This window comes from Saccharopolyspora sp. 7B, from assembly GCF_020177435.1.
Lineage (GTDB): Bacteria > Actinomycetota > Actinomycetes > Mycobacteriales > Pseudonocardiaceae > Saccharopolyspora_C > Saccharopolyspora_C gregorii.
Genome location: NZ_JAIUKC010000005.1, coordinates 1 through 57,671, shown reverse-complemented (window position 1 = coordinate 57,671; position 57,671 = coordinate 1). Strand labels below are relative to the sequence as shown.

At 66.6% G+C, this 57,671-nt stretch carries 41 protein-coding genes, 1 pseudogene and 2 CRISPR repeat arrays (1 of these 44 running past the window's edge); of the genes and pseudogenes, 23 read left to right on the top strand and 19 right to left on the bottom strand.

Annotated elements, in window-relative coordinates:
• A protein-coding gene (locus tag LCD33_RS01285) for a hypothetical protein (protein WP_224966488.1) crosses the window boundary here: on the bottom strand, positions 1-1,074 show its 5' portion. It extends 21 nt beyond the left edge of the window; 1,074 of the gene's 1,095 nt are visible here — the first part of the coding sequence; its start codon is at positions 1,072-1,074; its stop codon lies off the left edge, out of view.
• Positions 1,071-2,660: a PD-(D/E)XK nuclease family protein gene (locus LCD33_RS01280; protein WP_224966487.1), complete on the bottom strand. Its 1,590-nt coding sequence runs from the start codon at positions 2,658-2,660 to the stop codon at positions 1,071-1,073. The genes LCD33_RS01285 and LCD33_RS01280 overlap by 4 nt, the downstream gene beginning before the upstream one ends.
• Before the next feature lie 116 nt (positions 2,661-2,776).
• Between LCD33_RS01280 and LCD33_RS01275 the strand changes: the two genes are divergently transcribed.
• Positions 2,777-3,676, top strand: a complete 900-nt coding sequence (locus tag LCD33_RS01275; protein ID WP_224966486.1) for a serine/threonine-protein kinase — start codon at positions 2,777-2,779, stop codon at positions 3,674-3,676.
• Here LCD33_RS01275 and LCD33_RS01270 read toward each other — a convergent pair whose 3' ends face one another.
• On the bottom strand, positions 3,677-6,358 hold the full coding sequence (locus LCD33_RS01270; protein WP_224966485.1) for a tetratricopeptide repeat protein: 2,682 nt from the start codon (positions 6,356-6,358) through the stop codon (positions 3,677-3,679).
• Positions 6,359-7,044: 686 nt separating this feature from the next.
• Between LCD33_RS01270 and LCD33_RS01265 the strand changes: the two genes are divergently transcribed.
• The 6 genes from LCD33_RS01265 to LCD33_RS01245 all read left to right on the top strand — a co-directional run bounded on the left by LCD33_RS01265 (position 7,045) and on the right by LCD33_RS01245 (position 12,440).
• The gene (locus LCD33_RS01265) at positions 7,045-7,566 is read left to right on the top strand and encodes a hypothetical protein (RefSeq protein ID WP_224966484.1); all 522 of its coding nucleotides are present in this window, start codon (positions 7,045-7,047) and stop codon (positions 7,564-7,566) included.
• 1,194 nt (positions 7,567-8,760) lie between these two features.
• On the top strand, positions 8,761-9,210 hold the full coding sequence (locus tag LCD33_RS01260) for a hypothetical protein (RefSeq protein WP_224966483.1): 450 nt from the start codon (positions 8,761-8,763) through the stop codon (positions 9,208-9,210).
• 556 nt (positions 9,211-9,766) lie between these two features.
• Positions 9,767-11,614, top strand: a complete 1,848-nt coding sequence (locus tag LCD33_RS01255; RefSeq protein WP_224966482.1) for a DNA/RNA helicase domain-containing protein — start codon at positions 9,767-9,769, stop codon at positions 11,612-11,614.
• Between the two features lie 133 nt (positions 11,615-11,747).
• Positions 11,748-11,918 carry a hypothetical protein gene (locus tag LCD33_RS29285; RefSeq protein ID WP_308011208.1) on the top strand — a complete coding sequence of 57 codons (171 nt, stop codon included), beginning with the start codon at positions 11,748-11,750 and terminating at the stop codon, positions 11,916-11,918.
• Positions 11,919-11,937: 19 nt separating this feature from the next.
• Complete coding sequence (locus LCD33_RS29280) at positions 11,938-12,246, top strand: hypothetical protein (RefSeq protein WP_308011207.1); 309 nt, start codon at positions 11,938-11,940, stop codon at positions 12,244-12,246.
• Positions 12,247-12,302: 56 nt separating this feature from the next.
• The gene (locus tag LCD33_RS01245) at positions 12,303-12,440 is read left to right on the top strand and encodes a hypothetical protein (RefSeq protein ID WP_224966481.1); all 138 of its coding nucleotides are present in this window, start codon (positions 12,303-12,305) and stop codon (positions 12,438-12,440) included.
• 337 nt (positions 12,441-12,777) lie between these two features.
• On the opposite strand, the gene LCD33_RS01240 is transcribed toward LCD33_RS01245, so the two are convergent.
• Positions 12,778-12,990 carry a hypothetical protein gene (locus tag LCD33_RS01240; protein ID WP_224966480.1) on the bottom strand — a complete coding sequence of 71 codons (213 nt, stop codon included), beginning with the start codon at positions 12,988-12,990 and terminating at the stop codon, positions 12,778-12,780.
• Between the two features lie 181 nt (positions 12,991-13,171).
• Here LCD33_RS01240 and LCD33_RS01235 point away from each other — a divergent pair, with 181 nt between their 5' ends.
• A complete protein-coding gene (locus LCD33_RS01235; RefSeq protein ID WP_224966479.1) occupies positions 13,172-16,597 on the top strand; it encodes a DEAD/DEAH box helicase in 3,426 nt (1,141 codons plus the stop codon).
• Between the two features lie 1,148 nt (positions 16,598-17,745).
• Here LCD33_RS01235 and LCD33_RS01230 read toward each other — a convergent pair.
• The 7 genes from LCD33_RS01230 to LCD33_RS01200 all read right to left on the bottom strand — a co-directional run bounded on the left by LCD33_RS01230 (position 17,746) and on the right by LCD33_RS01200 (position 36,330).
• Positions 17,746-20,043: a DEAD/DEAH box helicase gene (locus LCD33_RS01230; protein ID WP_224966478.1), complete on the bottom strand. Its 2,298-nt coding sequence runs from the start codon at positions 20,041-20,043 to the stop codon at positions 17,746-17,748.
• Positions 20,040-21,356 carry a BREX system ATP-binding protein BrxD gene (gene brxD, locus LCD33_RS01225; protein ID WP_224966477.1) on the bottom strand — a complete coding sequence of 439 codons (1,317 nt, stop codon included), beginning with the start codon at positions 21,354-21,356 and terminating at the stop codon, positions 20,040-20,042. The genes LCD33_RS01230 and brxD overlap by 4 nt, the downstream gene beginning before the upstream one ends.
• Positions 21,353-24,040 (bottom strand): BREX-2 system phosphatase PglZ, encoded by a 2,688-nt coding sequence (gene pglZ / locus LCD33_RS01220; RefSeq protein ID WP_224966476.1) that lies wholly within the window; start codon positions 24,038-24,040, stop codon positions 21,353-21,355. Before pglZ ends, brxD begins: the two co-directional genes overlap by 4 nt.
• Positions 24,037-27,840, bottom strand: a complete 3,804-nt coding sequence (locus LCD33_RS01215) for a PglY protein (protein ID WP_308011205.1) — start codon at positions 27,838-27,840, stop codon at positions 24,037-24,039. Before LCD33_RS01215 ends, pglZ begins: the two co-directional genes overlap by 4 nt.
• Before the next feature lie 5 nt (positions 27,841-27,845).
• Positions 27,846-31,472, bottom strand: a complete 3,627-nt coding sequence (pglX, locus tag LCD33_RS01210; protein WP_224966474.1) for a BREX-2 system adenine-specific DNA-methyltransferase PglX — start codon at positions 31,470-31,472, stop codon at positions 27,846-27,848.
• An 11-nt stretch (positions 31,473-31,483) separates the two neighbouring features.
• Positions 31,484-35,812: a BREX system serine/threonine kinase PglW gene (pglW, locus tag LCD33_RS01205; protein WP_224966473.1), complete on the bottom strand. Its 4,329-nt coding sequence runs from the start codon at positions 35,810-35,812 to the stop codon at positions 31,484-31,486.
• 224 nt (positions 35,813-36,036) lie between these two features.
• The gene (locus LCD33_RS01200; protein WP_224966472.1) at positions 36,037-36,330 is read right to left on the bottom strand and encodes a hypothetical protein; all 294 of its coding nucleotides are present in this window, start codon (positions 36,328-36,330) and stop codon (positions 36,037-36,039) included.
• A gap of 1,284 nt (positions 36,331-37,614) precedes the next feature.
• Between LCD33_RS01200 and LCD33_RS01195 the strand changes: the two genes are divergently transcribed.
• Positions 37,615-37,941 carry an AbrB/MazE/SpoVT family DNA-binding domain-containing protein gene (locus LCD33_RS01195; RefSeq protein ID WP_224966471.1) on the top strand — a complete coding sequence of 109 codons (327 nt, stop codon included), beginning with the start codon at positions 37,615-37,617 and terminating at the stop codon, positions 37,939-37,941.
• A complete protein-coding gene (locus tag LCD33_RS01190) occupies positions 37,938-38,981 on the top strand; it encodes a site-specific integrase (protein WP_224966470.1) in 1,044 nt (347 codons plus the stop codon). The genes LCD33_RS01195 and LCD33_RS01190 overlap by 4 nt, the downstream gene beginning before the upstream one ends.
• A gap of 83 nt (positions 38,982-39,064) precedes the next feature.
• On the opposite strand, the gene LCD33_RS01185 is transcribed toward LCD33_RS01190, so the two are convergent.
• The 4 genes from LCD33_RS01185 to LCD33_RS01170 form a co-directional block, all read right to left on the bottom strand.
• Positions 39,065-40,039, bottom strand: a complete 975-nt coding sequence (locus LCD33_RS01185; RefSeq protein WP_224966469.1) for a site-specific integrase — start codon at positions 40,037-40,039, stop codon at positions 39,065-39,067.
• 82 nt (positions 40,040-40,121) lie between these two features.
• Positions 40,122-40,412, bottom strand: coding sequence for a hypothetical protein (locus tag LCD33_RS01180; protein WP_224966468.1), 291 nt, complete (start codon positions 40,410-40,412; stop codon positions 40,122-40,124).
• Positions 40,413-40,826: 414 nt separating this feature from the next.
• Positions 40,827-41,601: a CRISPR direct-repeat array (repeat unit 37 nt; unit sequence GTTGCGATCCTCATCGGCCCTGGCGGGCCGATGCCAC).
• A 376-nt stretch (positions 41,602-41,977) separates the two neighbouring features.
• Positions 41,978-43,096: a hypothetical protein gene (locus tag LCD33_RS01175; protein WP_224977437.1), complete on the bottom strand. Its 1,119-nt coding sequence runs from the start codon at positions 43,094-43,096 to the stop codon at positions 41,978-41,980.
• Complete coding sequence (locus LCD33_RS01170) at positions 43,093-44,820, bottom strand: putative T7SS-secreted protein (protein WP_224977436.1); 1,728 nt, start codon at positions 44,818-44,820, stop codon at positions 43,093-43,095. Before LCD33_RS01170 ends, LCD33_RS01175 begins: the two co-directional genes overlap by 4 nt.
• A gap of 223 nt (positions 44,821-45,043) precedes the next feature.
• Here LCD33_RS01170 and LCD33_RS28705 point away from each other — a divergent pair, with 223 nt between their 5' ends.
• The 4 genes and pseudogenes from LCD33_RS28705 (at position 45,044) to LCD33_RS01155 (ending at position 47,949) form a co-directional block, all read left to right on the top strand.
• Positions 45,044-46,558 carry an ABC transporter ATP-binding protein/permease gene (locus LCD33_RS28705; protein ID WP_255616935.1) on the top strand — a complete coding sequence of 505 codons (1,515 nt, stop codon included), beginning with the start codon at positions 45,044-45,046 and terminating at the stop codon, positions 46,556-46,558.
• Between the two features lie 29 nt (positions 46,559-46,587).
• The gene (locus LCD33_RS29165) at positions 46,588-47,016 is read left to right on the top strand and encodes an ATP-binding cassette domain-containing protein (RefSeq protein ID WP_304612879.1); all 429 of its coding nucleotides are present in this window, start codon (positions 46,588-46,590) and stop codon (positions 47,014-47,016) included.
• Between the two features lie 118 nt (positions 47,017-47,134).
• Positions 47,135-47,332, top strand: a pseudogene (locus LCD33_RS28695) (transposase); the annotation flags it as partial.
• A 47-nt stretch (positions 47,333-47,379) separates the two neighbouring features.
• Positions 47,380-47,949, top strand: coding sequence for an IS5 family transposase (locus LCD33_RS01155; RefSeq protein ID WP_224963321.1), 570 nt, complete (start codon positions 47,380-47,382; stop codon positions 47,947-47,949).
• A 489-nt stretch (positions 47,950-48,438) separates the two neighbouring features.
• Here the strand turns inward: LCD33_RS01155 and LCD33_RS01150 are convergent, their stop codons facing one another.
• Positions 48,439-48,744 (bottom strand): hypothetical protein, encoded by a 306-nt coding sequence (locus LCD33_RS01150; RefSeq protein WP_224977435.1) that lies wholly within the window; start codon positions 48,742-48,744, stop codon positions 48,439-48,441.
• A gap of 522 nt (positions 48,745-49,266) precedes the next feature.
• Between LCD33_RS01150 and LCD33_RS01145 the strand changes: the two genes are divergently transcribed.
• Positions 49,267-49,866, top strand: coding sequence for a hypothetical protein (locus LCD33_RS01145; RefSeq protein WP_224977434.1), 600 nt, complete (start codon positions 49,267-49,269; stop codon positions 49,864-49,866).
• Positions 49,867-50,023: 157 nt separating this feature from the next.
• On the opposite strand, the gene LCD33_RS01140 is transcribed toward LCD33_RS01145, so the two are convergent.
• Genes LCD33_RS01140 through LCD33_RS01130 form a run of 3 tightly spaced genes read right to left on the bottom strand, consistent with a single transcriptional unit; the run spans position 50,024 to position 51,355 of the window.
• Positions 50,024-50,230: a DUF397 domain-containing protein gene (locus tag LCD33_RS01140; protein WP_224977433.1), complete on the bottom strand. Its 207-nt coding sequence runs from the start codon at positions 50,228-50,230 to the stop codon at positions 50,024-50,026.
• 36 nt (positions 50,231-50,266) lie between these two features.
• Positions 50,267-50,491: a DUF397 domain-containing protein gene (locus LCD33_RS01135; protein ID WP_224977432.1), complete on the bottom strand. Its 225-nt coding sequence runs from the start codon at positions 50,489-50,491 to the stop codon at positions 50,267-50,269.
• Positions 50,492-50,536: 45 nt separating this feature from the next.
• Entirely contained in the window at positions 50,537-51,355 is an 819-nt protein-coding gene (locus tag LCD33_RS01130; protein WP_224977431.1) for a helix-turn-helix transcriptional regulator, read from the bottom strand.
• A gap of 305 nt (positions 51,356-51,660) precedes the next feature.
• Here LCD33_RS01130 and LCD33_RS01125 point away from each other — a divergent pair, with 305 nt between their 5' ends.
• The 8 genes from LCD33_RS01125 to LCD33_RS01090 all read left to right on the top strand — a co-directional run.
• Positions 51,661-51,849 carry a hypothetical protein gene (locus LCD33_RS01125; RefSeq protein WP_224977430.1) on the top strand — a complete coding sequence of 63 codons (189 nt, stop codon included), beginning with the start codon at positions 51,661-51,663 and terminating at the stop codon, positions 51,847-51,849.
• Between the two features lie 215 nt (positions 51,850-52,064).
• Positions 52,065-52,310, top strand: coding sequence for a hypothetical protein (locus LCD33_RS01120; RefSeq protein WP_224977429.1), 246 nt, complete (start codon positions 52,065-52,067; stop codon positions 52,308-52,310).
• Between the two features lie 85 nt (positions 52,311-52,395).
• The gene (locus LCD33_RS01115; protein ID WP_224977428.1) at positions 52,396-52,704 is read left to right on the top strand and encodes a hypothetical protein; all 309 of its coding nucleotides are present in this window, start codon (positions 52,396-52,398) and stop codon (positions 52,702-52,704) included.
• Positions 52,705-52,728: 24 nt separating this feature from the next.
• A complete protein-coding gene (locus LCD33_RS01110) occupies positions 52,729-53,166 on the top strand; it encodes a response regulator transcription factor (RefSeq protein WP_224977427.1) in 438 nt (145 codons plus the stop codon).
• Complete coding sequence (locus tag LCD33_RS01105) at positions 53,163-54,284, top strand: NUDIX domain-containing protein (RefSeq protein ID WP_224977426.1); 1,122 nt, start codon at positions 53,163-53,165, stop codon at positions 54,282-54,284. The genes LCD33_RS01110 and LCD33_RS01105 overlap by 4 nt, the downstream gene beginning before the upstream one ends.
• A gap of 98 nt (positions 54,285-54,382) precedes the next feature.
• Positions 54,383-55,148: a CRISPR direct-repeat array (repeat unit 37 nt; unit sequence GTTGCGATCCTCATCGGCCCTGGCGGGCCGATGCCAC).
• A gap of 321 nt (positions 55,149-55,469) precedes the next feature.
• On the top strand, positions 55,470-56,135 hold the full coding sequence (locus tag LCD33_RS01100; protein WP_224966703.1) for a hypothetical protein: 666 nt from the start codon (positions 55,470-55,472) through the stop codon (positions 56,133-56,135).
• Positions 56,136-56,722: 587 nt separating this feature from the next.
• Positions 56,723-57,370 (top strand): NucA/NucB deoxyribonuclease domain-containing protein, encoded by a 648-nt coding sequence (locus LCD33_RS29275; protein WP_224966704.1) that lies wholly within the window; start codon positions 56,723-56,725, stop codon positions 57,368-57,370.
• A 9-nt stretch (positions 57,371-57,379) separates the two neighbouring features.
• Positions 57,380-57,671, top strand: a 292-nt coding sequence (locus LCD33_RS01090) for a hypothetical protein (protein ID WP_224977425.1), incomplete at its 3' end; no start/stop codon positions are given.

Here is a 57,671-nt window from a genome sequence, read left to right as displayed (position 1 = left end):
GGCCCGTGCTGCCAGGTCGGCGAACTCGTGGGTGCCGACGATGCTCCAGCCCGAGCTTTCCATGGCAAGGTTCCGCTCGAAGATCGACCGAAATTCCGCCCCTTCCACGAGCCTGCCCCCGACCTGCACGACAAGGCAGCGATCCGCGCTCGCCGGGCCGACCGAGCGGCTCACCGATCTCGCCAGCAACGCCGGGTCGACGTGATTCCTGATGAACACTTCCCACTGCTCACCACCTGGCCAACCGATACTCAAGGCCCCGGAAAGTTCTCTCCGGTAGCTCATCCACGCTCCGCGAGCCGCCGCTACCCGGCGCACGTCCGCCTCCGCGCGACCGGGCGCACAGAATGCCCAGCGCACACCGCGAGGAAGGGCGATGGAATCCGTTACGGGGTGGATCGAAGGGGGCCGATCACGCAGGCAGGACTCCCACTCGCATTCCCATCCACATTCCCGTTTCGACTTCGGTTCCGACTTCGGCTGATCGACCGGAATCATCGGGAAGGAACAACTGCCGCAGACTGCTACGGTTCCGTCGCGCACGAACATCCCCGGCAACGGTTCGTAGAAGTCCCGCACCTTGCGCCACACCCGGCGGGACCGACCGCCGTTGAGCTCCCAGAACTCCGTCCCAGGAACCATCGGACGCGATACCGCGAAGGCCCGGCAGGCTTCGTAGGTTTCCTCATCCGGAGCAGCCTCGTCCAGGGCCCGGAGGAGATCCCGGACTCGCTCGTCGCTCACCACGCCGTCATGTGCCCATTCGAGGCATAACCGCGAAGGACTCGCCGTCTGCCGCAACACGAAAAGTTCGTCGATTGTGGACAGATCGGCGGGCAAGCGCAGGCCCCACTCGCGAAGCGGTTCCGTCCGGCACAGACGGACCATGCCCGGCAGGCTCCGCGGCGGCTCGCCACCCACGCGTATCAGGGTGTTCACCAACAAGTCCAGCGCCCGCTGAGCGCTCGGCGGGTAGGGCAAGGAGAACGCAACTGGGTCCGCTACGTCGGCGAGCTCGATGATGCCCCGCGCCACCGTCCGTACCACCTCGACGTCGTCCGGTGCCGCGGTCATGCGCTGCTCTCCGGCAATGCGTCCGGGCACCACCTGCGCACTTCGCAACGCGCGCACTCCAGGCCGGGCCGCGGCGCGAACTCCTCGTCGCGGTGCCAGTCGACGACCATCTTCCGGATCACTTGGTGGGCATCCTCCTGAAGATCCCGCGAGAACGGGTCGAACTGCCGCAGGTCGACACCGTTCGGCCTCAGCACCTCAAGCTCAACCCGCGAACGCCGCCGGTCGCCACCTAGTAGTCGCTGTCCGAGAACGAGCACAGCCAGCGCGATCTGCGGCAACGACTCCAGCGAATCGAACCGGCGGGAGGAAGTCGCGCGGGTGGTCTTTACCTCGCGCCAGACCCACGAGCCGCGATCCGAGTAGAGCAGATCGGGCTCGACCTTGACCACCACGTCCGCACTGGTGTCGTCGAACGTCAGGCTCGGTTCGTACCTGAGCTCCGCTCCGGCCTGCAAGCCCCGCAACGGGCACACCTCCGCGTGGTGCCGGAGCATCCGCAGTGCGACACCGTGCTCCGCGCCATCCGGTTCGGAACTCCACATCGCCTCCTCGTCCGGCGCGCAAGGCACCTGCGGCCTGTGCCGGTGCCGGACGTGCAGGTGATCGTGGATCGACCGGCCGCGTTCGGCCGTCGCGCTGCGCTCCACCTCCCAGGCCGTGGGTAATCGCGATCTGCGGAGGTGATCCTTCGCGGGGCAGGCTCGATAGTACCGCCCGTTGCTGACGGACCAGGTGCGACGCGGCCTGCTCCGATCCTCGATCCCAAGCAGGCCCGGTGCGGCGGGAAGTCCGCGGCAACCAATGCGGTAACGACACTTCACACAAGGATCACCGGGGCGGTACTCCGTGCTATTCACGACTGAGGCCAGCGCCGGCGCACCTACCTTCCGATGGAAATCGACGGCCTCGGCGGGGGAACCCTCGTATAGCAGAGGACCCACTTTCCCTTCGAGGCAGTGGAATTCGCGAACCCGCACGATTTCAACATGCGGGTTGGCGCTCGCGACTACGAACGCGGCCACTGCCTCTTCCGCCTTAGTCCGCTCCCGACCAGCACTGCTGTAGGTCGGCAACCTGATCTCGTGTACCCGGCCGTCCGTCGAGCGGTAGCAGCGGCCCCAGATCCGGATCCGGTAGTTGCTGATCCCGCGCTGGTCAGGAGGAACGAATCTGCGCCGATACATCCACCCGGGGATCACCGGGTCCCAGGAGGTATCTTCGCAGTCCGTCCCGCCCGGCGGATAAGCGGCAAGATAGTTGCGCGTGGCGAGGACTGCCCAGCGCCGCACACCGCGGTGAATCGGGCCGAACCGCTTGCCCGATTCGAGATCCGCTAGTACATTCACGGGGAGCTCGCCGTCTCGTTCGACTCTGTCGAGCGCTTCCATGAACGGTTGGAGTGCGAAATCGACCAATTCCGGCTTCTTCGCCGGCCCCGACGCGATCTCCGGCGAGATCCCGCGACGCACGCGAAGCGCATCTCCTATCGGGCACCGGAATGTTCCAGAGCCGACCGTTCCCGCCCAAATCTCGATCGTGTGGGCATTCCCGATGACACCCTTCGGTACAATCCACTTCGACATTCACCCTCCAGTGCTGCCTATCATCCCACACCGGCTCTACTCCCTGCGGGTGAATTCGATGGCGCCTCGGCAGCCGAGGCGACAATCATCATCGCCGTCACTATCTGGAGGTAACAGTGCAGATCGGGACTGTGGTGGCTGGCTGCTACCGGATCACCGGCCAACTCGGGCGCGGCGGCATGGGCCGACTCTTCCGAGCCGAGGAGATCGGAACCGGTCACGAGGTCGCGGTGAAGACGCTGCTTGCACGCTGGGAGGAGTCGACCACTTGGTTTGCCGAGAGGCAGGGACGGCTGATCGTAGAAGGCGAGTTCGGCATAGAGCTTCGCGGCATCCCCGGAATCCCAAAAGTCCTCGACATGGCAGATCTGACCGCCGAGCAAGGCTACGTCGTCTTCGAACTGGTCGATGGCCGATCGCTGGATGACTTCCTGCTGGACCACCGCCCGCTAAAGCGCCGGACCGCGATAGCCATCGCGATCCAGCTCGGCGTGGTCCTGACCTCGGTGCACCACCGGGAAGCCGTGCATCGCGACGTTAAACCGAGCAACGTGATGGTGGATCATGATGGAATGGTTCATCTGCTCGATCTCGGAATCACAAGACGACTCGAAGATCAGCCGAAACCCGGGGGAACCGCGGGTTACGCGCCGGTCGAGCAGATCGACGGTTCGCTCGTCGACGTGCGCAGCGATCTCTATGCACTCGGTTGCGTCATCTGCGAGATGATCACAAACGAGGTTCCGTACGGCGAGGACGAGGGCTGGAACAGGAGCGAGGAGGTGCACGAGCCGCCGGAGTGGATCAGTCGGTATCTCGGGCTGGAGCTGGGAGAGCTCGTCGCACAGATGGTGACACGCGATATCGACCGCCGGCCGGGAACCGCCACCGAGGTCGTGCAACGACTACTTACGCTGCTCCCGCCGGAGAGCGCCGGGCCCGATCCACAGGCCCCGGACGCGGACCCCGAGGCGTGGCTTCGCCGGAATCCGCCAAAGCTCGAACCTGCCGGGTGATCACGAAGACTCAAGATGAGCCAACCGGCGTTCGACCTGCTGCTGATCCTTCTGGTCCTCTTCGGAAAGGTCGCCGATCTCCTGGAAGAGCTTTCTCGCTCGCCGCAGTGCACGGCGCTCCGCCATCTCGTCGCCGAGTGCAGCGAACTGCTCGGCGAGCGCCTTCTGAACCCGAGCCTCATTGTGCTCGGAGCGAAGCTCCACATAGACCTCGATCGCAGAGCTGAAGTGCTTCACAGCCTCTACCAGCCGCCCCTGCTCTGCGAGGAGACTGGCCAGATTCCGGTGCACCGCCGCCAGACCGTTCGCGTCGGATGCCCGCTTCGCGAACTGCAGAGCGGTACGCGCCCGATCGAGCGCCTCCGGAACCCGACCGGACGCGCGCTCCACGCCGGCCAGGCCGTTGAGCGCGTGGGCCTGGCCGCGAGCGTCGTCCTGCGATCGGAACAGTTCCACAGACCTCTCGAATTCGGAACGGGCGTCCTCCCACCTCTTCTGTTTCTCGTGGAGCACCCCGAGCAGCTGCCGACCTGTCGCCTCCCCAAAGGTGTTTCCTGCCTGCACGCTCATCCCGATCGCCTGCCGAACATTGCTCTCAGCAAGGGGGTATTTGCGCTGCAACCGATACGTGCCGGCCAACAGTCGTAAGATCAGCATCTGTGTCCCGGGGTCCTGACCTTCCGGCCAGGCCGGCTTCGGACCAGTGCAGAGATTCCGTGCCCGAATGAGGTGTTTCACCGCGTCGTTCCAATGGCCTCGCCGCCACTGGAACGTCACCAGGACAAGCGGAAGAAGGACGCAGTACCGCAGAGGCGGATCGAGCCCCTCATCGTTCAGCATCGCCGTGTAGGTCGGGTAATGACGGTCGAGCCACCTCACGGCCTCTTTCTTGCTCGCCGGCTCTGGCAGCACCATGTCCGCGGGCCGAGATCCGATTTTCAGCTCCCGGCCGGAATCCAGTTTCAGATCGCACTGGTAGCCCGCGTGCAGCAGGTATTCGAGCAGCCGTTCGCGCTGGCCGTCCCGTTCCGCACCGGTCATGTCCGCCATCGCTCGGTCGGCAGCGTACGGCTGAATCACGTCGTGCAGCTGGTATCGCCCGTCTCGCACCTCCTGGAGCAGATTGCCGTCGATCAGCTCGTCGAGCCCTTCACCCAGCGTGGCACGAGGCCCACCGACCATGTGGAAGAGCGCGTCGCGGCCAACTGCCGCGGAACCGGGATGCAGTCCGCACGCCCGGAACAGTCGCGCCGCGACCGGCGAGAGCTGTTCGTAGGACCAGGAGAGCACCGCGCGCAGCTCCAAACCGGGATGTCCGGGCACTGGGAACCCGAGGAACCTCTGGTGGTTCTCCCACTCCTTCCATAACAAGGAGATGCTCCGTTTGGGGCGTCGCCGGATCTGGGCGCCTACAACAGTGAGCAGCAGCGGAGATCCGCCGCACGCCGCCGCCAAGTCCTCGACCGGCTTGTGTTCCCTGCGCGCCCGTTCGGTACCGATCATCTCCGCCAATAAGTCGAGGGACGCAGCATCGTCCAACGGTTCCAACTCCACCTCCGCGGCTCCTCTCGATACCAGCAGATCGACGAGCCTTGATCTGCTGGTCACGACCGCCGCCGTGTCTGGTGAGCCGGGCAGGAGTCCCTGCACGTGTGCGAAGTCCACGACGTTATCGAAGACGAGTAACGGGCTGCGAGCCGCGATCTCCGAGAGGAATCTGCCGAGTAACTCCTGCTCGCCACCGTCCGGAACTTTCAGATCCCAGCCGCCGAAGATCTCGGCCACCACCTGCTTCGTCGTCTTGCGCTGATGTTCGGAATATCCGCGCAGATCCACGTAACGCACTCCGCCCGGGAACCTGACGGCTGCTGACCGCGCCGCGCTGACCGCCAAGGTTGATTTGCCAGCTCCGGGCGGGCCGGTGATCGCCGCCACCTGCGGTGCATCCGTTCGTGGCGATAGGACCTCGTCGAGCTGCGCCAAGTGCTCTGTTCGCGCAAACAGGTGGGTGCGAACGTTCGGCAGATTGTTCGGCGCCGCCTCACTGGGCTGCATCCGGTTTCGGCGGGCCAGGTCGCGGGCGGCGCCTTCGAACCGGTCAATCTCTCCCGGGCAACACCGGCGAGCCTCTTCGATGACTGCGTACGCGACTTCAACGTCAGCGCGCTCGGCCATTGCATCGATCAGCTTCTGGTACATCTCGGCGCGCTCTTGCTGCAACACTGAAATGTTCACTGAGAAGTCTACGTCGTCTCCGATCCCGGACAAGGGCTTCTCGTCGAAGTCCCAAAGCTTCCTCGCCTCCTGCAGCATCTCCACGCGCAATGCCGGATCGCTTTCGTCGGCGTCAGCCATCAGCTTCCGGAACCGCCAGAGGTCGATCTGCTCGTCTTCGACTGCGAGACAGGTCATTCCTCTGTCGCGCTCCAACACGGCCAGCGGCCCCGGAAACAACTTCCGCATATCACGGCGATAGGTGCGCAGCGTGACCTTCGTCAGCGGCCCCTTCCGGCCCGCCAGCTGCTCGGCGAGCCGCTCATCGCTGATCCGTCCGTTCCGCGTCAACGCGACCGCGGCCAACGCGGCCAGCACCTTGGGGTGCTGCGGCTGCTGGACCTCGCCGTGCAGGAGCACCGCAACCCTTCCAAGCAACCGAATTCGAAGATTTTCCGCCACGGCCATACATCCTGGTCAATACGCAGCCGGAAGGTAACAGCCAATCGGGTGTGGGTGCCTTCCCCACGCTCCTCCCCACGTTTTCCCCACACGGAGGTTGCAGTCTTCTCCTCGTCGGCGGACCGGTAGGACAACCGACCGCCGCAGGGCAGGTACCGCAAGTACCCGCACCTGTCAACCAGTAATAGTTGTTCACGACCCGCGATCCGAATCGCGGAGAGAAGGAGAAGAAGCATGCGTCAAAGCGAGATCTCGTACCGCCGGGTGATCATCGGCGGCGGGGGGAGCACCGCGGACACCCGCGCAAGCTGCGGCCTGATCTCGGTCATCCGCACCGTCTGATCCACGACACCTGCGTCTAAACGCGTCGCGAACGGCTCTCGAGCCGCGACCGGGGGCCCGGGGGCCCCCCCCGCCCCCCGGCCCCCCCCCCCGCCCCCCCCCCCCCCCCCCCCCCCCCCACCCCGGGTCCGCCACCCCGCGCACCCCGGCGCCGACCGAGCAGGCACCGGCGGTCCCCGCGTCACCGTCGTGGGGGGGGGGGGGGGCCGGGGGCCCCCCCCCCCCCCCGGGCCCCACCGACCTTCCGCACCACCAGGCCGAACGCACGAAGATCGTGAGCCCCACCAACACCTACCCATCCTCGAATTCAAGCAGGAGCACCACTGACAAGTTGAGGAAGAGGACTCGACATGAACGAGGTCGAAACGCCGACGAACACCACCGACCAGCACCGCGTCGGTCGGGCCAATCTGCACTCGTCCCCAGAAGGCACCGACAACACGTCCACCGTCGCCGACGGGAGCGCGGACGCGCCATTGAACAGCGTGGCCACCAACATCTACAACGGCCCGGTGATCAACATCGCTGGCAACCAGGCCCAGTTGAGCTGGGAGGACGTGCGCCACCCAGGTACGCGAAACGAGCAGACCGCGCTCGACTTCGAGCAACTCGCCAGCTCCGTGCTGCTGACCATGCGCAACCTGCATTCCTGCGAACTCGGCGAGACCGACCTAACAATCGCCGAATCCACCGGCCGCGACGTGCTGGAGGAGGCGGCTCGTCCGGAGCCGAACAGCGGCAGGATTCAACGCGGATTGGCCGCGCTGCGCGCGCTCCTCGGGCCACTGGCGACCGGAGCCGCGGAGGGAGCCGAGGAGGGCGCGCGCGAGCTCGCCCGAACAGCCGTCGGCCAGCTCAACTCCCTTATCTGAGCGTGGTCAGGCGGCCTCCACGCCGGGGAGGGTCTTACCAGTGAGAGGAGATTGGTGGCGCAGGCTGTGCCGACGGCGCGGGGGTAGCTGGGCGTAGCTGTGGATCTGGCTGGAGCAGAACGCGGGCAGGTAGTGCAGGCCGACGGAAGCCGCTGTTCAGGTCCAGTGTCAGGTCGACGGCGGCAGCCGGCGAAGCACTCTTCGAGCTTGTGAGGGGTGCCCAGGCGGCGAAGAGCGTCCGCGAGCTCACCGAGTCGGTCAGGGCTCGCGAGCGCCGCGTCGTGGTCCTCGTACCGCACGCTCGACATCCCGTTCGGCCGATTGCTGCTGGCGGCCACCGAGCCGGAGCTGTGCGCGTCACCTACCCAGCCCTCCACACACTCTCCTAGCAGCTCCGGCCCCCGCCGATCTCCCCTCACGGCCCCTCTCATCATCGGGGAACAGAGGTCTCGACCTGGCCAGGCTGCGGCGGACCTCGCCGGTTTACTCGCGCGGTGGATCGTCGTAGGTCTTGGGCGCTCTCATTGAGGAGCCCCGAAGACAACACGCCCGAGGGCCGCCGGATTGCTACAAATGAGGGCCTGCTTCGCCTCCTGGACTCCCACATTCCAGGGCGCTGACATTCCCCGGTAGAGCCGTCGGGACAGGCAGCCTCCACTTCAGGCGCACCACGGAGCCCTTCAGGTGCACGTCGGGACACCCGATAGCACCTGTCCCGAGCGGGGCCCAGCCGATATCTTCGCAGTTCACAAGGAAAAACTTCCTGCCACGCCAAAGCGTCCCAGGTGGACGCCCCGTCGGGAGACAACAAGCGCTTCAACCGATTTCGGGAAGCTGAAGCCGTGTGGTTAGTGCGCAACTCGCCCCTCGGACACGCAATCAACCCCAGGCCAAGCCTTTGACCTGGGGTTTTTGATTCAGATGTTGTGAACCGCCCAACTCCTGAGCGTCCTGACCTGCGTCGTTACCAGTGGAGGTGCAAATCCTTCTCGGATACGCACCCTCCCAGCTCTCCTCTGGCCTCGTCACGTCTCCGCCAAGAGCAACTAGGGCCTCAGCTCAGCGAGCACGGCGCCCCCGCACACGATGCGCGGTCCATCAATTCAGGCCTCCGGCGGATGGTCGTCTGTGGCTAGGAGATCTAGTGTTCAACGTGGTTGAACCTGGCACAGCTGCGGGGATGGAGCTGTGATCGTGGCCCAAGGCTTCAGCGCGCTGGTGGCGCTCCACGCGAAACAAGGCGAACTCACCGCGCTTCGCAGATGGAACCGAAAGTCGCAGATCCGCCGGATGCAACCGCTGCTGGAGCTGGTACCGAGTTCCTCACCGCACAGCCAGCTCGACAAGGTCGACGAAGTGGCACGGAGCCTCCACGCGTCCGGGCGCCATCTGATGATCGATGCAACCGAAGTCACTCACATGCCGAGCTTCGGCAGCGGACCCGCTGGCGCCCTGCGCACGCTGGCGGACCGACTGGACGGGCCCGTCCATCTCCTCGATTCGTACCCGGTCCAGTTCGAACCCGTGATTCGATCTGACGTCGAAGACGACGTGCTGTCCGCATGCAGGAATCTGAGCAAGGAGATGGGACTCGGTGGCGCCATCCGCGAGACCAGCCGAGTTCACCAGAGCGCGCCTGTCTGAGCTGCTCGAAAGAACGGAGTTGACAACGTGGAGCTCGATCTGATTATCGATCTCCAGTACGTTCCAGAGAACTCTCCGTGACTCGAGGAGCTCGCTGGCAAGGGTCTGCGGATCGTTGCCGAAGCTGCACCGTTCCGCCCCACCACGCTGCTCGCCGTCTCCATCCCGCGCCTGCTCAATCGGACCTCCGCCTGGGAGGCACCTCGTGTCAAGGAGGAACCATGGCGGCAGCTGCGCGATGAGACCGCCGCCGACATCCAGCTCGGCGTGGGTGCCACGAGCCACCCCCGTTGCACTGGGGACCTCTCATCACCTCGCGTATCTCGCCACCACAAGCGAGGCGATTCCCCGGTGAACGGTTCTCGAGGCCTCTTCTGCACCTGTGCCTCGATGTCGGACCCAGCCAGCGACGCGTGCGTAACCATCGAACCGCACCACATCTCGACGACCCAGCGTTAAGATCCACTTCGGGACCGACTCGCTGACATTGCTGGGGGATCGTTTGCGGCACGTTCGTGGGAGCGCAGCCGAGCTGCTCACCAAAGCCGAGCAGGGGATGCTAATCGCGGAGATCGCCACCGCCGTCGGTGGTCGGTACGACCTCAGTTCGAACCGCGGCGAAGTGGAGGCGTGGCGCAACAGCCTCCCGGTGCTGCTCGAAGTGCTTCGCGACGCCGGGCTCAGCCACGTCGAGGTGTTGCTCGAGCACAGGTTGCCCTACAGCCCGAAGAGGGTGGACGCACTTCTGTGCGGCTGCCACCCGGAGTCGGGTGAACAGTCATACGTCCTGGTCGAGTTGAAGCAGTGGAGCCGCGCCGACACCGTGGGCGATGGGCTGGTGAGGGCGTCGGGCGTGAAGAAGCTCCAGCTTCCTCCTGTTGCGCAGGTACGCCGGTATTGCCAGCAGCTGCTCGACTTCACTCCCTCGCTCGCGCGGCGGGCGGAGCCTGTCAGCGCGATCGCGTTTCTGCACAACGCCAGCCACTCCGATGTCGACGGGCTCTACAACTACCAGTCGCACGGTCTGGTTCATCTCTACGCCGCAGACGAACGAGAGGACCTGACAGATCACCTACGAGCACTGCTGGACACGAACTCCGAATCTCGCACCGCATGCGTGCAAGCGGCCGACGAGCTGCTGCGGGCCGAGAAGGCGCCCGCGAGGACGCTGCTGAGAACAGCCGCCGACTCCTTCGAACACCGCGACGACTTCGTGCTCCTCGACGAACAACAGGTCGCGTTCAACCTCGTCCTGAACGCCGTCGCTCAAGCCGAACAAGCAGGCACCAGCTGGACCCCGGATGACAAGACGGTGGTCATCGTCCGAGGAGGCCCCGGTTCGGGGAAGAGCGCACTCGCTACGACGCTGCTCACGAAGCTGGCTCGACACGGCAAACGCGTCCTCCACGCAACAGGTTCCAAAGCATTCACCGAAACGCTCAGGGACCGCGTCGCCCGAGGCGATCCGCGTACGAGCGACATGTTCGGCTACTTCAACACCGTGACCGGACGCAAGGACGACCTCGACGTTCTGGTGTGCGACGAAGCCCACCGCATCCGTGGAGGATCACCGGACGGGCGAACGCTGCCGGTGTACGAACGTCGGCAGATCAACTCCCTGATCGACGCGGCAAAAGTTCCGGTCTTCTTGCTCGACGAGCACCAAGTCGTGCGCCCCAACGAACGAGGAACGCCCGACAACATCAAGGCGGCTGCAGAAGAACGCGGGTACGCGGTCCACGTAGTTGACCTCGAAGGTCAGTTCCGGTGCGGTGGTTCAAAGCTGTTCGACGAGTGGGTCGTCCGTGTGCTCGGACTGATCGACGAGGATCCGATCGGCTGGTCCGACCTGGTCGCGAGCACGCGCGACGAGTACGTGGTTCGCGCAACGAAGAACGCGCAGTCCTTGGAGCGATGGCTGCTCCAGAGGTCCTCGATGTTCGGGGGAACCGCCCGAATCTCGGCCGGATTCTGCTGGGACTGGAGCCGCCCGAAGCAGCACGAAGGGAAGCTGGTGCTAGCTGCTGACATCGACATCCCCGGTTGGCACCGACCGTGGAACACGCCGCCTGACGCGTCAGTCACCGACGCGCCACCCGCCTCTTTATGGGCGTCGGACCCACGTGGATTCGGTCAGGTTGGATGCGTCTACACCGCGCAAGGCTTCGAGTACGACTGGGCTGGCGTCATCTTCGGCGAAGACCTCGTCTTCAGGGAGAAGGTCGGCTGGTGCGCGCAGCAGGACAAGACCAAGGATCGGTCCTTGAAGAACACCTCCCCCGGATTCTTCGATCGACTGGTCCGAAACACCTACAAAGTACTGATGACCAGGGGCTTGCAAGGTCTCGGCGTGCATTCCATCGACCCGGAGACGAACGAGTTCCTTCGACACTTCGCGCGCTGACGCACCGACCCGATGCCACGGATATTCCTCCGCCCAGCGCCCGCCTGACGACCCCGGCAAGGGCCCCATGGAGCACCGGCACGGGTGGACAGCTACCGCAGAATGCGAGTGGGCTCTCGTGAGGTTTCCCGGTATGACACTTGAAAACTTCCAGCGACGCTTGCACGACTTCGCCGACGAACGCGACTGGCAGCAATTCCACACGCCCAAGAACCTTGCCATGGCCCTGGTCGGCCAGGCCGGTGAGCTCCTCGAGCTCTTCCAATGGCTCATCCCCCGAGCAGTCAGCCCAGGTCACGCGTGATCCGTCCTCCGGTGGGAACGTGCGGCACGAGCTGGCCTACCTGCTCCGGTTGGCCGATGTCCTCGAAATCGACCTTCTGGCCGCGCTCGATGAGAAGATGACCTCGAACGCGGCCAAGTACCCGGTGGAGCCGGCCAAGGGCACCGCGCAAGTACGACCAGCTCAGACCGGAGGACCCGTGAGGATCGCGCTCCAGCCGGCAGCGCTCAACGATCGCGATGTCGCCCAGCACCACTGCGACACCATCGACCGCGGAGTCTCCTTCTCCCAGCACGTCGACGTCTTCCCCGCACGCGTTCTCACAACCCTGAGCACCGAATTTCCCTAGCGCACAGCACGGTTCTGGGGAGCGACCCGCGGCCGCAGCGACGTGAACGTCTCCAAGTGACAGCGCCTCGAACCGGGCGACGCCGTCTTCTTCTACGGCAGAAGCAGCTCCTCGCCAGCCACGTCGTCCTCACCTTCCACAACGAGCCCATGGCCGAACGCCTGTGGGGACGGAACCAGGACGGGCTGGCCTGAGAGCTCATGTTCGCCCTCACCAACCTCCGCGACGTCTCCGTCCCCATCAAAGAAATCCGCAGCGCGCTAGGCTAGACGAGCGACAAGACCTTCATCCAGGGTTTCACCGTCTACGACGGCGACAAAGCCGACAGGCTCGCTGAACTCGTCAACCTCGACACCCTGACCACCCCCACCACGCAGAGCCGACAGGCGGCAGAGACCCTGCGGCCGACCTCCGTACCTGACGGACCGACCGACGTGGACCGGAACGGGCAGCTGGCGCCGCGAACGCACCGCCTTCAAACAACGCCCCGTCGAACCGTCCGACGACTCCTGCGCGCTCTGTGGCAACCACCTACAACCCGACTTCCTCGTCGGAACCCACATCAAGAAGCGCTCGGAATGCGCCGAGGACGAGCGCAAGGACTTCGACAACGTCGGCATGCTCGCCTGCTTCCTCGGTTGCGACAGCCTCTTCGAACACGGCTTCATCGCAGTCGACCGCAGCGGCACCATCCTGACCAGCGACGCATTGCCCATCCGGCCCGGATTCGCCAGCCTGCACCATCAGCGAAGCGCAATTCTTCGGGCAGGTCTTCTACCCGAGGCCCTCCCACTCCCCGCGTGGTGACGGCGGACGACGTGATCTCACGCATGCAGCCCACGGGAAGCCGATCATGTTCTACAGTACCCCTTGCTGCGAGCGGTAATCACATGTACACACTGTGCGATGGCACTGGGGGAATCCTGTGAGTGACAACCGGTCTGCGAACATCGTCCGATTCTGGCGAAGCGTCGAGATGCTCAGTCCGCAAGGCGTACCGAAGACGAAGCCCTACCGCCGCGGTACCCACGAGCAGATCTTCGACCTGGAGGCTGGGGAACTCGCCCCTTGGGAGTCGGGGCACCCGCTCCTCGACGAACCGATCCCCCCTCGGTACACGTGGCAGTTCACCGTCTATGGCGGCCTGTACTCCCGATCGGCCGTTGCCGAGGCGCTGGTGGAGGCGTTCGGGCAGGACACGAGGGAGGAACGACCGAGCGACGGAGGCACCGCCCTCTTCGCGCTCACGATCGACACCGACGGGTGCCTGATCGAGAACGGCGCGACCCTGTCGGCCTGCGCTTGGGCCCTGGGGAAGCTGACCTCGTCCAGGCTGGATCCCAACACCCTCGACGGGTTCGACGAAGAAGAACGGGCATTCGCCGAGGCGATCGACAAGCTGGTGCCGCCGGAACGTCGCTCCTCCACCGACCCGGGACACGACGACAAGAGTACCTCCGGCCCGTTCGATCGAGTTGTGCGCGCCTTCGGCGACCGCTTGAAGTACGCGGGCACCAATGCGTGGAGCGCCGGAGCCGAAGCCGCGGGCACGGCTGTCAAAACAGCGACGGAGACCGCCGTGGGCCCGGTTCTCGGCGGTGTCGCCGGTGCCGCTGCGGGGGCGTTCACCGAGAGCGTGCTCGGCCCGGGCGACGCTGACGACGGTGCTGCTTCCGAGACCGCCACCGGGAAACCGAGCGCACCTCGCCTTCTTGTCACTGCCTCGGCGCTTCACGATTTCGTCACCGAGATGGCCTCGGCGTTGAGCGTGCGCGATTCCCTCAATGCCACCGGGGTACGTGTCCGGTGCCGTGCAATGCCGATCCGCGACGACTCCACCGATCAGGACTTCCTCAACAGCCACATCGCCAACGACCTCAGCCATATCGCAGACGCGGTGGCCAGGGACGACGTGGGCGCCGCCTTGCGGAACTACCTGACCGACGAGAGCGCGCTCAACACCGCGCGTCGGGTCGATGTCCGCGCACACCCAGACGCGGTGATCGCCGGTGTCGAACCTCAGCACGTCCCGGCCGCGCGGTGGCCCGGCGACCCGGCCAAGCCGCTGGTGCTCAGCCAGCAGTTCGCCGTCAACCGCGTCGTCGCCGAGCTCCGCGACAACGCAGGGCTGTTCTCGGTGAACGGTCCACCGGGCACCGGCAAGACCACGCTGCTGCGCGACGTGCTCTCCGCGATCGTCCTCGAGCGAGCGACCCGCCTCGCCGAACTCGCGTCCCCATCGGAAGGCTTCACTGAGAGGGTTGAACTCGTTCCGGTGGGGCCGAAGAAGATCCCCACACCGGTCCACGGCGTTTCCTGCGCGTTGAGCGGCTTCGAGATGGTCCTCGCCACTGCCACCAACGACGCTGCGAAAAACGTGACCGCTGAAGTTCCTGGCATCGACGCCGTGCGCGGATACACCGACAAAGCGCTCGACACCGACTACTTCACCGATCTGGCGTCGCATGTCCTCGATGCCGAGGCGTGGGGGTTGGTCGCGGCAACGCTTGGCAGTCTCAAGTACCGCAACACGTTCGCCAAGCGCTTCTGGTGGGGCAACTACAGGGCCTCGCAGAACCAGGACTCACAGGATGCTGCACCCCCGTCGGGTGCCTTGGGCATGTATCAGCTGCTCAAGGGAGCCGCCCAGGATCCCGACGCGGTCGACGACTGGGATACTGCGGTCACCGAGTTCCGCCGTGCCCGCGGGAAGGTGGAGTGCCTCGCCGAGACGCGGCAGCACGCCGCTGACGCGATCACCGCGGAAAGCAGTTGCCGTCGGCGGTGGGAGGAGGCCAGGAGGGCGTTCGCCGACGCTGACGCTTTGTGTGCCCTCGTGAGAAAGGACTTGGCCACGAGCGACGCCGAGGCGAAGCGTGCCGACCGGGTGTTCCGCGACGCCGACGACGACTACGAGAGCCACCTCCGGCACCGGCCGGGATTGTGGGTCGCGTTGGCCACGTGGTTCCGGGCACCGCGCGAGTGGCAGGCCAAGCACGAACGTCTCGAAAAGGCTCGGGATGCGGCCAAGAAGAAGCTCCGCGACGCCGAAGGATCGCAGAAAAGACTCCAGCAGCGGCTGAGCACGAAACTGGCCGAGCTGCAGAAGGCTCAGGATGTACGCGCCGCGGCCTCGTATGAGCTCGACCTGGCTCAGGGCGAGGTGACTCAGGCGCGTGACCGATGGCCCGGTCATGTGCCGATCCCGGACGATTTCTCCAGCGACGACGAGTTCCAGAAGTGCGCGCCATGGTCCGACGAGGAATACGTCATGGCCCGCAACCGGCTGTTCCTGAAAGCGCTGCGGTTGCACCGCGCCTTCATCTTGCACTCCAGCAACCGGATCCGCAGCAACCTCAGCGTCATGACCGAGATCCTGCAGGGCAACGCCAAGCCCTCCTCAGCCGCGCGATTGGCGGCCTGGCAGTCCTTGTTCCTGGTCGTGCCGATGATCTCGACGACGTTCGCCTCACTGCCTCGCCTGTTCACCGGTCTCGGACGCGAGAGCCTGGGCTGGCTCCTCGTCGACGAAGCAGGCCAGGCCACCCCGCAGCAGGTGGTCGGCGGTCTGTGGCGCTGCCAACGAGCGCTCCTGGTGGGAGATCCGCAGCAGCTGGAGCCGATCGTGACGCTCCCGACCTCGGCACAACACGCGCTGCGCCGCCATCACCAGGTCGACGAGCAGTGGACTCCGGAGACGACCTCGGCTCAAGGTGTGGCCGACAGGCTCACCCGTCACGGGACCGCGTTGCCCCTCCAGGACAGCGACGAGCAAATCTGGGTCGGCGCACCGCTGCGCGTCCACCGACGCTGCGACCGGCCGATGTTCGAGGTGTCGAACGACATCGCCTACGGTGGAACGCTCATGGTCTACGGAACCCAGCACGCTGGCCAGTTCCCGGACGAGAACCGCTGGATCGACGTCCGAAGCCAGATCTCCACCGGCCATTGGGTTGGTGATGAGGGAAACGCGCTCACCGATCTCTTCGACCAACTGGTGGCGCAGGAAGTCGGACTGGATGACGTCCGGGTGATCAGTCCGTTCCGCGACGTCGTCAGAGGAGCCAAGATGCGGCTCAGCGCACACGTCGGCCCTGACTTCGCGAAGCGCAATGTGGGAACCGTGCACACCGTGCAGGGCAAGGAATCCGACGTCATCGTCCTCGTGCTGGGGAGCGCCCCGAAAAGTCCCGGAGCGCGACTGTGGGCAGCCGAACGCCCGAACCTGCTCAACGTAGCGGTCTCCAGGGCCAAACGACGCTTCTACGTCGTCGGAAATCGACAGCTCTGGAAAGATCTCCGCTTCTTCGACCGGCTCGCTGCGTCGCTCCCCGTTCACGAATGGCGGTGAGGTGTTCGCGCCCAGGTGGTGTCGCCCGTGCGGGGGGCAGAACTGGGGCAACTCGAAGCGGCGATGGTAACCGGGCGCCGAAGCATGACCACCGGCGCGAACCCCCAAGGCAGCGGTCGCGAACCTGGTAACGACCACAACCCAACTCGCGAACGTTCAGGACCCTTCCAGTGCAAACCGACAAACCGGATCCAACCGTCGGCCAGGCAGGGTCGTGCACTCAACTGCGCTGAATCCCAATGAGAGGCTTGAATAGGAGGAGTGCGCCAGGGGATGTACCGTCCCCGTCCCAACGCTGGGCGTTGAAGCCGTCCGTCGGGGCACGGCCGGGACAGCTCGGACGCTAAGCAGTGGCCGCCCCAACCTGATCCAGTCGACGGAGTTTGCAGGTCACCGACTAACTTTCGACTATCCTACCGAGGCACAGCTCGACAGGGCAAGCGGGACGGCCCCTTGGTCCTTGCCGCCGGGGTAAGATCAGCGAGGGCGGCTTGCCGACACACATCACTCGACCGTTCCTGGCGCTGAAGTAGCCCGAATCGACACCTTCCATGACTCCAATAAGTCGATTATGGCTAATCCTTTTTGCCGAGCCGGACAGCGATGAAGGAGGAGTGCAGTCGTGATCCTCGACGACCTAGCCCAGCTGCGTAGTGTACACACAAGAGAAAGCCGGGAGAAATCTTACTCGACTTGCGCACGGGCAGAACTAATTTCCATATCCGCCACGGCCGTCCGCATCGAAACCCACAACTACAGTCACACGATCGAGTCAACCACTTGGGCCGATACTTCTGCCACCAGAAGAACCTAAAGCAGAGTCGACTTGAAGGGAAACCGTAGGCAGGTCGTCAGCAATTAGAGGGTTCGAGTACCAGCTTCTTTCCACGTTGTCGCACGCGCTTGATGACCTGTTAGACCAGACGAACTAAATGACCGGGGTGAGAATAAATGGCCCTTCACCAGATGACCTCCACGGCGACCAGGAGATCGTGGCCTTCGCCCTTCATTCCGGGACGAGGCGTCGACAGCGGATGCCGTGAACCCAGGACCACGAGGATAAGCACGAAACCCGGGCATCATACATTACCTGATCTCGTGGCGCTGTGTGGGCAGCGGCTGGATCGACGTCCGAGGCGCCTGGCTCCTCAACCCTCGGCGACGAACCGGACTCGTTCGCCGAGGACCGTGCGGGCGTTGGGCTCGTCGGCCAGTCGCGCTGCCAGCGTCGCGGTCGCTAGTTTATGCGGGAGTGCCTCGTTGAATTTCAGGCCTTCCAATGCGCGTTCGTCCACATCCGGCAGCACGAGCCGGGTCTCGGCTGCCTCGATGCCGGCCCGCCACATCTCGCGGGTCAGATCGCCGCGCAGTCGGATCGTCGTGTCGTCGAACCGCGTGTGCTCGTCAGTCAGGCCGGTCAGGCTCGCTGCCAGGGTCGCGTTCGTGCGGAAACCCGCCCATGACCACCAGCGGACGTCATCGCCGTCGCGGCTGATCACGGTGGCATCCTCGGCCACGACACTCGACCGCTTCTCCCGCAGGCCCGCGAGCGCCGAGGTCGCCCGCTGGGTCAGCCCCACCGGTGGATCGGCGCCGAGAAGCACTTCGCGTGCGGCCCGCGCCAGCTCATGTCCGACTCCCCCGGCGCCCGGGGTCATCCAGCGTGCGCGTCCGCCGGTGTCGGCCGGTTCGACGTAGCAGCGACGGCGTTTCCAGTCGATCCAGGTGACCTTCCAGCTGCGACCGCCCAGCAGCAGCAGGCGCGGGCCGTCGACGTGTTCGGTGAGCAGTGCGGGGTCGGTGTGGCCGATCTCGCGGCGGCCTTCCAGGACGGTGATCTGGGGCGGGGCGGTGAACACCGCGGTCATGTCCATGAAGTGGCGGTGGCCGAAGCGACGTTCGGCTTCGGGGCCAATGAACAGCATCGGCCCGTCGCGTTCGACGAATCCCTCGTCGATGAGATGACGCAGGATCGGTTCGGCGGTGCGGTCGAACGGTTCGAGCCCGTTCCATTCCTGGGGCCAGGTTCGCTCGCCGATCGTGTGGTTCTGCAGGCACAGCGCCAGTAGCTGCTGCGCGACGATGTGGCGCGGTGCGGGCGGCGCCGTCACCGGCTCGACGAATCCTCGCCCCCACAATCGCAGCAGCGCCGCAGACCACAGCAGCGCGTCGGTGCGCAGTGCGAGGAACAGGCAGTTGCGGCTGGTGCCAGGGCGGCGTCCGGTGCGGCCGAGGCGCTGCAGGAACGACGCGACCGTGGTCGGTGCATTGATCTGGATGACTCGGTCGAGGTCGCCAACGTCGATGCCCAGTTCCAATGTGGACGTCGACACGATGACGCAGTCGCGGGCGTCGGCGAAGGCGTCCTCGGCCTGGCGTCGTTCGTCCAGCGACAGGGAGGCGTGGGAGAGGAACGTCGTCACTCCCCGCCCGCGCAGCGCGGCGCCGAGCTCTTCGACGAGTTGCCGGGAGTCGCAGAACACGAGGCGTTTCTCGCCGCGATGCAGGGAGGCGATGATCGTTGCGGCGTTCGCGACGGAGCCGACGTAGTCAAGCTCAATCTCGCCGGGGGGAACCTCGCGGGAGGCTGCGTCGGCGGATGTTTCACTGGAGACTGTCGCCTTCTCGGTGTCGCGCGCAACTTTGCCGGTTGCACGTTCCGCATCACTCAAGGCACAAGCGGACATTTCGATGGAGCCGGCGCCTCGACCACGATCGCGAGCACCAGTTCCGTTTGGACCGTCCGGCCTGCCGGCCGCGCTGGCGATCGGGACTCCCGGTGCCACGACCGATCCCGGACGTTCACCCCGCCCCGAGCCCTGAAGCCAGTGCAGCAGGTCCTCCGGGTTTCCCACCGTCGCCGACAAGCCCACCCGCTGGATCGGTCGTGCGGTCAACCGCGTGATGCGTTCCAGCACCGCAAGGAGGTGCCAGCCGCGGTCGTCTCCGGCGAAGGAGTGGACCTCGTCGACGACGATCGCCCGCACGTCCCCCAACAGCGCGGCGTGGTCGACGTGGGTGCTGACCAGCATCGATTCCAGGGATTCCGGGGTGGTCAGCAGGATGTCGGGTGGATCGCGCAGCAGGCGTTTGCGGGCCGAGGCGGTGACATCGCCGTGCCAGATCCCGACGCGCCGCCCGAGCCAGGAGGTGTAGTCCTCGAGGCGGTGCAGGAGGTTGTTCAGCAGCGCCTTGAGCGGGCACACATACAGCACGGACACACCCGACCAGCCGTGATACTCCATCGCCGACAGCAGCGGGAAGCACGCGGCCTCGGTCTTGCCGCCCGCGGTCGGGGCGAGCAGCAGCGCGTCGTCGCCGTCGAGCACGGGGTCGATGGCCTCGCGTTGCAGCGGGCGGAGGCTGCGCCACCCGAGCGTGTTGACGATGTGGTGCGTCAGTGCAGGATGCAGTCGTGACCACGGTTCCGGCGCGCCGGTGCTCACGGCAGGTCCAGGTCGATCTCGTCGGCGCGCACCGCGTTGCGTTCCACATCGGATAGTTCGGTGCCCACGAGGGTAAGGGTGTAGTCGCGGCGAGGGTCGAAGGTGTCGAACTCATCGACCCGGTCGAGCACGTCAGCGACGAGTTTCCGCAGGAAGATCCGGGGCGCGACTCCGACCTTCCCGCCGAGTTCACCGGCCAACGCCCGACCGAGAAGGTCCAAGTAGGAGTCGTCGACCCTCGAGCGAACCCGCTCCGGGTTGCGTGCTCCGTCGGCGTAGAGGTCGCGGACGCGTCTCCCGAGCTCGCCGAGTGAACCCAGGTCGAAGCCGGGCAGTCGCAGCTGGACCGCGCGGGGCGAGTCGAAGCGGGCGTCGGTGGTGAAGTCGGTCGCCAGCCGCTGCGCCAGCGGAGGCAGGCGCTGCACACCCTGTCGTCCGTCGAAGAACGCCGGCGTGCCGGTCATGATCAGGAACAGGCCGGGGAAGCGTCCGGCGTCGATCTCGTCGAGCAGCTGCCGCAGCGCGTTGAGGCCTTTCTCCCGCACGTCGCCGCGCACGCGCTGGAGAGTCTCGGTTTCGTCGAGTACCAGCAGCAGTCCGGGATGTCCGCAGTCGCGCAGCACGGTGAGCAGGCCCTGCAGGAATCCGAGTGCGGCGAAGTGGTCGAGATCCCCGCGCACCCCGGCTGCCCGGCGGGCGGAGGCGGCCACGGACTTCTGCCCGCCCAGCCAGGCGATGAGCGCTTCGGCGGTGGCGGTGTCGCCGGTGTCCATGGACTGTCGGTAGCCGCGCAGGGCGGCGGCGAACGCGGGGGTGGTGCGGGCGACGTCGGCGAGCCGCTGTTCTAATAGGGCGTCGACGGCCTCACCGAGCGCCGCCGTGTCATCGGGGTCGATCTCGCCCGCGTCGAGGATCTGCTCTTCGAGGGTGTAGAACCAGGAGTCGACGACGGCGCGCAGCGCGCTGGGCCGGTGCGCGGCGGTGGTCAGGCGTTCGGTCAACCGGCGGTATACGGTTTCGAGTCGGTGCAGCGGGGTCTCGGTCTCGGAGATTTGGATCTCGGCGGCGGCCATGCCGCGTCGTTTGGCGGATTCGGCCAGCCAGCGGGAGAAGAACGTCTTGCCGGAGCCGTATTCGCCGCGCACGGCGTGAAAGGCCGCGCCGCCTCGGGCAGCGGTGTCGAGATCCACGCCCATCGCGGCGGCGAACCGGTCGAGCCCGACCGCGAGCAGGTCCAGCCCCGCTTGGGGCACGGTGCCTCGTCGAAGCGCGTCGATGACGTCGCGGCGCCTTGCTTCGCTGACCACGCTCACGACTCGACTCCGAACTGGACCCGCAGCAGCGCCACGTCGAGGCGCACCGTGGTTCCTCCGTCCTCGATGGACACGATCGGATAGCCGTCGACATTGAGCAACCGCTCGATCATGCGCACGAAGCCCTCCGGTCGCCGAGCGGCCCGCCCGGCGACGGCGACGACGGCGGTGGTGCTGGCGCGGCCGTCAGCGGCCACGAGCGCGTCGATGACCGCGGCGACCGACTTCCGTTCCGGTGCACGCGGAACGAGTACCCGCTGGCGCTCGTAGACGTCGCCGGCAACGACGCGTTCGCCCAACGGCGCGGGTGCCACTGCCACCTCAGCAGCTGGGTCGTCCACAGTGAACAGATCAGGTCCGGGCGCGGGCTTGTTCTTCGCCGCCTTCTTCGCCGGAGCTATCGCGGGCGCGGCGACCGGTGTCCGCTCAGGTTCGGCGTGGACGGTCCGTCCGCTCCACCACGCGGGTTCGCTACATTCCCGCGGTACCACGTGCCACTGATCGGGCAAGTATTCCAAACTCGGCACCAGCACCAACACCGGCACCGTCATCTCGGCCAGGGACGCGCCACCGTGATAGCCGGCTTTGCGTCGCGTGTAGCGGATGTCCTCTCGCCACGGCGCCACCAACGCACCGGGCACGACCCGGGGACCGGCTAGCGCGACCTCCCCGTCACCGGGCGTTCCACGTCGCCAGCGGGCGGATTCGATACCGCTGGCCTGGGTCTGCGGCCCGCCCCGGTCCAGGACGTGCCCATGGTCAGAGACAAGCACGACCGGCCGCTGATAGGAGCGGGCGGAATCGAGCAGCACGCGAAGGTAGGTGACGTCGTCGACGCGCCACTCGGCCCGGTCGCCCTCCTTCCCATCGTCGAGGGCGTCGTCGATCGTGTTGAGCACGACCCCGACGACCCGTTCCGGCACGGACAGTGCCTCGTACAGCTCGTGGGAGAGCCACGTGCCGGCGCCACCGGCGATCTCGGCCTTGTGGAACAGGAGGACGTCAGTACGTTTGCGTCCACGCCAGAACTTCTCGAACCCGGTCTTCTCGGCGTCCTGCCCACCGTCGGTGACGGTCGCACTCAACAGGCTCGCGCGGCTGATCTGCGTCACCGACGGAATCGCCGCGACGGCCGCGACCCGCCGCGGTTCGGGGCTGACCTCGGTCCACTCGGTGAGCTCCTCGCCGAACCGGGCGGCGACGGCGGCGCTCATCCCGTCGAGCACGACGATCAGCGGCGCGGCGCGGCGCGCGACCGGAGCCGCGATCTCGGGCAGCACCTGCTCGATCAGCAGCACGCCGTCGGATCCGACCGTGCTCGCGTGCGGCGCCCACGCCGCCAGCCGCTGCGCGAACCCCTCGTCAAGGCGATCCCGCCGCTGCCGCACCTCCTGCCACAGCGCGCGATACGCCTGCCCCACGACCAGGTCGCCGCTGGGGTCGCCGTGCCAGAGCGCCTGCAGCCCCCGATCGACCCACGCCGTGTCGGTGACGTAGCGCGTGATGTCCGCGGCCACGGACTTGGTGTCCACATCGGGCTCGCGGGACCAGCGCAACAGCCGTACCGCCATCTCGGCGGCCCGCACCCGGTCCGGGCGCAGCCGCGCGACCACGTGGTCCCCGACCGCGTTCAGCGCCCGCTCCGCCTCGACGATCGCGGCACCCGGTCCGGACACGGCCGTTCCCAATGCTCGGAGCCGTGCGGTGAACGCCGAGGGCACGAACGTGTCGTCCCGCAATGCCTCGGTTAGTCCGGCGCTGGCGGCGAGTTCGTCGGCCCGCTCGGCGATCTCCAGTACCCGGCGCCGTGCCGCGTCGCCGTGTCGCGGATGCTCGATCTGGCCCATCCAGCGTTCGAGGGTGCCGCGGACGGCCTCGGTGAACGCCCGCAGCTGTGGCCCGTGCACACCGCCGAGCAACCCGCCCAGCGCGAGGCCCGCCTCCACCGGCGGATTCGGCCCGGTCGCCACCGCGGCCACGACACCCAGCGGCATCGCGTCGGCAGCCCTGCCCTGATCGACCAGCCGCAGCAGCACCGTCGCCGCGCTCCCGACGGTGTCGGTGAGCCACGCGGCGATCCCGTCGCGCTCAGCCGCCGCGAGTCCGGCGAACCGGCTCGCCGAGGAGGTCCGCGACCATTCCAGCAACGATCCGGGGTCGATCCCCCCGTCGAGCGAGAGCCCGAGCCTCGCACCGATGAGTGCGCGGATCCCGTGGTCGCGAGTGAGCACCGAACCGGCTCGCGGCCAGCCCTCGACCGGCTCGGTCTCAAGGAGGCCGTCGACGAGCCACTCCTCCGAGCGCACCCGCGCGTCCACGCCCTTGGCACCGAAACGCTGCGCCACGATCCGCGCCCGGTCCACGTCGCGCACCGACCGCTTCACCGCATACGCCCGCAGGTCCCAGCCGAGCTGGTCGTCGGGCACGCTCGTGGTCAGCACCAGCACATCATCGTCGGCCGCGTGCTCGTCGAGATGCCGCCGCCACGCCTCGGTCATCCCCAGCACGGAGTGCTGGTCATCGACGTGCACCCGCCGCCGACGCTCGTCGGTGAGCACGAATGTGGTGACCAGGTCGTCGTAGCGGGCGTAGACCAACAGCAGCCGCCGGCCCTTCGCGTGCTGCAGCTGTTCCTTGACCAGCGCCTCGATCACCCGCCGGTCGACTGTGGGTGGTGCCGTCATTGGTCACGCTCGTTTCCGACGACACGCCAGTTGATCTCGACCTCGACGCCGGGATGGGCCTGGGTGTGCGCGCGGATCTCGTCCTGGACGTCGTCGAGCAGCGCGCGCAACTGGGACTCGACGGCGCTGCCCTTGACCCGCTTGGCGCTCACCCTGGACGGCGCCGGGTCGATGCGCCCGATGGCCTGCGGACTTCCGGTCTCGGTGAGGCTGACCGTGTCGGCACCGGAGCCCGATTCCTGCAGAGTGACCGGGTTTTCCGTCCCGGTCGGTGTCGGCTGTGGAGGTGTCTGCGGCGGGTTGTCCACCCGCATCGCCTCTTGGATGAGGTCCAGGGCGTCCCCCCGGAACTGCTGCAGCACGGGCCCGAGGTCCCTGGTCCACTGGCTGGCCGAGGCTGCATCGAGCAGTCCGTCGATGAGGCGTTCCGCGCGGTTCCCGATCGGAGCTTCCCGGCCGACCAGGGAGCGCACAGACGTGACGAGCTGCCATTCGACGGTGTTGAACACCGAGGCGAGCTGCCCGGCCGAGGCGATCGCCGACCCGAGCACGACGTCGGTGGTGCCGTAGGAGGCACCGACCAGTTCCCGTGCGAGTGCGGTCGGACCCTCGGCACGCACGAGCCGCGCGACGAGGTCGGATGCGTCCCGGGTGGACACGATCCGATCCGCGTCGACGGCGATGCCGAGATCGTCCCGATGCCGGTCGAGCGTGTGCCGGACTTGGGCGAGGGCTTCCTCGGTCTCCTGAGCCTTCGACCGCACCATCTCGGCCAGTGCCGCCACGTTCCGCGCCGACAACGTGTCGGGCACGGTCGCCCCGAAGATCGACGACATCCGCTCACGGGCCCGGGCGAACTCGTCGGCCGTGGGCAGCTCCTGCGCTCGCAGCGCGTGCCCGAGTCCGATCTTGTCGAGGACCGGTGGCTCCGCTAGGGGCGATCCGTTGATCAGCCACGCCCGGTCGGACTGGAGCGCGTAGGTCGCGATCACCAGCCCCATGACGGCGTTGTCCATGCCGGTGAATCCGGCGTTACTTATCCAGGTGCGGATTTTGTCGACCGGGAAGTCCCCGGTGACGCCATCCTGCGCGGCGGCCTGCTCGATGCGGCGCCGCCATTCGGAGCGGAGGTTGAGCGGCCCGTCGGCGACTTCCCCGAGTTCGAGGGGGTGCACGATCCGGCGCACCAGAGCCAGATTCTTAGAGTCGACGACCACCCGGCCCCCGTTCTCAGCGGCCTGCGCGATCCACCCGTATACCGTCCGCAGCTCGCCGAGGGTGACAGCCTTGCGGTTGCGGTTGACGTCGAAGTCCGGGTGCTTGGGATGGAGCTGGTCGAACAGCCCGTCGGCGATCGCGAGCATGTTCTGCTCGAAGCCGGCCCCGGCGAGGGGACGCGGCTGGTGGTCGGGCAGCAGCGACATGAGATGTCCGTCGTCGCCGACCCGTTTGCTCACCGCGTTCTCGTCGATCCCCGCGATGCCGTAGAGGCCGCGCAGGGTCGCGACGAGTTGGCTCTCCAGGTTGTCGGCGTTAGCCTGCAGCTGGTGCCGCATCTTGATTCGCGAGTCCTCGGACATCGTGCCCGCAAACGTCGCCAACCGCCCCTTGTCCAGCAGATACCGGATCTTGAGCAGCCTGCCGAGCTGCTGCCCCTTCTGCGTAGAGAGGAAGTGCGGGAGCCACACGACTGTCGGGGCGACGACCTTGTCCCGCCGCAGCTGGTTGACGCGCGCCGCGTCGAAGGCCGGGGACTTGTCGGCGTCGTCGAACGGATAGTCCACCACGATCCGGATCCGCCCCGGAACGCTCGGCTCGAACGCCGCGGCGGGCAGCTCGTTCTCGTCACGCACGTTGGCGAACAAGAACTCGGCGGTCCGCCGCGTCCCCCGCCACACCACCTCGCGATCAGAGACGGCGTCGTCGACGTCGCCGACTCCGAGCTCCCGGAACAGCTGCCGCTTGATCCACTTCCGGCGTTCACCGAGGGAGTCCTGCTCGTCGACCTGGTCGAGCAGCGGCTCGATTTCCATGTCGGACAGCACGAGCCGGAACACCGGGTTCTCCTCATGCTCCGAACGCAGTTCGCCGAACTCGGCCTGCAAGTCCCGTAGGATTTGCACCGCCTTCGACCCTGCCGAGACGGTGCGGGTGCGGATCGAGCCGTGGTTGAGGGCGTTGAGCCGCGCCCCGGTGAGCCGGCTCAACGCGGGCACGCTCGGTGCCAGCGCGGCGAGCAGCAGCGTCTTGACGATCCGGTCGGCGGCGATAAAGTCCGCGCTCTCCGGCGGGTATTTCCCTTCGATGTGTTTGCGGGCCTTGTCATAGAACCGGCGGGCGGCGGTGGCCTCGCCCTTGAGCCGGTCGGTGAACGCGTCCCCGCTGTTGTCGATGAGCACATCCCAAAGGTCCCCGAGTGGGATCAACTCACCGACCTTCATGTCCTCACGCCGCCGGTACAGCATCTCCTGCAGCAGCTTGAGCCCGGTGCGTTCGCGCTGCAGCGCCCCGGACAGCGCGACGAGCACGTTGAGCAGCACCGGCGAGATCGGGTACACCGCACGGAAGTCGTCCCAGGTGGCGCCGGTGGCTCCTGCCGCGTCCAGGAGTGTCTCGCGGTCGGCGGCCTTGGTGGACTCGATCGACGCGAACGCGGCGTCGAGGACTTCCCGCCCGCCGGGAAGCGGCTTCAGCACGCGCTCCTTGATAATCGCGGGGAGGCTGGAGTCCTCGATGGTGACGGTGTCGAACCGCTCCGCCAGATAATGCACCTGCGCTTCGAGGTTCTTCACGTCCTTGCCGGCAATGTCGTCACCGACGAGCTGCGAGAGGTCACGCTGCCGGGAGATGAACGACACGATCGGCACGGCCCGGTCCGCGTTACCGGACTCGATGAGCTTGACGAGCTTCTGGACCTGCTCGTTGACGAAACCCTGGTCGCTCATCTTGGCCTGCAGCCACAGGATCAGCTCGTCGAGGAAAAGGATAAGGCCGTCGTAGCCGAGGTCGCGGGCGTGCCGGGAGATGACCGACAGCCCGTCATCGAGCGGAATGAACTTGGCCTCGTCGCCGCTGACGTTCGTGCTGTACGACGACATCGGCCCGGACAGCAGCGCCGACACCAGTGCGTTACGTTCGTCGCTGCCCTGGGGCGCGGCGAACGCGGCGTCCAGAGTAGACGAATCCCACGAGGGCTTTTTCGACCCGCCCTTGGTGATGACTTTAACGTCCTTGGCGCCACCACCGGCACCGGCCGGCTGCGACGAGGAACCGAGCATCGCGGCGAACTGCTCGTCGCCGACGGTCTCCCGGATGCGGCGCGCGTCGTCGAGCATCGCGTCGGACCGGTAGACAGCCGGCAGCGGCGCGTCGGGGAGTTCGCGGCGCACGTGGTCGACATAGCCGCCGAGCAACGCGGCGTCGATGTCCTTCGCGCCCACGAGGTGATAGGGCACCATGAGGAACCGTTTGCCCGACATCCACGACTCGTTCTCAGCGATGATCGGCTGCAGCCCGGGTTTCGCGCGCGCGGTCGGGTCGTTGTTGAGGACGGCGTGCAGCACGGTCAGGAAGTGGCTCTTACCGGACCCGAACGATCCGTGCAGGTAGGCGGCGTGCGAGCTGCCGTCGCGGAACGCGGCCCGCACGATCGACAGTGCCCGCCGGAACGCGTCCCGAAGCTGGTCGGTGACGACGTACTGCTCGACCCGCTCGGCAGCCTTCCCGAATCCACCGGAGAGCTCGACCTTGAAGTCCCCGGAGTGCACCGACTCCGGGAGGGCGATGACGTCACGAAGCATTTGAGTCATTGCTGGTCACCTTGTTTGCTGCGGCGGCCGGTGGCGGGGAGCCAGGCCGTCAGGTCGTCGTCGGTCAGCTGGTGGCGGGTGCGGTGTTCTTCGAGGAAGGCCTGGTATTCCTGCGCCGGGTTGCCGCCCCACTCCTCGTCGTGCTCGCCGTGCCACTGGTGGATCCACGGCATCAGCTCGGCCAGCCCGGCCAACAGGGGCGTGAGCTGCTCGGATGTCCAGGACTCATCGGTGCGGTCATTGACGAGGTTCACCAGGGCTTGGGCCTGGTCCCGGTGGTCCCAGCCCGCCCAGCCCAGCAGCAGCGATCCGTCGGCTCCGGGCGAGGCGTCCGGATACGAAACGAACCGCTCCTTCGGGACGTCGAGCTTGCCGCGCTGCGCCCAGTACGAGCCCTTGCGGAAATCGGATGAGGTGTATTTCGGCGGGACCGGGATGTCCAGCCGTTCGCCGGTGGCATCCTCCTTGCGCTGCAGCGCCCAGACATCCTCCCACTGCGCACGTTTGCGTAGGCCGGAGTCTTTGTAGCGGAAGGCGGCTAGGTAAGGCACGTGCTGGTTGGCGACCACCTTGTCGAGCACCTGCGCCAGCGGCAGGTCCGGCTTGCCGAGATGATCGCGCGCGTACAGGCTCGCGACGGACCGCATGTCGGCGTCCCGGCCGACGGCGTCGGCGAGCTGGTGGATCGTCAGCGTGCGCGGCTGCTCGATCCGCTCACGCAGCGCGAACCACAGGTCCCGCCGCTCACACCGGTCGAGGAGCCAGGTTTCGAGAGCTTCGGCCTCGCGCTTATCCCACGGGGTCTCCGACCAGCGGCGTTTGCACTCCGGGCGCTCGATCAACGCGATGTCGCGGCGCTTCTCAATGACGTCGATCCGGTTCTGCACGATGTCGCGATACCAGGACGGCCAGTGGGCCGGAATCTCCGTAATCGGCGTGGAGCCGTGGCGGTCGAACCACGCTGTCTCGGCCTCACCAGCCGCGACCTTGCGCGCGAGGACGATCTCGAACGCCCGCTCCCCCAGCCGGACTTCTGGGACATCGTCGAAGGATTCCGCCCGCACACCGGCAAGTTCCGTGTCCTTGAGCAGGCCGTACGAGTGGTAGACGGTCCAGTCCAGCTCCTCCTGGACCGCGATCATGCGGGCCCGAATGTTGTCGTGCCCCGCGCGGCCCGCGTCGAGCCGTTCCCGCGTCGGCACCGACTCGGCCGCGATCGACGACGGCGTCACCGCCGACAGGGCCTGTGCCAGCGAGTCCAGTTCGCGGCCAAGTTCGAGCGGAAGCTGTTGCGGTAGCGGGAAATCCTGGAGTTTGGTGCCGGTGAACTCAAAGAAGCGTTCCCAACCTGCGCTGGTGATACCGCCGCCTTCGCCACGGTTGCCCTTGTCGTGACTGACCTGCTTGAGCCAGAAACACGCCGCCGACGAGTTCAGCACCCCCAACAACGCCAGATGCTCGTCCTCACCAGCCCCATCAGGCAGCTTGATCACCGGAGCAGACTGCTTGAAGACCTTCCCGCCCCGGTCCAACACAAAGTGGTTATGCGTAGCCACGAACGCAAACGCGATCGACAGTGGTGTGCGGTACCGCTTCTTGAAGAACATGCTGTGGTCGAACCAGCGAAGGCCACGCTCTTCCGGCTTCTGGCTGAAGTCGATCCGTTCGCGCAGGACCGTTCGGTTCGGCCAGACGAACGACTCTTCGCCCGGTTCGAGGTCACGTTCCTCGCCGAGCCCATCGTATGGGAGCAGGGTCGCCACACTCGTGTCGATCAGGAAGTCTCGAACATCCTCGCCGAGCACGACGGGAACGCACCCGCGAGCGATCTGCCGTGTCACGGCTGCCGATCCGGGCAAATAGAACGCGTCGTCAAGGCCGGTATGAGTGGTCCGACCAGTGACGTCGATCCTCGTCCGAAGCGTCGATTCTTGCTTGTCGATGACAGCAAGGACATCGGCAGCACCACCGCCGCTGAGCGACCAGGGAAACGTACCGAATCCAGCGCGATCGAAGTCCTCAGCGGATACCCATTCCGACTCGCTTCCTGGCCGAGCCCATTGGTCAACGATTGCCGACCACACCAGCCCGTCAGCGGGCACATCGGGCTCAGACGGCTCACCGCGAATCCCGAGCACCGCCCGAATCTTGTCGGTGCGCGGAAAGTGGTTGCGTCCCGCCAGGATCACGGTCGGCGTCCCGTGTCCCGGAATATACGCGCCCGAGGTGTCGATGACGTGGGTGAGGTGGATCTTCTGGGCAAAGTAGTCCTGGATGAGCTTCTTACCGAACTCGCGCTTCATGAACGAGTTCGCGGTGATCTGCCCGACGTATCCGGCCCGGCGCTCCGAGCCGGGCGCCTTGACCGCGAGGTCGAACAGGCGCTTCGCGAACGGCACCGACAGCGCGTACGTACCCGAACAGATCGCCTTGTAATCCGCGCTCTTGCGGTACTTCTCGTTCTCCTGCTTGTCCTTCACCGTGATGTACGGCGGATTCCCGACGACCACGTGGTAGGAGCCCTTGGTCAGCAGCTCGCAGTCGCGCACGTAGTCGTAGACGTCTTCGGGCTCGTACGTGTGCTCCAGCGAGTCGGTCGTGAGCTGCGTTCCGGGCACATCCTTGCCGTGGATCAGCGAATCCCCCACAGCCACGTGGATCGGGAACGTCGCTGCTCTGTCCAGCCTGGACTCGTCGGCTGCCTTCAGCGCTGCCACCAGCAACCGGAATCGGGCGATGGACACCGCGAAGGGGTTCTTGTCGCAGCCGTGCACGGACTCGAGGGAGCGGCGGATCAGTTCCCAGCGATCGGTGCCGGGCTCGGCAGCGCGCCATTTGTCGAGGAGCCGATGGAAGATCCCGAGCAGGAAGTGCCCCGAGCCGCAAGCGGGATCGATCGTGCGCAGGCCCTCCAGCCCGAACTCCTCGACGGCCGGTTCGAGAGTGAGATCCAGGATGAACTCCTCGACGAACTCCGGTGTCTGGAGCAGCGCAAACGTCTTGCGGGCGTTCGCCGACAGGTCCTGGTACAGGTCGCCCAAGAAGCGGGTGTCCAGCTCGGAGTCGGTGAAGTCGTAACGCACGTGCCCATCGGCGTCGCGGCGGCGCCAGAAGCGGATCAGCTCGGTCGCGGCCTCGAACGACGGCGTGACCTCCCACAGCGGGTTGTGGTCGGCGTCGAACAGTCCGGCCGCCGTCGGGTGCGACTCGGCGAGAGTGCGGAACGCAGTGACGATCCAGTCGCGATCGTTGTCCTGTGGGCGCTGTTTGAAGTGCGCCTCGTGCCGGTCCTCGGCTTCCCCGAGCCGCTCCTCGGGGCCGGCCAGGAACGGGTCCGGAATCAGCCCGTTATCCTCGCAGAACCGCACAAACACAGTGCCCAGCACCCACGCCGCCGCGATCTGCGTGACCCGGTCGTCCAACCAGGACTGATAGGCCGCTGCAGTGCGTTCGGCCTCGCGGGCCTTCGCGTACTCGGCGCGCAGCTTCGTGTCGAACTCCTCTGCGCCCGCGCGGGCTCGCAGGTCGTCCTCCAGTGCGGACACCTGGGTACGCAGGTCCTTGACCAGCGCGGCCAGATCGAGGCCGCGGGTCGTCTGTTCGGTCCCCGCCGTTTCGGTCACTGCCGTCTCCTTCACGCGGCGCCCTCGCCCGCAGTCAGTCCCGCCAGGAACGAGCCGTCGAGCACCGCGCGCTCCGACTCCCCCAGCACCTCGACGATGTGCTGTTCGAGCCGCGGTGTGTCGCTTGCCGACTCGCCGGGGCACAGCAGCCACAGCCCGTGCGGGCGGTCGTCGGCGCGGCGGGCCGCGTTCTGCAGGTTCGTCAGCAGGTCCCGGCCGCCCCATTCGTAGTAGCGGCCGAGCAGGCTCGCGTGGTGCAGGAACAGCACCGATTTCGGGTCGCGGCCGTTGAGGTCCGCGGCCACGGTGTCCCATGCGACCTCGACGAACGACGCGAAACCCGGCGACAGGCGACCGGTCGTGCCGAACTCGGTGTCGAGCGCGCGGAAGGTGTCCCACTCCTCGTCGTATTCCTTGACCAGGTCGCGGAACGCGGCGAGGAACAGCGAGTCGACGTGCACCGGCTCCACCGGGAAGGCCGCCGCGATCGACTCAGCCGCACCCGGCAGGTACACGCCGCGCAGCGTCAGCGCCACGAACCCGCCCCGCTGTACCGCGCTATCGAGGCGGGCCTGGGCCGCGACGGCCGGTGCGCCCGGCCGCTCCGCGCTTGCTATCGACGTGAACGAGCTGCTCACGCTCCGCGACGCCTCGGGTGCGGGTGGCACGAAACGGCCCTTCGCGGTGTCGAACACAAGCCGGAACCCGGCCGCGTTCAAGGCCTCTTCCAAGCGGACGTGGGTGATGCCCTCATCGAGGTCGAGCAGCGGGAACCGGGCCCTGACCTTGGCGATCAGGCCCTCGACCGTGATGCCGACTTCGCGGACCCCGGCCGGCGCCTGCGAGATCCGCAGTGCCCGCACCAAGTCCAGGTCCGTCGGATACAGTTCCTGGCGCGGGGACGCGGCCGCGTGCCGCGACATCGCCGCCGCCAGCTCGACGAGGCGGGTGTCCGCCTGGGCCGTGAGGCCGTCCGGTGGGGTGATCGCGCGCAGGTCGCGCAGCACGACGGTGCGGCCGGGCAGCGGCTCCGTGCGCACCAGCTCGTCGGCGCACTCGCCGAGACGCACCGCGAAGTCGGCGAGTTCGGCGGCGTCCGGGTCCGAGGATCCCGGCATCGTCTCCAGCGCGATGAGCACCTTCTCGTTGCGGCGCAGCATGTTCAGCCTGGGTTCGGCGTCGTCGACCGGCGCCTTCTCTGTCTCCACCGCCGCACGGACGACGGCCCGAGCCATGGCCCGCACGCGTGCCGGGTCGGGCTCGATCGAGCCGCGCCGGGCGCGCAGCGCGGCGGCCAGCTCGTCTGCGGTCATCACGCGGCCGGACTCGGCGAGCAGCTCCACGAGCTCGTCGCGGACCGCGGTGACGTGCGCGTCGGCGGCCCACTCGTCGACCGCGTTGCGCTGCTTCGTCGAGATGGCGGCCGGGGTGACGCCGAGCCGCTTGGCGACCTCGGTCTGCGTCAACCACGGCTCCGGCACACCGTCCTCGCCCGGCAGGCCGAGTAGCAGCGGGATCGCGCCCGCGGCCTTGGTGCGGCGCTTCTCGGCGGCGAGGCTGGTGAGCAGCGTGGCGAGGTCGTCGATCGTCGGGGACGCGCCCTCGATCCTCGGGCGTTCGTGCTCGGCGCCAAGTTTCCTGCTCCACAGGCGGTAGCGGCGCTGGAGTTCGTTCTTGGCGCGTCGCCCCTGGCCGCGTGCCGTCGAAATCTGGTGCGCAGGCACCCGAAGCAGCTCGCCGACGGTGAACACCCCGAACACGCCCGCGACCGACAGCGCGCGCGGCGACAGCCCGGCCGCGTCCAGGGGGGTGTCGCGGGTGGCGTTCTTCGCGGCCGCGTCGCGAAGCGCTTCGAGCTCGTCGTCGGCCGGCTCGGTCTCGGGGTCGGCTTCGACAGTGCCCGGGGTGGTCAGCGGCGGCGTGCGGTCGGCGGTCTGGAAGACCTTCCACCAGGCGTCGGCCATCCGCTTGAGGTTCTCGAAGCGCTGGTCGGTGTCGCGGTGCAGGGCGGTGCGGAAGAAGGCGGTCAGCGGCTCGCGCAAGTCCGGGTCGAACAGGTCGGCGGCGAGGATCGGTGTCTCGTCGTCGAGGTGCTGCGGGTGGGTCATCCCGTCGCCCCACTCCGGCAGGCGCCCGGAGGCCATCTCGTGCAGGGTCATCGCGGCGGCGTAGCGCTCGGCGTGGCCGTCGTACTCCGGGCGGCGGGGCGTGCCCAGGAACGGGTCGAGGTAACCGCGCGTGCCCGCCTTAACGTCGCGGTCGGACACCCCCGCGAGGGAGAAGTCGAACAGTTTCAGCTGCGTGGAGCGGTCCGCTCGGCGGAACACCCCGAGGTTGTCGGGCTTGATGTCCCGGTGCCACACTCCGTGCGCCGCGAGCGCGTCCAAGGCGGTGAACAGGTCGCGGCCGTAGCGTTCGAGGTTGTGGTAGGTCAGCTTGCCCTCGTCGCGGATGACCTCGCCCAGCGTCCGCCCGCCCGGATCGGCGCCCCCGGCGAACTCCAGCTCCAGCACCGTGCGCCCGGCCAGCTGCCGCACCGGGTTCAGCAGCTTCACGACCACACCGCCGCCGACCTTCGTCAGCGCCTCGGCCTCTGCCCGAAGCTGGGTAGCCTTGTCCTCGTCGAGGGCGACCTTGAACACCCGGTACTCGGGTCTCGGCTCCTCGTCGGCGTATTCGTCCAGCCGCGACACCAGCAGCGCACGGGCGGTGGCGCCGCTGCCCAGCACCCGCACGACGTCCCACTCACCGTCGACGACCTGCCCCGCCGACGCCTCCAGCGGATCCGCGTCCGGGGCCGCGACGACGTCTGGCACCGACTCCTTCTCCGCGTCGTCCAGGCGTTTGAGGAAGTCGTCAGCCGACAGCAGCCGGTCCAGCGGATCCGGTCGAGTCGCGTCGAACACGAGATCGTCGAGCTCGTCGGAGACGCCGTCGGCCACCGCCGACGGCCGCAGCCCCTGGTTCTCGCCAAGCCGGTCCAGCAGCACACTGCGCGCCGTTGCCGGCGGGCTACAGGTGAGCAGGACATACGCCAGCGCGCCGAGACCGAACACGTCCAGCTCGACTGGGTCGGAGTAGAGCGTGTCGAAGTCCGGCGCGAGATACACCTCCGAGGAGTGCGCCAGGTGCTCGCCCGACACCATGCTGTTACCCATCGAAGACACACCGGTCGTGGTGTCGAAATCGCGGGCGGCAGTCTGCCAGTCGATGATCCGCGCGACCGGCTGCGACCCGTCGTCACGCGCCGACACGTACACCGACCGCGCCGACAGCGCACGATGGTACAACGACCGCTGGTGCGCGTACTGCACGGCCTCCGCGAGCTGCCGCACCAGCTCCAGTCGCGTTTCCACACTCAGCGACTCGCCGAACAGGTCGAGATACGAATCCAGCCGCAAGTCCGTGTGCCTGTGGCGGAACAGGATCGCCGGGGAACCGCCGTGGTCGGCGAACTGCACGGCCTGCGCGATGCCGCGGTGATGGATGCCCTGAAGCACCTGATACTCGCGCTTCGCGGCCCGCTCCACCGACTGACGCTGCTGGTCACCTGCCTGCTGTGCAGTGAGGTAGATCCGGACCCGGCCCTCTTCCTTGACCGGCTCGGACCGCTGCGCGAGCCGGTCTTCCCACGTGTTGCCCGCGTCGAGCTTCGCCGGCTCCAGAGTCCAGTCGTTGCCGAAACGCAGGTGCGCCGTGGACGCGCTGATCCCGATCTGCTGGAACAGGTCCGGCAGCAGCCGCGAGAACTGGGGCTGGACCCGCTGCTTCTCGTGCTTCGGCGGCTTCGCCAGCAGATCCCGCCAGATCTCCGGCAGCCCCGACGCCTCGGAGCGAGCGTAGACGTGCTCGGCCTGCACCTCGTCGAGCTCGGAGCAAAGATTCTCGGCGGTCAGGAAAATCGCGGGCTGGATCCACGGCGTCTTCTCTGAGTGGTGACCGCGCTTGCGCAAAGCCCAGTCCAACCGGGATCGCAGATCCTTGCACTTCATATCCGTCAGATGCAGCGGGTTGCGCAGCGCCCTGGAGAACGACGCGCCCTGGTCACGGAACCTCCAGGTGTCACCGCTGTTGATCACCCTGCCGGGGTGCCCCTTGAGCTCGAGCAAATACAGGCCACCGGGCGTTGCCATGAACAGATCGCACTCGTTGATCCGCCCCGACGACGCGGTGAACGAGAACGTCGCCCAGCCACGGAACGGCTCGGTGTCGGGCATGAGCCGCCGGACGTGGTCGAGGCCCTCCTGCTCCCACGGATACGGCGACGGCCTCGACTGGAACCAGCGCCGAACCCGACCAGGCCCCGGCTTCGGACCCGGCTTCGCGCCACCGCTGGCCACCGAAGCCACCCCCTCGCAAGCGAGATCAACACATTCCCCGCGCGATCATAATGATCGAAACAGAACCCCGACTCTACGGTCGACCAGATCAGCGGAGGACCCCACCTACCAAGACCGACACCCGGACGTGATCGGGACGCACCATGCTACGGAGTCGCCTCGAGCCGACCAGGGGAACATGTCCGGCGATCGACAGCGCCACATACCGTCCGGAGGCCTAGGACTTACCGGTGCGCGTTCGGGCCGGACCGAAGATGATCGCCTGGTCCCGCAGGCTCGGGGAGGTCCTTGCCGGTGCAGGCTTCCAGCAGTTGCGAGGTCACGTCGCCCTCGAGCACCGGGATTAGCTGGCCTGGACCCGACCCGGGCTCGCGGACCCGTTCCATCGGTGAGCGGTCGATCTCGCGCTCGCCATTGAGCAGCCAGCCGAAGAACACCCGCAGCGCCTTGTGCTTGTTCACCGCTGTCGGGGCCGAGCGGGTCTCGATCATCCACGCCTGAAAAGCCTCGGTGATCACGGGCGATCTCAGTGGGGCCCTCCGCGGCGTCGTCAGCGTCGGGGTCAGGGGAGTACTCGGCGAGGTACCGCACGAGCTTCCCGACAGCCAGCAAATAGTTGTAGCGGGTGGTCTCGGGATGGTTCACCGAACGCAGGCTGCGGTCCCAGCCCCGGAGGTATCCGGCCCACACCGCCGAGAGACAAGCGGTGAGCTTTCCAAGTTCAAAACGGCCATTCCCAAACTCTGTAGCCAAGGTTCCTACGAACGCTATGCTTGACTGCGGAAGGCAGAACAAGAACAAACAAGAGGACCTCCGTAGGCCCTGAACTGCGGAAACCCTCTCGCCAGTCGGGACAGCGAGATTCGAAGCCACGAACCCCTTGACGTCCATTACTCCCGCGCCGATGTTTTTGCAGTCCAGATGACTACTGCGGACGAGGATTGTGATCGGCGAGCCCGCTACGGAAGACCATACACGCCGCACGGCCCCCGCCTGATTCCCCAACCTTTCAAATCCGAACCCGCCACCCGTTGGACGTCAACACGGCCAACCTCCGGCCGCGAACCTCCACTCCCTCAAGATTCCGCAGACCAGACGATCTGACACTTTGCAAAATCCCACACATCCGAAATCGCTGCGGCGATCTCTACGCGCTTTACCGGCCCGCGAACCGAGGAGGCCAGGTTGGATAAACCTCTATTCTACTCCCCACTAAATGAATCGCCTTAATCGACGTAGCACAACAAGTCGACTCTCGATCACCAAGGGCAACGCGGAGCACGATCCACCATGTCAGGACATGTGGTTGGCGTTCTCAAGTTGACACGCCAGCAAGCCCCCGCCGTTTCGGGGACACCTCGGGACACCAGCAGCACGTGTCCCGAACGGGCATTTACCCAGATCAGAGGGCCGATCACCCATGTCCCGTCCGGTGTCCCCGGCTGCCCTCCAAACGGACGGCGGGGCACCGACCTCAGCGCCTGCTCGTCACTATGTCGGAAGCAGGAGCCGTGTGGTTAGTGCACAAGCCCCCCTCGGACACGCACGCGTAGCGGATTCGCTACCACAAGATGGATCATATGATGTAGTCGGCAAGGCGGTAAGCGCTTCGGGCGCTGCCGCCTTGTTGTGCTGTTCGGCGGCCTGTGGTGGTGGTCGTCGTGGGTGAGCGGACGATGCCGGGTGTGGTCCCGCCGAGGAGTTCGGCGTCCGGACCGACGCCGATGGGCGGGCGAGTTCGCCGGGAGCTGCCGCTGCCGGAACTCGCCATCTCGCCCGGTGGGGTCCCCCGGATGTGTGCGGTGGCATCGGTGGATTGCCGTGGACGAGTCTCGGACCGGTCGGTGCTGCGCTCCCTGGGCTGGGCCGCCGGGCAACGCCTCGAGATCCGTGCGGTCGAAGGCTCGGTGATGGTCGCCTGCCACGAGGACGGCGTGTTCTCCTTGACCTCGCAGGGATATCTGCGGTTGCCCGCGGCCGTGCGTCACTGGTGCGCACTTCGGCCGGCACAGCGGGTACTGCTCGCCGCAGAACCAGACCACGACGCACTGGCGGTGCACACCATGCCGGTGCTGGCCGCCCTGCTCGCCGAGCCCCACACCCGGATGTTCGGCGGTGAGCACGGATGAACGAGCACCACTGCGCTTCCGACGCCGAACTCGACGCGGCACGCCTCGTGCTCGCACGCATGGGTCTGTCCCCGGAGGACCTGGTCGCCCACCCGCAGCCCACGCAGATCGCACCGACCTTCGCCGACTACATCCCGAAAGTCGCCCAAGCCGTTTCGGCGGGCACGAAACGGGTTTACGGCTCGTACTGGAACCGCGCCGTCGAACACTGGGGGCAGCGCCGGCTCGACGAACCGACCGCGTTGGAGATCAAGCAGCTGGCCGAGCACGTGAAGACCCACGTGGTCGCCCGCCGCAACGCCCGCGGCGGCCGGGGCGCGGCCGAACACCTCATCGCTGCGCTGCGCTGCGTGTACAACCACGCCGTCGCCGACGGTTGGATCGCCGAAGGCGACAACCCCGCCAAACGAGTCCCCAAGCCGAGAAGGCTGCCCACCACACGACGCGGCCTTCCCGACTCCGGACTCACCGAGATCAACCAGATCGCAGCGACCACCGGAAACGACCCACTGCTCGACGCGCTCCTGATTCGGCTGCACACCGAAACCGCCTGCCGCCGTGGCGGAGCACTGGCACTCACGGCACGAGATCTGGATCCCCAGCAGTGCCTGGTGCTGTTGAAGGAGAAAGGCGACACGGCCCGTTGGCAACCGGTCTCACCGACGTTGATGCGCGGACTCCAGGAACACGCCGAACACCGCGGTGCCGCCGCATCCGGCGGGCCGCTGCTGCGCTATCGCAACGGCGACCCCATCACGACCCGCCGCTACGACCACCTCTGGACCCGCATCGGACGCCACCTGCCCTGGGTCGCTACCCAGCAGGTCAGCACCCACTGGCTCCGCCACACCACCCTCACCTGGGTGGAGCGCCACTTCGGCTACGCCGTCGCCCGCGCGTACGCCGGGCACACCGACAGCGGCGGGGACGGCACCACCACGACCTACATCCGAGCCGGAATCGACGAAACCGCCGCTGCGCTCGCCGCCCTCACAGGAGAACCGCACCCACTCGCACAAACCACTGGAGGAGATCAATGACCGCAGTGCCTTAGCGGGTGAGTTCCGGCTGGCCGTACGGCCGTGAGCAGGCGCACCTGTCTGCTCACGGCTCCCGGTTCAGTTCACCGCCGGGCCCCGGCCAACGGGTGAGGTTCTCCCGTCAACGCAGCCAACGCCGTGGCCACCTCGTGGAGATCGGCGCGCACGTAGGTCGCAGTGGCGCCGCCGTCGCCGCTGCCGATCGCGTGCCCCGCGAATTCCCGCGCGACCGCGTAGCCGAAGTGCCGCTCGACCCAGGTCAACGTGGTGTGCCGCAACCAATGCGTGGTGATCTGCTGGGCGGCCACCCACGGCAGGTGCCGGCCGAGCCGATGCCACAGGTGGTCGTACCGTCGCCGCGAAATCGGAGCACCACCGACATAACGCAACAGCTGCCCGTCGGGATCGTCATCGCCCCGAGCCCGGGCATGCTCTTGCAGCGCTCGCATCAACGTCGGCGACACGGGCTGCCAACGCACGGTCTCCCCCTTCTCCCGCAGCAAGACCAAGCACTGATCCACATCCAGATCACGCGGACGAACCGCCAACGCTCCACCACGACGACAAGCCGTCTCCATGTGCAGCCGAAGCAGAAGGGCGTCCAAATCCGGGTCGTTCCCCGTAGTCGAGGAGACCTTGTTGAGTTCCGCGATCCTGCTGGACGGCAAGGCCCGACGCGTGCTCGGCAGGCGACGAGGTTTGGCAACCCGGCGAGCGGGGTTCTTCGCCTCATCGATCAACCCGTCGGACTCCGCATGGCTGTAGATGCAGCGCACCGCACCAACGAAATGCTCCGCGGCACTACGCCCACCGCGCGTGTTCCTTCGGGCGACGGCCTCTTCCTTCATCCGCCACGCGAGCTGTTTGATCTCGGAAGCGCTCGGCTCATCCAACCTGCGCCCACCCCACGCCTGGATCAGCCGACGCCAGTACGGCGCGTACACGCGAGCACTGGACTCCGACACCGCCTTCTCGACTTTCGGTAGGTATTCCGCGAAAGTCGGCCTTTCGTCCCCGGCACCCGCTTCGCCGATCAAGCCGGACGGGTCGATATCCATGGCAGCGAGAAGTGTGCGAATCGCGCCGATCTCGGCGGACCCCGAACTCGAGAAACCCACAACCCCTCCCACTCCAGAGCCACTAAGTTTGATCCAACTCGTAGTAACCGGTCACCATGTCATCAAGAACGGAGACGTGGTGAACGAGCACAGCATCAACGTGCGGCACCGCGACCATGAAAACCCGGCCACCGCCACGCAACCCCAACGCGCCGCGCACCGACACCGGCAATCTCAGGTATCGGTCCGAACGCAGCACAACGGGAGAACGGCCACACCGACGGGCCGTAGCCACCAGGCTCCCGGCAAGTTCGATCACCAGGCGGTCGCCAGGCTGCCAGCCAAGAAAGCTGATCAGCAGCTTGTCGGACACCCTGCCACGACTGTCGACCGCAGCAACCTGATGGCACAGGGGAGAGCCTATTGCCTCGTTCCTCAACGCTGCCATCGGAAGCGGCTCTAACACTTCCGGTTCAACACCGAAATCACGAAAAAAAGCACAGATTCGGCGATTCTCCTCGTAAAATCCACCGGATCGCCACCAACCGATCAAACAGGAATCAACTATTGGCACAGATCTACTCCAGCAAGAGACACTTCCCCAGCAAGCCCACTTTTCGCCAATTCGCAACATCAAAATAGGGCAAGGCCAGGCGTTCACCAATAAGTTCGATCACGTTACCTCGACCGTATTTCCACTACAGCGGAAACCCCAGGAGGGCAGGTGCGACCTGTCAACGAAGCTCTACATCTTGGCCTCTACCAGTCACCGCCCAAACGCCCACACGTTGCTATCCGCATCGGCCTGGCGGGCCGATGCCACGCCGACGTCAACGCCAACTAGGGGATACCTGGAGCAGCGATTGCGATCCTCATCGGCCCTGGCGGGCCAATGCCACGGGTCTGCCCCTGCACCGCGATGTGCCCGCAGTCCTCGTTGCGATCCTCATCGGCCCTGGCGGGCCGATGCCACGCGCCGCCCCCTCGGCGAGCGCGACGGCAGCGTTGTCGTTGCGATCCTCATCGGCCCTGGCGGGCCGATGCCACCGCGGACCGAGCCCTCCGCTGATCCGCGGACCCGACTGTTGCGATCCTCATCGGCCCTGGCGGGCCGATGCCACGTTCCAGGCGCTGGCCACTCAGCGCATCTTCTACTCGTTGCGATCCTCATCGGCCCTGGCGGGCCGATGCCACACCTGTCGAGCGCGAGGAGCCGTACGCGTGGCGGAGAGGTTGCGATCCTCATCGGCCCTGGCAGGCCGATGCCACCTGAATCTGGGTGTACAGGCCGTTCACGTTGGCCCGAGCGTTGCGATCCTCATCGGCCCTGGCGGGCCGATGCCACTAACGAACGATGATGGCGACTTCGAGAGCATGGGAGTTGCGATCCTCATCGGCCCTGGCGAGCCGATGCCACCGAGGTGCGGGGGCTGGCACTGCCCGGCCCCGTCGGCGTTGCGATCCTCATCGGCCCTGGCGGGCCGATGCCACGGCTGGGCGCTCTGCGGTGCCCGGCTGACCCCGAAGTTGCGATCTCATCGGCCCTGGCGGGCCGATGCCACCCTGCATGATCAGGGATAACATCCCCGGTTCAGCAGAGAAGTTACCTAGCCGTCACCAACACGCCCGGGAACCAGTTCGGAACCCCCAGGCGTGTCGCATCACGCTCTGGGCTCCGAACCAGCATTAACAGCACGGGTCCACGTCCGTCGGGGATGCATGTTCCGCCAACGTGGCGAAGGACGTGGCGTGATACCCCTCGGGCACGCAACGCGCCATATCGCGTCAAGGCCAACAGGAACAGCATTCGTGCACGAAGTACATGCGCGTCCCCGACAAAAGAAGGACAGGCGCTCCACGCTCAAGTTCTCGCAACGGGGATTCGACGCCAGCTGTCGCCCGACGGCGCCCAAACCCATGGGCGACGCGCCACGGAAATCACTCGGCTACAGCCTTGATGACCTCCGGCTCACGGTAGGGCTCGGGCCAGAGCAAGAGTCCATAGTGGTCGTCGCCGTCGAGGGCGTCGTCGGAGACGGTGTCCAGGCCCCCCGAGTGGTGGCGCACTCGGTAGCTCCCAGGGCGCACCTGGATTTCGATGACCTTGCTCTTCGCCGCGGTAGGCCCGTTCAGGACGAGGACCCCGCTAGGAGATTCGATGCTCGCTTCCACGACGTGGTCCCATCCCTGCTGCACGTGTTGATCCGGTGCCTGGGCGAGCAGTTCCAGGACGAAGGGCACCTTCGCGCTGCGCGCGGTGCCCAAGCCGATCAGCGTCGGCTCGTCGGGGTCGGAGCCGATGCGCAGATCCAGTAGCTGATCGGTCCACTCCTCGGACACGTCGACCGTCGCGTCGGCCTGGTCGAACAGGTGGATCTGCCCGTAGTCGGCAACGAGCTGGAGTTCCGCGCGGGTCGGCTTCTGCTCTCCGCCTAGCTGCACGTTCGCTCCTTTGGGCAGGTCGTGGACGTGTCGTGCGAGTGGCCCGCGGATCCGCATGGCCTCCACGGCATCCATGCTGGTGACGTTGTTGCGATCGTACGTTCCGCCGAACACGAAGAACCGGCGAGGGATGAGTCGCTGTTGCATCGTCAACGCGCCGAACTCGTCCTGCCACGAGGTTGCGAAGCCGTGCGCGCCGCGGACGTTGGGGTCCGCCAGCAGCCACTCCGCCCAATCCTGCAAGGACGAGCCGATACTGGCGCGCTGCCCGTTCTCCGGGTCGAACGTGACCACGGTCCGGTTACCGGTGATCGCGAACTGGACACCGAAGAGGTCTTGGCCGAAGCAGAAGAGATCATCGGCGAGTGCCCCGTACGTGTCCTTCCACGCGTGCGGCGAGTTCCACTCCGCCAGCTCGGGACCAATACCGCCCGCGCCGCCACGGAACACCTGAACACCCGCGTTGAACAAGGCGAAACCGTTGCGCTGCAACAGCAGCGCGCTCAACTCGCCCAGCGGACCAGAGCTGGTGCCGAAGTCGACTGCCCGGTTAGGTCCGAACGGCCCTTTGGACATCAGGATCAAGTTCAGCAACGGGTCACCCATCGCGATCACCCGACCACGATGCGGACGGCGTCACCATCGTCGAGGCTGCGCATCTGCCGCCCCATCGAGGCGCCGGCCGCCTGGTTGTCGCGCGAGGGAAGGTACTTGACGCTGGACTGGTCGCCTCCTTCGCTGAACACCGCCGGTGGATACTCGTCGCGGTCCAGACCTTCCCTGCCACGCGCGGGAATTCCCCGCAACGCGTCTCCCCGACGCTCGTTGTTCTCATTGCCCGGCGGGTCGTAGGTCAGGACCGATGGCTGCTGCTTCGGGTACGCGGTCGACTCGTCGCCGCGGAACGAGATTCCTTCTTGCGCCTGCAGGATGTGCAGCGACGTTTTCGGATAGCGCTCCGGATCGATGATCACGTAGTGCGGTTCAGGGTCAGCTCCTTCACCGGTAGGGTCTTCGGCGCCGAGTGCTTCCGCGGCTTCGTCGGCGCGTTGGCGTACGAAATCAGCCTCACCGTCGGCCCAGTTGATCACCGATTCTCCGGCCGAACGCATAGTCGTTCGTGCCACATCGGCCTGCTGGTCGCCCACAATCTCGGCGGTTCTCCCCGCGTCTTCCAGGGGCGCGCTTCCGAGAGCGCGTCCCGCGCTGCTCAACACCGTGCTCGCCGCTTCACCGCCGAGTTCGTGCAGTTCGCCGCCGAGAAGGCCGACTCCTTGGATGCCCGCTCCGACTGCTGTTCCGACGGCATCTCCGACATCGGCCACCGAGTCCAAGCTGTTGTGCAAGAAGTTGCCGGGGATGTCAGCGACCGCTCCACCGACTGCACTGAGCGCGTCCCCGATCGCTTCGAGTGCGTCCCCGATGCCGTCGACAAGCCCGCGTTCCCGCGGCGCTGCGGCCTGAGCTCCCGCGACGATCTTCGCGCTCTGCTGCCCGGCCGTGTCGAGCTGTTCCCGCGCCCGCTGCAACGCTTCCCGCGCTCGGGCCCGTACCGGCTCCCCCGGATCAACCGTTTCCGGCGCGGGGGTTGCCGAGGAGCGACGGTCTTCGAGCATGCGCTCCGTGGCGGCTTGCCCTTCGTCCCACAGACGGAGAGCCTCGCGCGCTTGTTCCTGAGCCCACCTCAAGGTGTGGACGAAGGAGTCCAAGGACGTGCTCGCCGACCCGAACGATTCGCCGGCGAGGACCCACCGCTGGGGTTCGCCGTCGAAGTACGCCCGGAACGAGTCACCCGCCTTGCCTTCCCACCCGCTCGAATCCAACGTCCGCAGGCTCTCACCGGTCTCCGACAGCAACTGCCCGTACCGCGACAACGAGGAGGCCGTGGTCGCCACTGCCAGCGGATCACCGGGAACGAGCGCAAGCGGGTCAGCGGTTTCGCCCAACTCCGCGCGCGTCGGCGAGGCCATTCCTGGCCGCACTCGCGGCGGCTTTACCGTCGCCGGATCCGGCGGGCGTGCACCGCCTTCCGCATCCACCAGGTCCTCGGCGCTACCGCCGAGGGCGAACACCAGATCCTGCTCGATCGCGAGGTACGTGCCCGCGCAATCGATGAGGTTCCTGGACAGCTGCTCGCCGTCCTTGGTCAAGTTGTCGACCCCGACCTGCCACCTGTCGCAAAAGCCGGCCACACCCGATGCCAAGCCGGGATGCCCCACGGCTCCGGGAGTGGCATCCACGTCGTCGACCTGCGTCGCGGCGAGAGATGCCATCAACTCCGCGATGCCGAGCCCTGCGATCTTGATCGCCTCGACATCAACGCGGAACCCGTCACCCATACTCCCCAACCACTCGTCTAGACCCCAGTGAGCGTAGCTCGAAGATCATCCATTCGTCGGAGGAAACGTACCCGTCACCGGAACGGCGCAGCACATTTGGAGTCTGGCGCAGGACCAGCGAACTGCTGTGTGCTGGCCCGAACGACGAAATCCCGTCATTCGCCGGGAAAGTAGTCGCCGAACCAAGTCGGGCAGGAATCTTCATGGAAGGTCAGGGCGGCACATGACGGATTCACACCCGACCAGTGCTGCGCTGATCGGGGTCGACCAGCTCAAGCCGCCCTCGTGGGCGGAGGTCGATCAGCAAGTGGCCGCGTCCGGGACGTGGCAAATGGTCCGTGCGCTTCCTGTCGCGATCGCCTTGGTGGTGCGGTTGGCGTGGTCGACCTCGCCGCTGCGGACGTGTCTGGCGGCTACAGCCCAGCTGGCCTCGGGCTGCAGCACCGCGTTCGGACTGTTCGCCACAGCCCAAGTTCTGTCTTCGCTGCTGGCGGAGGGGCCGACGCCCGAGCGGGTGCTGAACTCGCTGCCCGCGATCGCCGCTGTTTCAGCCCTGTTCCTGGTCAGCACCGCCCTCGATCACGCGGTGCAAGCGACCCAATCGGCACTCGTGCCGCTGGTGCGGGCCATTGCGCAGGATGAGCTCAACGTCGCCGTGTCCGCCGTGCCGCTGCTGGTATGGGACGACGCGGATTTCCAGGAACTGGCGCGCCAGGGAGGGGCGCACGGAATCACTTCGCTGGAGGCCAGCGTCCGCCTGGTCGGCGCGGTCACCGCGTCACTGGTCCGTTTGATCGCGGCGGTCGTCACGACGAGCCTGTTCAGCATCTGGTTGCTCCCCGCCCTGCTGATCTCGGCCGCCGCCGACGCGGGAGCCGCGATGCGAGCGGCGAAGATCGGATACAGCTCGTTCTTGAACATGGTCCAGCGACGACTCCAGCTGCACGTCGCCGAGAACCTCCTGGTGGCGCGCGATGTCGCCACCGAACGGCACGCGCTCGGACTGCAAGAGCCGCTGCTGAGCGAACATCGCCGGATCACCGCGGACGTCACGGCTCGAGCGATTCGTGCCGAGCACCGCAAGAGCGCGGTGCAACTGCTCGGCGATCTCCTCAGCGGCGTCGGATCAGGACTTGCCTTCGTGATCCTGGGGCTGCTGCTGTACGCCGGGTTGATGCCGCTGGCCTTGGCAGGCACCGCCGTCGTGGCGCTGCGCACCGCATCCTCAGCCCTGTCGACCACGATGGTCTCGATCAACCAGCTCTACGAGCATTCGTTCTACCTGCGCTTCTACCAGCAGTTCCTCCGCGAAGCCCGGACGCGACGCGGCAATCCAGGCACCATCGATGCACCGCCCGACCCGGCAACGATCCGCTTCGAAGGCGTTTCGTTCGCCTACCCCGGTGCGGAAACCCCCGCATTGCGCGACATCGACTTCACCGTTCACCGCGGAGAGGTCATCGCGCTGGTCGGCCGCAACGGCTCCGGCAAGACCACGCTCGGCAAACTCCTCACCGGCCTGTACCCGCCCACGACCGGCACCGTGACCTGGGACGAAGTCGACCTGGTAACAGCGCGACCGCACACCATCCACAACCGCATCGCCCTGATCGCACAAGACCCCGCGCAATGGCCCATGACAGCCGAGAACAACATCCGAATCGGCCGGCTCGATACCACAGCGACTCGGATCAGAGCTGGACCACCGCCCTGCGCGAATCCGGCGCCGACGACGTGATCGATACCCTCCCTCGTGGCGCGGACACGATGCTGTCACGCCAATTCCAAGACGGCGTCGACCTCTCCGGCGGCCAGTGGCAACGTCTCAGCATCGCCCGCGGCATCTACCGGCACGACGCCTCCGTGCTGATCGCGGACGAACCCACCGCGGCCCTCGACGCCGAAGCCGAAGCCCGCGTCTTCGCCGGCCTGCAGCACGCCACCCGCTCTGCGAACAACGGCCGCAACCGCACCACGGTCATCGTCACCCACCGGCTCGCCAACATCCGCCACGCCGACCGCATCGTCGTACTCGACCACGGCCGCATCGCCGAATGCGGAACCCACGAACAACTCCTCGCGAAACACGGCCTGTACTACGAGCTCTACACCCTCCAAGCCAGCGCCTACGAGGAACTGGCGAACCCGTCGGCACAGGTCAACAAAGCCCGAACACCACCGCGTTCCGCCTCGTGACCGACAGTCCCATGCCCTGGCATCCGGTCTAGTTGCCGAGCGTTACTACTTGTAACAAAACTGATCTTGGTGGCACGGTGGTCGTAGGTTGGTCTTGTTGTCGTTGTGGAGGTGTCTGGTGGCCCGGCGGCGACCGTGGGAGGTCGACGACGAGTTGTGGGAACTGCTCGAACCCTTGCTGCCGCAGGACACGCGGGTGCCGGAGAAGGGTGGGCGGCCCCGGATCGATGACCGGAAAGCGTTGCAGGGCATCTTGTTCGTGCTGCACACCGGTATCCAGTGGGAGTTTCTGCCTCAGGAGTTGGGATTCGGTTCGGGGATGACGTGCTGGCGCCGGTTACGTGACTGGCACGAAGCCGATGTGTGGACGCGACTCCAGCAGGTGCTGCTGGACAAGCTGCGCGGGGCCGACCAGCTCGACTTCTCCCGTGCAGTAGTCGATGCCTCCCACGTGCGGGCCATGCGAGGCGGCCCAAAACGGGGCCGAGTCCAGTCGACCGCGCCCGGCCGGGCTCGAAGCACCACATGATCTCCGATGCGCGCGGAACCCCACTGGCGGTGACGTTGACCGGTGGCAACCGCAACGACGTCACGCAGCTGATCCCGCTGATCGACACCGTTCCCGGTGTCCGAGGACGACGCGGACGGCCCCGCTTCCGGCCGGACGCGGTCTATGCCGATCGTGCCTACGACCACGACAAATACCGGCGCCTGCTCCGGCATCGCCGCATCACACCCGTGATCGCCCGCCGCGGCGACGAGCACGGATCCGGCCTCGGAGTCGTCCGGTGGGTCATCGAACGCAGCCTCGGCTGGCTGCACTGGCCACGCCGTCTACGCATTCGCTGGGAACGCCGCGCCGACATCCACGACAGCCTCCTCCAACTCACCACCTGCCTCATCCAACACCGACGCACCCAAACCTTCTGTTAGCAGTTCTTAGGGAACGTCTGCCGCTCGTGCCGGGACCGATGCCACCCGGCCAGGAACTCCACCCCGTCATCGCCGGAAATGCCGGTGCGATCCTCATCGGCCCTGGCGGGCCGATGCCACCTGGCGATGTGCCTCGGCTTCGAGGTTCCAGGCGCTGTTGCGATCCTCATCGGCCCTGGCGGGCCGATGCCACACACCGATCCGTGAGGATCTTGTCCCATGCGGCCCGGTTGCGATCCTCATCGGCCCTGGCGGGCCGATGCCACCCTGCTCGATCAGGGGAAACACCCCTGCTGGAGCTGGCAAGTTACACGTCCGAGATCAACACGCCCGGGAATCGGTTGGGAACCCCTAGGCGTGTCGCGCCACGCTATCAGCTCCCAACCGAGGCCAGGAGCAGTGGAGCCACCTCTGATGGCAACACCCGGGACATCGTCCGACCACTGCCGTGGCCGAAGCGAACGTCCCGAAAGACTCCGGGCGGCGCGTTCAGCGAGCGCGCTGCCCGAGCGCCTGCAGGATTTCGGCGATCCACACCAGGGTGTATTCGTTCATGTGGTCTCCGTTGGCGTGCATCCGCTTGAGCGAGTCCCACGACGCCGTCAGCTGGCCGAGGGTGAGCTGTTCGGGATCAGGTGTGGCGTACGGGTCGTAGAGCGCTTCGCGGGGGATGGACCAGAAGAAGTCCTCGTCGAGTTCGACGGTGTGCCCTACCCGCTCCTCGAGGTTGTCGAGGGCCTCGTTGAACACCTGGCGCAACGTCTCCAGGGAGACGGTCAAGTCGTCTTCGCCCACTGCTCACCTCGGTAAACCTTGTCGATGTTGTCGCGGAAGGTCTGGATCTCCTTTTGCAGATGCCCGACCCTGCTGTCGATGATCTTCTAGCGGGTCTCGTCCTTCGGCACGTTCTTCAGGAAGCCCTTGTCGTCGTAGGCGTCGGGATCAGCTTGGTACACCTCGAGTTTCTCTTCGTGCTCCCGGATGAGGTCTTCGTAAAACTCGCCAGCGCGTTGGTGCGATCAGGTCAGTTCGGAGCTGCCTGCGTCGTCTCCTCAGCTGCGTCGTCGTCGGTGTCGAAGACCTCGGTGCTGTCGTCGCCGGCGGCTTCGCTCGCGAGTCCAGCCATGACGACGCCCATCGTGCCGACACCGGCGGCGATGCCCGCCGGTCGACACCCCGCCGAGCGGCACACCGGCCACCGCTCCCGCCCTGGTGGCGTCGAGCGCGACTCCGGCCACTTCCCCTGCTGCGCTGACTGCGGTCAACGCCGCGCCACCTACGTGGCTGGCGACCATCTCGGGATGGTGCAGCACCGCGTTGACCAAGGAGGCCTCCGTCTTCGCCAACGTGGCCGATGCGTCGCCTACGACATCGACAGCATCGTCGAACCAGCTCCGCTCCGGCTTCGTGGAGCGAGTCACCGTAGGAGCGCAGGTGCGTCCCCGTGGACAGCACGGCGTCGGCGTATCCCGGGATGAGCGCCCGCAGGTCGCTCGTCGCCCCCAGCTCCGCCATAACTCGGCCGCCGAGCAATCACCGCTGCTGATCTGGATGATTCCTTCGAAGTGCGCGCGGGCCGCTTCCGGTCTGCCGGTAGTCCTGCAGGCACTGTGCCAGACGCCCGGAGATCTCCTCGGCGTCGTCGACCAGGTTGCTCACGCCTTCGTTCCACCGGGCGCAAAAGTCGGCCACGGTTTCGGCCAGGCGGTCGTGCCCGAACGCATCCGAAGGCGCGTTGATGTCGCCGACCGTCCGCTACCCCATCACCTCGATCGTCGCCTGCACGCCCTCCGACGCGTCGGCCAGAGCCGACAGGTCGACGCAGAAGCCGACACCCCATCCATTTTCCGAGCTTTCGACAGCGCCGCCGGAATGCCGGAGAACCCGCAGCGGCTCGTGGGGCGAAACGAGGCGTAGTCCTACGGCCGAGCTGTCATTCCGGAGTGCAGAGCCACATTTTCCTGGAAGCCGTGCACAGCGCGACCGATCGCGACGACACGATCACGGTGATCCACCGGGACGATCGATCTCAGCGAGGTTGACTGCGGCGTACCTCTCGAGCTCGGCTACGCGGTCATTCGAGCGAGTTCCCCTGCTGGATGCGGGCGAGGAACGTCGTCCATGCGGAGGCGTCCAGGATGAGGACGCCGCCATCGCGGTCCTTCGTGTCGCGGACCGCGCGTGCTCCCGACGGCAGGGCTGCGATCTCGACGCAGTTGCCGGATCCGCCGGAATAGCTGGACACACGCCACGACAGGTGCCGTAGCTCGGTGCTGGTCATGGCGGCGACCTCCACGATGTTCGTCGTGTTGAACCGTCAGCGTTCCGAGGAACGTCCCACTAACTCGATGAAGGCGGCCCACCGTGCAGCCGAGACCCCCAGCACCGGGCCCTCCCCGTGTTCCTTGCTGTCGCGAACGCGCACGAGATCGGCACCGAAGCACACCTCAACGCACTGGTTGCCGTTCGGGTGGCTGTACGAGCTCTTGAACCAGCCCCCCGTTTCCGCGCGACCGGCCGAGCCCGTGTTCTTGGAAGTCATTCCCTGCTGCTTTCCCTCGTATGCCGTGCTCTTCTGGAGCAGCCACTACAGGGTGCGGCCGAAGTCGAGCAGCAGACGACGCGTCTCCTCCGGACCGACCGCTGCGGCCTTCTGCTGATCCCACAGCGTCAGGTAGCGCGCCGTCCGCTTGCCATCGTCCACGTACACCCCGCCGTCGTGTTGCTCCAGGTAAACGATACTGACCGGCGGCTTCGTGTCATACCCGAAGATCGTGTACTCGTGGCCTTGGCCCATGTAGTAACCGGCGTTGAACGGCACCACCTGGAGCTCGATGTTGGGACGGTCGAGCGCTTCGATGAGACGGTTGACCTGCTCCTTCATGATCGCGGAGCTTCCCGTGACCCTCCAGAGCGCCGATTCGTCGATGATGAACCAGAACTCGCGGTCTGTGTTGTTCAGCACCTGCTGTCGAGCGAGTCTGTCCGCCGTATCGCGGTCGATCTGCTCCTGCGTCGGCGATGGCCGCCAGGCGCGGAACAACGTCCGCATGTAGCTCTCGGTCTGGAGCAGGCCGGGAACGATCGACTGGTACGAGAAGAAGCGGTTGCAGCTGGGTTCCATGTCCACGAGCAAGCGCAGGTGCTGCCGGAACCTCGAACTGAACGCACCACGCTTGGCCCGGCGGTTGCCTTCGGCCTGAAGGTCCCGCGCGTACGCCCGGTCGACTTCTTCCGCCCCGTACGCCTCGAGCAACGCGTCCAGCTCCATCGCCCGGATGCCACTGCCCGACTCGATGTGGGCGATCTTCTGCTGAGTGCAGCGCAGGACCGTCGCGGCGTCGGCTTGCGTGAGCCCCGCGTTCGTCCGCTGCCGTGCGAGTTCGTTGCCCATCACGATCTTCATGACCGCAGGTGGGAGCTGCCGGACCACATCTACCTCCAGTTGACCTCGGAGCACGAACGTCGCACCGCCGACCAAGTTCACCCGTTCAGTTATGTACTCAAGTTGAGTACACGAGTTACGGTACCTTCATCAGAGTCTCGATGGCGAGGAAGCTTCCACTTCGCCCCTCTTCGAGTACACAAGTTACCGATCTCGTCGAGCCAGCAGTCCGCACGACACGCGGTGATCCACCGGCCACGCCGAGGAAATGAGGTCCCATGTCCGCATCACCGACTTCGACGGGCTCACCTCCGAACGCGGGTGAGGTGGTCGAGCAGGCTCGCGGCATTGAGCAGCGGCTTCTCGAACTCGTGGCTGCGGTGGAGAAGCCGGTCGTCGTGACCGCGGAGGACTGCACCCGGCTCGCGGCTTCACTGCGCGGTTTCGCGAAGTGCCTCGATCGCTTCGGCGGGCTCTGCCCGACCACTCCCCCGCGCTGCGCGACCCGCACCTAGGTGTTTCCCGGCCAGCAGCGCTGACCCGAACTCCCCGGATCGGACGGACCCCGACCGCCATTCCGGGGTGCACCGGCACCTGACCGCCCCTCGGCGGGTGCCGGTAGCCGGCCGCGTGACGTGCTCCCCCGAGCGTCACCGGCCAGCCCGGCTGCCTTGCGGGGCCACTCCCAGCAGCTTGCGGCGCTCCGCGTCCCTGAACAGGACCTCACCCGATGACCACTCGCACCTACGGGCTGCCCTGCGCATGGCACTACGACCGCGCCCGCGGGATCACGCTGCGCTGGGGACGACCCGACGGCCACTTCACCGTGCACACCGGCGATCAGCGCGGCAAGCGCGACGACCACGCGCTGATCGACACCGTGCGCGTCAGCAAACCCTGGCAGGACGACACCGACGTCGCCGCCAAAGCACGCGCCTGGGCCCGCGCCAACCCACGGAACGGAGGAAGACCATGACCCACCCACACCCCGACCGGATCGCCCCGTTGAAGCTGCACGCCGCGCCCACGCCCGCCGAACTGGAGGTCGCGCGGCTGGTGTCGTGCGGGCTGACCAACAGCGCCATCCCACCCGCATCTACCGCAGCGAAGACACCGTCAAATGCCACATCCGGCACCTGCTGCGCAAAACCGGGGCCACGACCCGATCCGGCCTGGTGATCTGGATGTACGAAAGCGGCCACGTCGCGCCCGGCCAGCCCGGTTTCCCCGACCACGCCCGACGCCCGGCCAGCCCTCCCCCGCTGGGTTCCGCAGCCGCCCGCAGCCGCGCCGCCTCCCACCTGCACCGCACGCTCACCGCCGCCCGCGCCGCCATCGACGCCGCACTCACCCGCCTCAGCACGCTCTGACACCACGACCGGAAGGAGAACCCCATGCTCGAATCGCCCGATCGCACCGAACGGCTCGACCTCGACGCCGTGCTCTCGCACACCGAACTCGTTCTCGCCCGACTGATCAGCCGCGGATGGACCAACGCGGAGATCGCCGCCCACCTGCAACGCAGCTGCGCCGGAATCCGATCCCAGGCCAGCATATTGCTGCGCCGCACCGGAGCCCGCTCACGAACCCAGCTCGTGGTCTGGATGTACGAAACAGGGCACGTCATCCCCGGCATCGCCGCCAGCCCGGACACTCCCCAATCCCCGCAACCAGGCGCGGGAAAGGTGCTCTGCCCGGAGCAGACCACCGCGATGAGCGTTCCCGCCCTGCGCAGGAAGCTCATCACCGTTCGCAACAACCTCGCCGCACTCGCCCGGCTCCTGGAACAACCCGCGAACCATCGCCCCGGCCACCGGAGGCCGCAGAGATGAGCGCCCGTCACCACGGAATCCGGCTGGTCTCCTTCAGCATCGGCGCCCTCGCCGCCACCAGCGGCCCGACGCTCCCCGCTGCCCTGGCAGCGGCGTCACCCCACGACGAAGCCACCGTCGCCGACGTACTGCGCCGCACGCTCTACCCCCGCGCCCGCACCACGCCGCACCTAGTCGCCCAACTCGCCGAGGAACTCGCGCTGCCCGAGAGGAAAGTGCGCTGCCTCCTGCACTCACCACGGCCACTGCTGCTCGCACCGACCGCACGAGCACTGCTGGCAGGACTGCGCGACGCCCACCCGGAACTCCGGCTCGCCGTGAGCTCGAACCTCGCCGCCGCCGACACCGGACACGCCGACCTCATCCGCGCCGAACTCGGCCCACTGCTCGACACCACCCACTTCTCCCACCGAACCGGACACGTCACCGGAACCGGCCCGCAAGCATTCGAAACCCTCGCCCACCACCACGGCATCCACGTCGACAACGTCGTCCACATCGGACCAGACGAGCAAGAGGACTCACACGCACCACTCCTCGCAGGCGCCCGCGCCTTGCTGGTTCACCCCGACCACCAGCGAATCCCCCGCGTCGCCGCCGCCGACCGCTACCGGGCCGCCGCAGACCTCTCCCGCGCCGTCACCGAAATCCACCGCTGGATCCCGGAAAGCCACCCTCGCCCCACACTCCCAGTGCGGGCCTCCGGGATGATCCGCGACGCCGCAGGACGAGTCCTACTCGTCCGCGGACCCGACGACGAACAGTTCAGCTTCCCCGGCGGACGCTGCCACCCCTACGGACGCGAAACACCACCCGAGGCGATGACCCGCGAAGTCCACGAAGAACTCCGCCTCACCACCACCGCTGGGAAACTGCTATGGGCAGGCACCTCCCACGCCGAATCATCCACCGGCGAGAACAAAGTCCACTTCCTCTTCGAAGCCCACCTCACCGGTACCACCACACCAGACCCCGACCCCACCGAAGTCGCCGAACACCGATGGGCCAGCAACAACGACGCCCTCCACCTGCTCCACCCCGCCGAAGCCGACCGCCTCACCCACATCACCGGCGGCAAACACCACGGCTGGCAACGACGAAGCCATCCTCGGAGATAACCACACCCGCAGCGATTACCTGTTGTCCCGTCCCATCGGCACTGGCGCGTCGGCATCACACCGGCTGCTCACAGTCGCAGCGTCGGCAGAACCTCCCGGTTGCGATCCTCATCGGCCCTGGCGAGCCGATGCCACAGCACGACGTCGGCGATCGTGGCCTCTCCCCAGCAGTAGTTGCGATCCTCATCGGCCCTGGCGGGCCGATGCCACTGGGGTCCCGGTCTACGAGGGTGAGCGTGTCCGGGTCGTTGCGATCCTCATCGGCCCTGGCGGGCCGATGCCACAACTGCCCGCGGAGCTCACCAGGAGTGCCGGTGTCGTTGCGATCCTCATCGGCCCTGGCGGGCCGATGCCACACGCCCGCAGAGGACCCTTTCGGTCCGACGAAACGGGTTGCGATCCTCATCGGCCCTGGCGGGCCGATGCCACTCTTGGGGTCGGCGAACACGACGCCGTCGAGTTCGGGTTGCGATCCTCATCGGCCCTGGCGGGCCGATGCCACTGTGGGCGTCGGCGGCGCGGCGGGGCACGCCGGTGTTGCGATCCTCATCGGCCCTGGCGGGCCGATGCCACACCTGGCGGCCGACGCCCCCGAGTCCACAGCGGACCGGTTGCGATCCTCATCGGCCCTGGCGGGCCGATGCCACCGCGACCGCTGGTCTGAGACCGACGACTAGGCGTAGTTGCGATCCTCATCGGCCCTGGCGGGCCGATGCCACTCGGCCATCGGCCGAGAGGCCACGTCGGTTGGACTGGTTGCGATCCTCATCGGCCCTGGCGGGCCGATGCCACTCGCGCTCCAGCTGCGCGAGACGGTGGTGATCGATGTTGCGATCCTCATCGGCCCTGGCGGGCCGATGCCACCCTTGTCGATCAGGCAGAACAGCCCGCTCGACGGGATTACTTTATCCGGCTGTGACCGACACGCCCGGAATTCACTTCAGATCCCCTAGGCGTGTCGCACCACGCTACCGGCTCCGAACCGAACATACATCGGACGTCACCGACATCCAGCCTCCAGGCCGCTCCTCTTCATAACCGACTCACCAGCCACCCCGGTTGGTTCATAGAAGCGGGTCGTGGTCGGCAGGACTTCAGTCGCTGGCCCCACTCCCCAGAGTCCGGCACTGCGTCGAAACCAAGCTGCGCGAACGGACCACTCCACAAGAAAGGGCAGGTGAGGTCATGTTGTCGGTTGTTCCTTCGCGGTACTTGGCGCAGCGGATCGCTCGTGCGGACGAGACCGCCGAGCACGCCGCCGACCAGCTCTACCGGCTGCGGATGTTGGAGGTGTCCCAGCTCGTGCGCGACGTTCTTCCGCAGGCTGCTGCCTTGGTCGTCGCCGTGCGTCGCACGAGCACCGAGGTGTGCTGCGCCCTCGCCGAGGACGAACGGCAGCTCTGGTCCACCGGTGACGACGCACCGGTCTCCGAAGATCCCGGTTCGGCGCCTTGGACCGACGTGCTCGAACGCATCCAGTACGCGTTGACGTCCGCGCTCGGCATCCGGTCACCGCAGGACCGCTGGCAACGGCACGAGTCCGCCAACGACCGGTTCTACGTCGATCTGCACGGCGACGACGAGATCTCCGCCGCCACCTCCGTCGTCCCTGGAGCGTTCGGGGCGAAGCTGTGCGCGGAAGGCGGGGATCCACTGTGGCTGGTCGAGCCGACATCCGCTCCCACGATGACCGTCGGTGGCGTGCACATCGCTGCACGCATCAGCAAGGACGGCCACCTGCTGATCGACGTCAGTCGTGAACGGGCAGGCAAGCGCTACCGACGACCCGAGACCGAGGTCCAGATCGATGTCCGCGTCGACGGGATGAACGCGTTCCCCACGGCCTCCTGACGAACACATCCCGCTCCGTCACCGGCCCCTCGACCAGCAACGATCCATCCGCAAGCCGTTTCAACCGACGCCTGTCTTCGGACGGGCGTCTTTTTCATGGGAGGTGAACATGGCGGCGAAACCGTCGCTCACGATGCACGGTTCGATCTCGGCCGTGCTCGGCACGGCTCGCTGCGTGACGGACCCCATTGAGCAACTGCCGCCGTGTCCACTTCGGACGACGACGACCCACCACGGACTGAGGCGGCAACACCCGCTGCAACGCCACCCATTGCCGGTCCGTCAGATCCTTACGCGCGCCGACCGACACGCTTCCCACCGAGTTCTCCGGATAGACATCGATCTTCTTAGTCGTTGATCCAACTACCGGAGACCTCACTGCGTTCCACCAGCCGGCCCAACGCTCCTAAACAGCTCATAGTCCATTCGTGTAGCCAAGCAGCGTTCACCGCTCCGCTGAACGTGTTCCTCCTAGCCTGATCATGTTGCCAATTGGAAATTTCTAGTTTATGTCATGATCAGAGGAGAGGAAGCAGTGGAGAGTCGAGTGCGATCACACTCCTGGGGTTCTGCCCGCGGCCCGTTCCGTGCAGGACGAATCCCGGGAGTGGTGCTGGCAGCTGCCCTGGGTGCTTGCGTCATGCCAGGAGCAGCCGGCCGTTGACCAAGATGGCTGCGATGGCCTGCAGAATCAGTTGCCGGAACTGGCGAGACGAGGCGAAACCCGCGCCTTATGCACGGAAAGACGCGAAGCGGGTTCCACAGACAGCGAACTGGAGTCCTCGACGACCGTCTCGGCTATCCCCGAGCGGTGTTTGGGGGAGTATCAAAACGATGCGTGGATCATCGACCGTTACGTGGACGGCCACACACCGACGCTGACCTACAGCTTCGCCAACAACGGCGAATTGGCCCAGCACATCGCGGATGCTCAGGCATCATGGTTGCCGGGTTCACCGACGAGTGCAGCGCTGACCCGACAGACCGATCCCGAGCTCATCAACAAAAATCGGAACACCGCTTGTCCAGCAAGTTTGCCGCGCCCGCCCGGCACGGAGTGCGACGAGTACCCCTTCGCCAGCACTAACCAAGGAGCCTTCCTCGGCAACGGATACAGCCAGCGCATGATCCTTAAGGATGCCAACCAACAGGGAGGACGTGAGCTCAACGCGTTCTACCGGAACAACCGAGTGATGAACTTCGATCCCTTCTACGTTGAAGTGGTCGGCAGCTAGCATGGAACGATGCCGGAACCGCTGACCATCTCGGGAACCGTCGAGGCGAGCTATCACCAGTTCTTCCTGCTCGACGGTGAAACCTACCCCGAAGACGTCGACAGCCTGCCTTCGCAGGACCACGGCCTCGTCACCGCTGCGACCGGCATCCTCCTCATCAATACCGGCATCCACACCGGACCGGTCCGGCTGGGGGGGGGGGGGGGGCGGCACCCCGCAAAACCCCCCCGGCCCACCCCCCGCGAGGACGGGTTGAGCGGGGAAGACAAAACCCCCACCGCCCCCGCGGGTGGGGGGGGCG

Coding starts and splice junctions, on each gene's coding strand:
- pglZ (WP_224966476.1), bottom strand. CDS start 24,040: ATGACGGCACCACCCACAGTCGACCGGCGGGTGATCGAGGCGCTGGTC.
- LCD33_RS29285 (WP_308011208.1), top strand. CDS start 11,748: ATGACACTTGAAAACTTCCAGCGACGCTTGCACGACTTCGCCGACGAA.
- LCD33_RS01120 (WP_224977429.1), top strand. CDS start 52,065: ATGACCACTCGCACCTACGGGCTGCCCTGCGCATGGCACTACGACCGC.
- LCD33_RS29165 (WP_304612879.1), top strand. CDS start 46,588: ATGCTGTCACGCCAATTCCAAGACGGCGTCGACCTCTCCGGCGGCCAG.
- LCD33_RS01215 (WP_308011205.1), bottom strand. CDS start 27,840: ATGCTTCGTGACGTCATCGCCCTCCCGGAGTCGGTGCACTCCGGGGAC.
- LCD33_RS28705 (WP_255616935.1), top strand. CDS start 45,044: ATGACGGATTCACACCCGACCAGTGCTGCGCTGATCGGGGTCGACCAG.
- LCD33_RS01100 (WP_224966703.1), top strand. CDS start 55,470: ATGTTGTCGGTTGTTCCTTCGCGGTACTTGGCGCAGCGGATCGCTCGT.
- LCD33_RS01170 (WP_224977436.1), bottom strand. CDS start 44,820: ATGGGTGACGGGTTCCGCGTTGATGTCGAGGCGATCAAGATCGCAGGG.
- LCD33_RS01105 (WP_224977426.1), top strand. CDS start 53,163: ATGAGCGCCCGTCACCACGGAATCCGGCTGGTCTCCTTCAGCATCGGC.
- LCD33_RS01110 (WP_224977427.1), top strand. CDS start 52,729: ATGCTCGAATCGCCCGATCGCACCGAACGGCTCGACCTCGACGCCGTG.
- LCD33_RS01140 (WP_224977433.1), bottom strand. CDS start 50,230: ATGACCAGCACCGAGCTACGGCACCTGTCGTGGCGTGTGTCCAGCTAT.
- LCD33_RS01130 (WP_224977431.1), bottom strand. CDS start 51,355: ATGAAGATCGTGATGGGCAACGAACTCGCACGGCAGCGGACGAACGCG.
- LCD33_RS01270 (WP_224966485.1), bottom strand. CDS start 6,358: ATGGCCGTGGCGGAAAATCTTCGAATTCGGTTGCTTGGAAGGGTTGCG.
- LCD33_RS01280 (WP_224966487.1), bottom strand. CDS start 2,660: ATGTCGAAGTGGATTGTACCGAAGGGTGTCATCGGGAATGCCCACACG.
- LCD33_RS01255 (WP_224966482.1), top strand. CDS start 9,767: ATGCTAATCGCGGAGATCGCCACCGCCGTCGGTGGTCGGTACGACCTC.
- LCD33_RS01135 (WP_224977432.1), bottom strand. CDS start 50,491: ATGACTTCCAAGAACACGGGCTCGGCCGGTCGCGCGGAAACGGGGGGC.
- LCD33_RS01190 (WP_224966470.1), top strand. CDS start 37,938: ATGAACGAGCACCACTGCGCTTCCGACGCCGAACTCGACGCGGCACGC.
- LCD33_RS01240 (WP_224966480.1), bottom strand. CDS start 12,990: ATGGTGCAGGCTGGCGAATCCGGGCCGGATGGGCAATGCGTCGCTGGT.
- LCD33_RS01265 (WP_224966484.1), top strand. CDS start 7,045: ATGAACGAGGTCGAAACGCCGACGAACACCACCGACCAGCACCGCGTC.
- LCD33_RS01185 (WP_224966469.1), bottom strand. CDS start 40,039: ATGGATATCGACCCGTCCGGCTTGATCGGCGAAGCGGGTGCCGGGGAC.